This window comes from Gemella haemolysans ATCC 10379 (assembly GCF_000173915.1).
GTDB lineage: Bacteria > Bacillota > Bacilli > Staphylococcales > Gemellaceae > Gemella > Gemella haemolysans.
In genome coordinates this window covers 229,537-287,207 of record NZ_ACDZ02000008.1, presented here as the reverse complement: position 1 = coordinate 287,207, position 57,671 = coordinate 229,537, and the positions used below count along the sequence as shown (strand labels likewise).

49 protein-coding genes, 3 tRNA genes, 2 rRNA genes and 1 other annotated feature (2 of these 55 only partly in view) are annotated in these 57,671 nt (G+C 31.8%); of the genes, 30 read left to right on the top strand and 24 right to left on the bottom strand.

Annotation, left to right across the window (positions count from 1 at the left end):
* The 10 genes from GEMHA0001_RS03740 to dnaA form a co-directional block, all read right to left on the bottom strand.
* Positions 1-416, bottom strand: a 23S ribosomal RNA gene (locus GEMHA0001_RS03740); it reaches 2,465 nt to the left of the window's first position.
* Between the two features lie 158 nt (positions 417-574).
* Positions 575-650 (bottom strand) — tRNA-Ala (locus GEMHA0001_RS03735).
* 29 nt (positions 651-679) lie between these two features.
* Positions 680-756 (bottom strand) — tRNA-Ile (locus GEMHA0001_RS03730).
* A gap of 77 nt (positions 757-833) precedes the next feature.
* Positions 834-2,390, bottom strand: a 16S ribosomal RNA gene (locus GEMHA0001_RS03725).
* Together the 16S and 23S rRNA genes with 3 tRNA genes alongside form the textbook arrangement of a ribosomal RNA operon.
* 110 nt (positions 2,391-2,500) lie before the next feature.
* Positions 2,501-2,574 (bottom strand) — tRNA-Gly (locus GEMHA0001_RS03720).
* Positions 2,575-2,929: 355 nt separating this feature from the next.
* Positions 2,930-3,970, bottom strand: coding sequence for a LacI family DNA-binding transcriptional regulator (locus GEMHA0001_RS03715; RefSeq protein WP_003144126.1), 1,041 nt, complete (start codon positions 3,968-3,970; stop codon positions 2,930-2,932).
* Positions 3,971-4,232: 262 nt separating this feature from the next.
* The gene (locus tag GEMHA0001_RS03710) at positions 4,233-5,186 is read right to left on the bottom strand and encodes an L-lactate dehydrogenase (protein WP_003144253.1); all 954 of its coding nucleotides are present in this window, start codon (positions 5,184-5,186) and stop codon (positions 4,233-4,235) included.
* Between the two features lie 556 nt (positions 5,187-5,742).
* Positions 5,743-6,933: an MFS transporter gene (locus tag GEMHA0001_RS03705; RefSeq protein WP_003144393.1), complete on the bottom strand. Its 1,191-nt coding sequence runs from the start codon at positions 6,931-6,933 to the stop codon at positions 5,743-5,745.
* A 207-nt stretch (positions 6,934-7,140) separates the two neighbouring features.
* Positions 7,141-8,280 carry a DNA polymerase III subunit beta gene (dnaN, locus tag GEMHA0001_RS03700; protein WP_003144177.1) on the bottom strand — a complete coding sequence of 380 codons (1,140 nt, stop codon included), beginning with the start codon at positions 8,278-8,280 and terminating at the stop codon, positions 7,141-7,143.
* 157 nt (positions 8,281-8,437) lie between these two features.
* The gene (gene dnaA / locus GEMHA0001_RS03695; RefSeq protein WP_003144416.1) at positions 8,438-9,922 is read right to left on the bottom strand and encodes a chromosomal replication initiator protein DnaA; all 1,485 of its coding nucleotides are present in this window, start codon (positions 9,920-9,922) and stop codon (positions 8,438-8,440) included.
* Between the two features lie 679 nt (positions 9,923-10,601).
* On the opposite strand from dnaA, the gene rpmH reads away from it, so the two are divergent.
* The 9 genes from rpmH (at position 10,602) to GEMHA0001_RS03650 (ending at position 17,463) form a co-directional block, all read left to right on the top strand.
* Positions 10,602-10,736, top strand: coding sequence for a 50S ribosomal protein L34 (gene rpmH, locus GEMHA0001_RS03690; protein ID WP_003144116.1), 135 nt, complete (start codon positions 10,602-10,604; stop codon positions 10,734-10,736).
* Positions 10,737-10,862: 126 nt separating this feature from the next.
* Positions 10,863-11,207, top strand: coding sequence for a ribonuclease P protein component (gene rnpA, locus GEMHA0001_RS03685; protein ID WP_003144300.1), 345 nt, complete (start codon positions 10,863-10,865; stop codon positions 11,205-11,207).
* A gap of 2 nt (positions 11,208-11,209) precedes the next feature.
* Positions 11,210-12,088, top strand: a complete 879-nt coding sequence (gene jag / locus GEMHA0001_RS03680) for an RNA-binding cell elongation regulator Jag/EloR (protein WP_003144263.1) — start codon at positions 11,210-11,212, stop codon at positions 12,086-12,088.
* Positions 12,089-12,096: 8 nt separating this feature from the next.
* Positions 12,097-12,462, top strand: a complete 366-nt coding sequence (locus GEMHA0001_RS03675) for a response regulator (protein WP_003144242.1) — start codon at positions 12,097-12,099, stop codon at positions 12,460-12,462.
* Between the two features lie 374 nt (positions 12,463-12,836).
* Positions 12,837-14,219 carry a tRNA uridine-5-carboxymethylaminomethyl(34) synthesis GTPase MnmE gene (mnmE, locus tag GEMHA0001_RS03670; RefSeq protein ID WP_003144330.1) on the top strand — a complete coding sequence of 461 codons (1,383 nt, stop codon included), beginning with the start codon at positions 12,837-12,839 and terminating at the stop codon, positions 14,217-14,219.
* 146 nt (positions 14,220-14,365) lie between these two features.
* Complete coding sequence (locus GEMHA0001_RS03665; RefSeq protein ID WP_003144155.1) at positions 14,366-15,130, top strand: exodeoxyribonuclease III; 765 nt, start codon at positions 14,366-14,368, stop codon at positions 15,128-15,130.
* Between the two features lie 208 nt (positions 15,131-15,338).
* Positions 15,339-15,830, top strand: a complete 492-nt coding sequence (locus GEMHA0001_RS03660; protein WP_003144206.1) for a hypothetical protein — start codon at positions 15,339-15,341, stop codon at positions 15,828-15,830.
* Between the two features lie 548 nt (positions 15,831-16,378).
* Complete coding sequence (locus GEMHA0001_RS03655; RefSeq protein ID WP_003144311.1) at positions 16,379-16,831, top strand: DUF3290 family protein; 453 nt, start codon at positions 16,379-16,381, stop codon at positions 16,829-16,831.
* On the top strand, positions 16,831-17,463 hold the full coding sequence (locus GEMHA0001_RS03650) for a DUF421 domain-containing protein (protein ID WP_003144086.1): 633 nt from the start codon (positions 16,831-16,833) through the stop codon (positions 17,461-17,463). Before GEMHA0001_RS03655 ends, GEMHA0001_RS03650 begins: the two co-directional genes overlap by 1 nt.
* A gap of 140 nt (positions 17,464-17,603) precedes the next feature.
* Here GEMHA0001_RS03650 and GEMHA0001_RS03645 read toward each other — a convergent pair whose 3' ends face one another.
* A complete protein-coding gene (locus GEMHA0001_RS03645; protein WP_003144302.1) occupies positions 17,604-17,885 on the bottom strand; it encodes a GNAT family N-acetyltransferase in 282 nt (93 codons plus the stop codon).
* A 659-nt stretch (positions 17,886-18,544) separates the two neighbouring features.
* Positions 18,545-18,782: a binding site (T-box leader), on the top strand.
* A 79-nt stretch (positions 18,783-18,861) separates the two neighbouring features.
* Between GEMHA0001_RS03645 and GEMHA0001_RS03640 the strand changes: the two genes are divergently transcribed.
* From GEMHA0001_RS03640 to GEMHA0001_RS03605, 8 genes are all read left to right on the top strand, one after another.
* Positions 18,862-20,139: an O-acetylhomoserine aminocarboxypropyltransferase/cysteine synthase family protein gene (locus tag GEMHA0001_RS03640; protein ID WP_003144273.1), complete on the top strand. Its 1,278-nt coding sequence runs from the start codon at positions 18,862-18,864 to the stop codon at positions 20,137-20,139.
* Between the two features lie 345 nt (positions 20,140-20,484).
* Positions 20,485-21,153, top strand: a complete 669-nt coding sequence (locus GEMHA0001_RS03635) for a response regulator transcription factor (RefSeq protein WP_003144297.1) — start codon at positions 20,485-20,487, stop codon at positions 21,151-21,153.
* An 80-nt stretch (positions 21,154-21,233) separates the two neighbouring features.
* Entirely contained in the window at positions 21,234-22,139 is a 906-nt protein-coding gene (locus GEMHA0001_RS03630; RefSeq protein WP_233445909.1) for a sensor histidine kinase, read from the top strand.
* A 364-nt stretch (positions 22,140-22,503) separates the two neighbouring features.
* A complete protein-coding gene (locus GEMHA0001_RS03625) occupies positions 22,504-24,111 on the top strand; it encodes an ATP-binding cassette domain-containing protein (protein WP_003144315.1) in 1,608 nt (535 codons plus the stop codon).
* A gap of 215 nt (positions 24,112-24,326) precedes the next feature.
* Positions 24,327-25,079, top strand: a complete 753-nt coding sequence (locus GEMHA0001_RS03620) for an ABC transporter ATP-binding protein (RefSeq protein ID WP_003144131.1) — start codon at positions 24,327-24,329, stop codon at positions 25,077-25,079.
* Position 25,080: 1 nt separating this feature from the next.
* Positions 25,081-27,093: an ABC transporter permease gene (locus GEMHA0001_RS03615; protein ID WP_003144325.1), complete on the top strand. Its 2,013-nt coding sequence runs from the start codon at positions 25,081-25,083 to the stop codon at positions 27,091-27,093.
* A 481-nt stretch (positions 27,094-27,574) separates the two neighbouring features.
* On the top strand, positions 27,575-29,296 hold the full coding sequence (locus GEMHA0001_RS03610; protein ID WP_003144070.1) for an ABC transporter ATP-binding protein/permease: 1,722 nt from the start codon (positions 27,575-27,577) through the stop codon (positions 29,294-29,296).
* Entirely contained in the window at positions 29,296-30,906 is a 1,611-nt protein-coding gene (locus tag GEMHA0001_RS03605) for an ABC transporter ATP-binding protein (protein WP_003144347.1), read from the top strand. The genes GEMHA0001_RS03610 and GEMHA0001_RS03605 overlap by 1 nt, the downstream gene beginning before the upstream one ends.
* Before the next feature lie 42 nt (positions 30,907-30,948).
* Here GEMHA0001_RS03605 and GEMHA0001_RS03600 read toward each other — a convergent pair whose 3' ends face one another.
* Genes GEMHA0001_RS03600 through GEMHA0001_RS03590 form a run of 3 tightly spaced genes read right to left on the bottom strand, consistent with a single transcriptional unit; the run spans position 30,949 to position 33,408 of the window.
* Positions 30,949-31,587, bottom strand: coding sequence for a TetR/AcrR family transcriptional regulator (locus GEMHA0001_RS03600; protein ID WP_003144153.1), 639 nt, complete (start codon positions 31,585-31,587; stop codon positions 30,949-30,951).
* Positions 31,588-31,607: 20 nt separating this feature from the next.
* Complete coding sequence (locus GEMHA0001_RS03595) at positions 31,608-32,690, bottom strand: ABC transporter permease (RefSeq protein ID WP_003144313.1); 1,083 nt, start codon at positions 32,688-32,690, stop codon at positions 31,608-31,610.
* Position 32,691: 1 nt separating this feature from the next.
* A complete protein-coding gene (locus GEMHA0001_RS03590) occupies positions 32,692-33,408 on the bottom strand; it encodes an ABC transporter ATP-binding protein (protein ID WP_003144165.1) in 717 nt (238 codons plus the stop codon).
* A gap of 533 nt (positions 33,409-33,941) precedes the next feature.
* Between GEMHA0001_RS03590 and GEMHA0001_RS09175 the strand changes: the two genes are divergently transcribed.
* From GEMHA0001_RS09175 to GEMHA0001_RS03580, 3 genes are all read left to right on the top strand, one after another.
* On the top strand, positions 33,942-34,133 hold the full coding sequence (locus tag GEMHA0001_RS09175) for a MepB family protein (protein ID WP_003144380.1): 192 nt from the start codon (positions 33,942-33,944) through the stop codon (positions 34,131-34,133).
* Positions 34,054-34,377 carry a MepB family protein gene (locus tag GEMHA0001_RS03585; RefSeq protein WP_224207493.1) on the top strand — a complete coding sequence of 108 codons (324 nt, stop codon included), beginning with the start codon at positions 34,054-34,056 and terminating at the stop codon, positions 34,375-34,377. The genes GEMHA0001_RS09175 and GEMHA0001_RS03585 overlap by 80 nt, the downstream gene beginning before the upstream one ends.
* A 149-nt stretch (positions 34,378-34,526) precedes the next feature.
* Positions 34,527-34,817 (top strand): PspC domain-containing protein, encoded by a 291-nt coding sequence (locus GEMHA0001_RS03580; RefSeq protein WP_003144270.1) that lies wholly within the window; start codon positions 34,527-34,529, stop codon positions 34,815-34,817.
* 45 nt (positions 34,818-34,862) lie between these two features.
* Here the strand turns inward: GEMHA0001_RS03580 and GEMHA0001_RS03575 are convergent, their stop codons facing one another.
* From GEMHA0001_RS03575 to GEMHA0001_RS03565, 3 genes are all read right to left on the bottom strand, one after another.
* On the bottom strand, positions 34,863-35,561 hold the full coding sequence (locus tag GEMHA0001_RS03575; protein ID WP_003144293.1) for an N-acetylmannosamine-6-phosphate 2-epimerase: 699 nt from the start codon (positions 35,559-35,561) through the stop codon (positions 34,863-34,865).
* A 20-nt stretch (positions 35,562-35,581) separates the two neighbouring features.
* Entirely contained in the window at positions 35,582-36,286 is a 705-nt protein-coding gene (locus tag GEMHA0001_RS03570; protein ID WP_003144229.1) for a GntR family transcriptional regulator, read from the bottom strand.
* A gap of 343 nt (positions 36,287-36,629) precedes the next feature.
* A complete protein-coding gene (locus GEMHA0001_RS03565) occupies positions 36,630-37,493 on the bottom strand; it encodes an ROK family protein (protein WP_003144282.1) in 864 nt (287 codons plus the stop codon).
* Between the two features lie 197 nt (positions 37,494-37,690).
* Between GEMHA0001_RS03565 and manA the strand changes: the two genes are divergently transcribed.
* The 4 genes from manA to GEMHA0001_RS03545 all read left to right on the top strand — a co-directional run bounded on the left by manA (position 37,691) and on the right by GEMHA0001_RS03545 (position 42,764).
* Positions 37,691-38,638 carry a mannose-6-phosphate isomerase, class I gene (gene manA, locus GEMHA0001_RS03560; protein ID WP_003144188.1) on the top strand — a complete coding sequence of 316 codons (948 nt, stop codon included), beginning with the start codon at positions 37,691-37,693 and terminating at the stop codon, positions 38,636-38,638.
* Between the two features lie 458 nt (positions 38,639-39,096).
* Positions 39,097-39,975: an N-acetylneuraminate lyase gene (locus GEMHA0001_RS03555; protein WP_003144398.1), complete on the top strand. Its 879-nt coding sequence runs from the start codon at positions 39,097-39,099 to the stop codon at positions 39,973-39,975.
* 104 nt (positions 39,976-40,079) lie between these two features.
* Positions 40,080-41,633 carry a sodium:solute symporter family protein gene (locus tag GEMHA0001_RS03550; RefSeq protein ID WP_003144196.1) on the top strand — a complete coding sequence of 518 codons (1,554 nt, stop codon included), beginning with the start codon at positions 40,080-40,082 and terminating at the stop codon, positions 41,631-41,633.
* Between the two features lie 297 nt (positions 41,634-41,930).
* Complete coding sequence (locus GEMHA0001_RS03545; RefSeq protein WP_003144396.1) at positions 41,931-42,764, top strand: acetylxylan esterase; 834 nt, start codon at positions 41,931-41,933, stop codon at positions 42,762-42,764.
* Positions 42,765-42,872: 108 nt separating this feature from the next.
* Here the strand turns inward: GEMHA0001_RS03545 and GEMHA0001_RS03540 are convergent, their stop codons facing one another.
* The gene (locus GEMHA0001_RS03540; protein ID WP_003144331.1) at positions 42,873-43,451 is read right to left on the bottom strand and encodes a TlpA family protein disulfide reductase; all 579 of its coding nucleotides are present in this window, start codon (positions 43,449-43,451) and stop codon (positions 42,873-42,875) included.
* A gap of 29 nt (positions 43,452-43,480) precedes the next feature.
* On the bottom strand, positions 43,481-44,209 hold the full coding sequence (locus tag GEMHA0001_RS03535) for a cytochrome c biogenesis CcdA family protein (RefSeq protein WP_003144090.1): 729 nt from the start codon (positions 44,207-44,209) through the stop codon (positions 43,481-43,483).
* A 92-nt stretch (positions 44,210-44,301) separates the two neighbouring features.
* Here GEMHA0001_RS03535 and GEMHA0001_RS08950 point away from each other — a divergent pair, with 92 nt between their 5' ends.
* Positions 44,302-44,463 carry a hypothetical protein gene (locus GEMHA0001_RS08950; protein ID WP_155800209.1) on the top strand — a complete coding sequence of 54 codons (162 nt, stop codon included), beginning with the start codon at positions 44,302-44,304 and terminating at the stop codon, positions 44,461-44,463.
* A 125-nt stretch (positions 44,464-44,588) separates the two neighbouring features.
* Positions 44,589-45,701 carry a LysM peptidoglycan-binding domain-containing protein gene (locus GEMHA0001_RS03530; RefSeq protein ID WP_003144299.1) on the top strand — a complete coding sequence of 371 codons (1,113 nt, stop codon included), beginning with the start codon at positions 44,589-44,591 and terminating at the stop codon, positions 45,699-45,701.
* Positions 45,702-45,808: 107 nt separating this feature from the next.
* Here the strand turns inward: GEMHA0001_RS03530 and GEMHA0001_RS03525 are convergent, their stop codons facing one another.
* The 4 genes from GEMHA0001_RS03525 to GEMHA0001_RS03515 are packed head-to-tail and all read right to left on the bottom strand — an operon-like array spanning position 45,809 to position 47,136.
* On the bottom strand, positions 45,809-46,486 hold the full coding sequence (locus tag GEMHA0001_RS03525) for a CHAP domain-containing protein (protein WP_003144106.1): 678 nt from the start codon (positions 46,484-46,486) through the stop codon (positions 45,809-45,811).
* Between the two features lie 23 nt (positions 46,487-46,509).
* Entirely contained in the window at positions 46,510-46,668 is a 159-nt protein-coding gene (locus GEMHA0001_RS08785; protein ID WP_081450713.1) for a YvrJ family protein, read from the bottom strand.
* A 40-nt stretch (positions 46,669-46,708) separates the two neighbouring features.
* On the bottom strand, positions 46,709-46,921 hold the full coding sequence (locus GEMHA0001_RS03520; protein ID WP_003144268.1) for a DUF2922 domain-containing protein: 213 nt from the start codon (positions 46,919-46,921) through the stop codon (positions 46,709-46,711).
* Between the two features lie 20 nt (positions 46,922-46,941).
* Positions 46,942-47,136 (bottom strand): DUF1659 domain-containing protein, encoded by a 195-nt coding sequence (locus tag GEMHA0001_RS03515; protein ID WP_003144427.1) that lies wholly within the window; start codon positions 47,134-47,136, stop codon positions 46,942-46,944.
* A 214-nt stretch (positions 47,137-47,350) separates the two neighbouring features.
* Between GEMHA0001_RS03515 and GEMHA0001_RS03510 the strand changes: the two genes are divergently transcribed.
* The 4 genes from GEMHA0001_RS03510 to GEMHA0001_RS03495 all read left to right on the top strand — a co-directional run bounded on the left by GEMHA0001_RS03510 (position 47,351) and on the right by GEMHA0001_RS03495 (position 56,993).
* Positions 47,351-47,956, top strand: a complete 606-nt coding sequence (locus GEMHA0001_RS03510) for a hypothetical protein (RefSeq protein ID WP_003144259.1) — start codon at positions 47,351-47,353, stop codon at positions 47,954-47,956.
* Between the two features lie 164 nt (positions 47,957-48,120).
* A complete protein-coding gene (locus GEMHA0001_RS03505) occupies positions 48,121-48,729 on the top strand; it encodes a hypothetical protein (RefSeq protein WP_003144281.1) in 609 nt (202 codons plus the stop codon).
* Positions 48,730-48,830: 101 nt separating this feature from the next.
* Positions 48,831-49,961, top strand: coding sequence for a tRNA(Met) cytidine acetate ligase (locus GEMHA0001_RS03500; protein ID WP_003144357.1), 1,131 nt, complete (start codon positions 48,831-48,833; stop codon positions 49,959-49,961).
* Positions 49,962-50,600: 639 nt separating this feature from the next.
* The gene (locus GEMHA0001_RS03495; RefSeq protein WP_003144328.1) at positions 50,601-56,993 is read left to right on the top strand and encodes an SIALI-17 repeat-containing surface protein; all 6,393 of its coding nucleotides are present in this window, start codon (positions 50,601-50,603) and stop codon (positions 56,991-56,993) included.
* A gap of 118 nt (positions 56,994-57,111) precedes the next feature.
* On the opposite strand, the gene GEMHA0001_RS03490 is transcribed toward GEMHA0001_RS03495, so the two are convergent.
* On the bottom strand, positions 57,112-57,671 hold the 3' end of the coding sequence (locus tag GEMHA0001_RS03490; RefSeq protein ID WP_003144264.1) for a YhgE/Pip domain-containing protein. The gene runs 3,739 nt beyond the window's last position; 560 of the gene's 4,299 nt are visible here — the last part of the coding sequence; the start codon falls outside the window, past its right edge; the stop codon is at positions 57,112-57,114.

Here is a 57,671-nt window from a genome sequence, read left to right as displayed (position 1 = left end):
TTCCTCGTGTTCCGCCGTACTCAGGTGCTCTCTCGCGCCAACTTAGCATTTCGTATACAGGACTTTTTACCTTCTACGGTCTAACTTTCCAGCTAGTTCTACTATACTTTGTCATACACTTTGTTGAGAGTCCTACAACCCCAATATGCAAGCACATTGGTTTGGGCTCTTTCCTTTTCGCTCGCCGCTACTCAGGAAATCGATTTTTCTTTCTCTTCCTACAGGTACTTAGATGTTTCAGTTCCCTGCGTTACCTCGCTTTCGCGTACCGCCCTTTTAAAAGCGGTGGGTTCCCCCATTCGGATATCTACGGCTCTTTGCTTACTTACAGCTCCCCGTAGCATTTCGTCGTTTGTCACGTCCTTCATCGGCTCCTAGTGCCAAGGCATCCTCCGTGCGCCCTTTACTACTTAATCGTGTGTAGCTTTTACGCTTCGTTCTTTTCCTTGAACTCTTTGTGAATAAGTTTTTACAACTTACTTACTTTTTTCTCGGTTTTGTAAATCTGTTTCTTTTACTTTATAGAAAATTATTTTTGATCTAATATATATATTCAGTTTTCATTGTTCAAAAATGGTGGAGCCTAGCGGGATCGAACCGCTGACCTCCTGCGTGCAAAGCAGGCGCTCTCCCAGCTGAGCTAAGGCCCCATATGAAATTGTATTTAATTAAGAATAAATGGTGGGCCTAAATGGACTTGAACCATCGACCTCACGCTTATCAGGCGTGCGCTCTAACCAGCTGAGCTATAGGCCCCTATTAAATTTTATTCTTATTTGAATGTTTTGAACACTCAAAACTAAACGAATTATCAACGTATTCCTTATCCTTAGAAAGGAGGTGATCCAGCCGCACCTTCCGATACGGCTACCTTGTTACGACTTCACCCCAATCATCTGTCCCACCGTGACCGGCTCCCTCCTAAAAGGTTAGGCCACCGTCTTCGGGTGTTACAAACTCTCGTGGTGTGACGGGCGGTGTGTACAAGACCCGGGAACGTATTCACCGCGACATTCTGATTCGCGATTACTAGCGATTCCAGCTTCATGTAGTCGAGTTGCAGACTACAATCCGAACTGAGAATAGTTTTGTGAGGTTTGCTTACTCTCGCGAGCTCGCTTCTCTTTGTTCCTATCCATTGTAGCACGTGTGTAGCCCAAGTCATAAGGGGCATGATGATTTGACGTCATCCCCACCTTCCTCCAGTTTATCACTGGCAGTCTATCTAGAGTCCCCATCTTACTGCTGGCAACTAGATATAAGGGTTGCGCTCGTTGCGGGACTTAACCCAACATCTCACGACACGAGCTGACGACAACCATGCACCACCTGTATCTGTGTCTAACCAAAGGTCAGAACAACACAATCTCTTGTGTCCTCACAGTATGTCAAGACTTGGTAAGGTTCTTCGCGTTGCTTCGAATTAAACCACATGCTCCACCGCTTGTGCGGGTCCCCGTCAATTCCTTTGAGTTTCAACCTTGCGGTCGTACTCCCCAGGCGGAGTGCTTAATGCGTTAGCTGCAGCACTGATCTCTTATGAGACCAACACTTAGCACTCATCGTTTACGGCGTGGACTACCAGGGTATCTAATCCTGTTTGCTCCCCACGCTTTCGCGCCTCAGTGTCAGTTACAGGCCAAAAAGCCGCCTTCGCCACTGGTGTTCCTCCTAATCTCTACGCATTTCACCGCTACACTAGGAATTCCACTTTTCTCTCCTGCACTCAAGTTTAACAGTTTCCAATGACCCTCCACGGTTGAGCCGTGGGCTTTCACATCAGACTTATTAAACCACCTGCGCGCGCTTTACGCCCAATAATTCCGGACAACGCTTGCCACCTACGTATTACCGCGGCTGCTGGCACGTAGTTAGCCGTGGCTTTCTGGTTAGGTACCGTCTCTACTGTGTATAGTTACTACACAATCATTCTTCCCTAACAACAGAGCTTTACGAACCGAAATCCTTCTTCACTCACGCGGCGTTGCTCCGTCAGGCTTTCGCCCATTGCGGAAGATTCCCTACTGCTGCCTCCCGTAGGAGTCTGGGCCGTGTCTCAGTCCCAGTGTGGCCGATCACCCTCTCAGGTCGGCTATGCATCGTCGCCTTGGTAGGCCTTTACCCCACCAACTAGCTAATGCACCGCAAAGCCATCTCATAGTGTTAGCAAAACCAACTTTTAAACATCAACCATGCAGTTAATGCTGTTATCCGGTATTAGCTATCGTTTCCAATAGTTGTCCCAGTCTATGAGGCAGGTTCTTTACGTGTTACTCACCCGTTCGCCGCTAAGTTTTTCCGGTGCAAGCACCAGAAAAACTTCGCTCGACTTGCATGTATTAGGCACGCCGCCAGCGTTCGTCCTGAGCCAGGATCAAACTCTCCAAATAAATTTGTTAGCTTGATTAGCTCATTAAAAGTTTTATAGTTTCTTTTTAAAACTGTCCTTTTTTGGAATTAACGTCGACTTAATTCGTTTAGTTTTCAATGTTCAAAATAATGGAGCGGGTGATGAGAATCGAACTCACAACATCAGTTTGGAAGACTGAGGTTTTACCACTAAACTACACCCGCATTATTAAATTTTTAATCTTTCGTGTTTCTTCAACACTTAAATTATTTTATCATTTTTTTAAATCTTTGTCAATAACTTTTTTTTATTTTTTTAAAAAGTTATTTCGAAGTTTCACTTCGTCTTTAAGACTTTATTATTTTAACATTATCAATTTCTTTTGTCAAGAGTTTTTTCAAAAAAACTTAACATTAGTTTTTGATTAATATTTAATTGTTCGTCTTCTCTATCAGAAGACTTTTATTATTCTATCATCACTTATACTTTATGTCAATAAGAAAATGAAAAAAAAGTTTAGAAAATTTCATTTTTTCTATTTCTAAACTTTTTCTTCTATAAAATATAGTTTTTTTATTTTTATTTTGTCGTTTGTCTGTGAACTATTCTATAAGGTAAATTCATCTCTTTTTCTTGAGCTTTCAGTTCTGCTAACTCTTCTTCATCAATTTCTTCACCTTTACGTTTTGCTTTTTCTATATCGATAATCTTAGTTAAGACACGCATAGAAACTGCACCTATATCAAAAATTGGTTGGAATATAGATGAAATTTTTGGTCTTGTCATATTTATTAGTTTTGTATTTTCTAATGAAAGGATTTGTAAATCTCCTGGGATACTCATTCCAAGATCTAGTGCTTGTTGCATAGTTGCTAACGCTACTTCATCAAACATTGTAATTACAACTTCTGCTTCAATATTACTTACAGCTTTGTATAGTTTATTACTTTCTTTATATGTTCTGTATCCATCAATTATATTTTGAGGTTTAAATTCAACTTTTTCTGATGCTAAGGCATCTTTGTATCCTTTGATTAATCTTTGAGTCTTTTGACTTTCATATTTATCTATTACTAATGAAATATTTTTAGTACCTTTTGATAAAAATTCTTTAGTAACATCATATGCTGCTTTTTCATAATCAATGTTTACTGAATAAAACTCAGAATCTGTTCCTAAATTCCCAGCTAATACTACTGGTATTTGAATATCTTGTAAATAATTTTTTGAACTATCTGATAATGAATGCCCTAGATAGATGATTCCGTCCACTTGTTTACTTACGAATGAAGCAAAAATATTTTTTTCGATTTCTTGATCGTCACATGAATTTGCTAAAATGATATTGTATTTGTACATATTAGCTACTGATTCAATACCACTTACTATTTCTGCAGAAGATAAGTCTGCTATATCTGGTAATACTATACCGATTGTTGTTGTTTTCTTACTAGCAAGTCCTCTGGCAACAGCGTTAGGTGTATATCTTAATTTCTTAATAACCTCTTGGACACGTAGTCTTGTATCTTCTTTTACATTAGGATTATTATTAACAACCCTAGATACTGTTGCCATCGATACTTTTGCTTCTTTTGCTACGTCATATATCGTTATTGTCATAGTCTATCTCCTCTACTTTTTTATTGCTTTTTTTGCTTTGATAACTTTTAAAACCTTTTCATCCTTTTATATTGTAACAAATTTTTTAATATAAGTCTAGTACTTGAAAACAAAATTATTCATATTTTTTTATTTTCAAAAAACGTTTACTTATCTATAAATATCGTATTCCCTTTACTTAAGTTCTACAAAAAAAAGAAGAATTAAATTCTTCTTTAAATTAAAGATTTGAATCTAATTCTTCTATAATTTTTTAATTGAATTAAGCTTCTAAAGCTGCGTATGCATTGTCTAAAGTTTCTTTTAATACTTTAGCAGAGTGTAACATTTTAGCTTTTTCTTCTTCGTTTAATTCTAATTCAACAACTTCACGAACACCTTCGCGTCCAACGATAGCTGGAGTTCCGATATATAATCCGTCGATTCCGTAGTGTCCATCACAGTATCCACTTACTGCAAGCTCAACGTTTTCGTCACGTAAGATAGCTTTAACAATTGTGAATAAAGCAAGACCGATTGCGTAGTAAGTAGCGCGTTTACGGTTAATTACTTCGTAAGCAGCACGCATAACTTTTTCTTCTACATCAGCGAAGTCTTCTTTAGTGAATTTAGAAGTTTCTAAGAATCTGTCGAATTGTTTTCCGTAAACATTTACGTTACTCCATGCAGCAAGTTGAGTGTCTCCATGTTCCCCAATGATATATCCACGAACACTGCTTGGTGCTAGGTTTAATCTTTCTCCTAAGATGTAACGGAATCTTGAAGAGTCAAGAGTAGTTCCTGATCCAACGATTTTGTTTCTTGGGAATCCAGTGAATTTTTGTAAAGCGTTAGTTAATACGTCTACTGGGTTAGATGCGATAACGATAACTCCATCGAATCCTGAAGCTACGATTTGCTCAGACATATCTTTAACAACTTTCATGTTTTTGTCAACTAGGTCAAGACGAGTTTCACCTGGTTTTTGTGGAAGACCTCCAGCGATTACGATTACGTCTGCATCAGCACATTGTTCGTATCCACCTGAAGTTACTTTAATAGGTGGTACTAAAGCTCCACCGTGGTTAAGGTCCATTGCTTCACCTTCAGCTTTTTCAGCGAAGAAGTCGATTAATCCTAGTTCTTCACAAAGTCCGCTTGAATATAATTGATAAGCAAAGCTCATCCCTACCATTCCTGCTCCTATTAAAACAACTTTTCTATTTTTCGCTTTCATAAGAAAACCTCCATATATTATATATAATTTTAGATATTTTAAAGTAATTATTTTTACTATTTTATATTTATGAGACAAAATACTATAATATTTAAATTAAAGTATAAATATCTCATTTCATCTAGAATTATATCACATTATTGTAAAAAAAGAAAGTGTTTTTATCCCTTTTAATTATACTATCTTGTTAGTAATCTAAACAAATTTTCATATATTTTTTACAATTTATTATGTATTATTTCAATATTAGTTAAAACGTTTTCTTTCTTTATTCTTAATTTTTGCTTATACTTATATTATAAGATAATATTTCAATTTTATTCAAAATACCTTAATTTTTTATTAAAATTCTTATTCTTGTACTATTATTTTTCTAGAAACTGTATTTACAATAGATTAATATATTATATAGTCTCTCAATTACTTCTTTTTACTGTATTATTCATATACTTATTTTTGTTTCTATAAACTTTTTTACGAAAACTTTATACTATAAAAAAGGAGTAACTAACCTTTACTATTTTCACAGAAATAGATAGTTAGTTACTCTTATTTATTATTTTTCTATTATATTTCCTTTAGAACTACAGTGAATTAGTGTCACCAGTAATACTACTGATGTCGCTATTAATACATATAGTGCTTTATTCCAATCAGAGATATCTCTGATATATCCTAATAATGGTGGGAATATTGCCGCTAATAAGTATCCCCCTGATTGTGCTAAACCTGAGATATCAGCCGCTTCACTTTCATTTCTTGATTTAGCTGAGAATAAATACATAACATATGAAAATGATCCTCCCCCAGCTAACGCAAAGATAATTATAAATGTTAGCATTAATACGAAGTTCCCACTTGTCGAAAGCATTCCAACAAGTGACACGATATATCCAATAGTAATTACTGTAGGAATAATTAATTTATTATGTAATTTATCAGCTAAAATCGGTACTATAAAAGTAGATGGAAATTGAGCGAATTGACTAATTGATAATAATAGTCCTGCTGTTTCAGGTGAGAAATCTTTACTAATCATAATTTCAGCAAACCATGAAACACTACAATAGAATAATGCAGATTGTAATCCCATACTTAACATAATCGTCCACATTTTAGAATGTTTAAAGTATCCATGAACTTTTTCATGAGTATCTTTAACATCACTTACTACATTATTTTTCGACATAGCTGCGTAGATAAATATATTGATAATTGCAATAATAATCCAAATATTAACCGCAAGTCCTGTTGAGAATTTCTCTCCACCTATATTGGTATTTAACAATGGATAACTAATCCCCGCAGCAACCGCAGCCCCTACATTCATAACAACTGCATAGAAACCAGTCATAACCCCTAGTTTTTCTGGGTAATATTTCTTAACTAATCCTGGTAATAATACATTACCTACTGTTATTCCTACTCCTATGATAAATGTCGTAAGGAAGAATACATAAGTATTAATATAGAATCTAAGCCCTAAACCTACAGAAATAATTACCGCAGCTAATAATATAGTTTTTTCTAAACCTACTTTATTTGATAATTTTGCTACCATCGGACTGAATATCGCAAATGCAATTAATGGTATTGTTGTGATAAATCCAGCAACTGTATTGTTGATATCTAGTATAGATTTTAATGGTCCTACGATTGCACCTACTGCTGTAATAGGTGTTCTAAGAATAAGTCCTAAAAAGACAACACCTAATAAAATTAATATGCTAGTTTTTTTCTTTGTCATTGTTCCTCCTAATTTAACCTTGAAAAGGGAGTAACTTAAAAATACTGATTTTATATAAATCATATTTACAAAGTCACCCCCGTATAGTTAATAGATATTCTAAATAATATTACTATTTTATATAGTATATCTATAAACCATTACGTTTTTTAATTAAATAATTGATTTACGGATCTTTTTATTTCAATCCGCTTCCCCTATTTATTATTAGTAAGTTCTAACTGGTAAAATTAATTCAATAATTTCTCTGTGATAATCACTTGGTTGAATAATAAACGCTGTTAGCTCACCTGAGAACTTAACGATAATTTCTTCCGCAGCAACCGCAGCAACCGCGTCTTTTAGATATTTCCCAGATACAGAAATTTCGAATTTTTCATCTTCTAATGTAGAAGAAACTTTTAATTCCTCTACTGCACTACCTAACTCTTTAGATTGAGAAGAAACTTCTAATAGATTATCAGTTACTACTAATTTAATAATATCGTCTTTATCTTCTCTACTCATTAATGCAACCCTATCAACTGCACTAAAGAATTCTCTACTGTTCGCTACGAATGTACATTCAAAAACAGTAGGAATAAGTTTATTAGTATTTGGATAGTTTCCGCTAATTAATAATACTGTATAAACTACATTTTGGTAGTAAAGAACTATTCTATTGTTTTCATAGAAGATTTCTACTTGATCTTTTCCATTTTCTATCATTCTTTGGAAATAAGTTAGAGCTTTTCTAGGAATAATTAAGTTAAACTCTTTGTTGCTATCTTCATCATTTAGTGTAACTTGTCTTCTACTTAGACGATATGAGTCAGTTGCTGTCGCTGTTAAGATTTTGTTACTTAATGAGAAGTTAACTCCCTCAAGAATAGGTCTTTGATCATTTGGTGCAGTACAAAATACTGTTTCTTTAATAATATCATTAAAAACATTAGCTTCTAATTTAAGACTGTTTTCTTTAGAGATAACTGGGAATTCTGGATAATCATTTGCATCATATCCTTTTACGTTAAATTCACTTTTACCTGATTTAACTAAAATATTGTTACCAACTGTTTCAATCTCTATTAAATCTGTTGGGGCTTTTCTAATTATTTCTATAAAATTTCGAGAAGGTAATACTACTTGTCCTTCTTCTTCTATAGTAATAACTTCTTTATCATCTTCGAAACTATCTACAGAATATTCTACAGATACTAAAGAATCACTTGCTTTTAATATAAGTTTATCTTTTTCTAATTCTATTTTAATTCCTTTTAGAATTTCAAAAAGAGAATTAGGTGCAATTACTCTTGATACGTGATTTAAACCATCAAGAAAATTTGATTTAGTTATAGTAAATTTCATGTTTTCTCCTTATATATAATATATATTTAATAAAATAATAATAATAAGGCCTGTAAATACTGTGGAAAACTAAAGAATACGCAAAAATAATGAATTTTTCCTTGTTAATAACTTGTGAAAAAACATATTAATATCTTTAGTAGATTTTAACAGCCTCTTATATTTTTCCTAAACGTTCTTTTATTACTTCTATATCTTCAAAAATCTCAGGATTTTCATCTTTGCTTAGTTTTGCTATTTTATTGAATGAATAAAGAATAGAAGTATGATCTTTATTAAAACAATCACCTATAGAAGGGAATGATAATGTAGTAAGTTCCCTACATAAGTAGATAGCTATATTTCTAACCTGTACGACTTCTTTTTTACGAGAAGATGAAAGAATATCATCAACCTTGATTTTATAGAAGTCTGCACAAACATTAATAATGTTGTCAGGTGAGATATTTTTTCTAGGTGAAGTTTTCGCGCTTTTTAGTATTTCCTCGGCAATACTAAGTGAAGGTTGTTCATGTTTAGAAGTTGCTGTGAACTTAATACGTTTAAGAACACCTTCAAGCTCTCTTATATTAGATGATACATTACTAGAAATATAAGTAAGTGTCTCTTCATCTAGTTTAATATCGAACTGTTCACATTTGAATTTAATAATTGCCATACGTGTTTCGAAGTCAGGTGGTGTAATGTCCGCAGTAATCCCCTGACTGAATCTAGTAACTAATCTATCTTCCAAATCATTAAGTTGAGATGGAGAGCGATCACTTATAAGAACGATTTGTTTCTGATTCATTTGTAGCTCGTTAAATGTATGGAAGAATGCATTTTGTGTTTCAGTTTTACCTGATAAGAATTGAATATCATCGATTAAAAGAGCATCAACGTCGCGGTATTTTCTTCTAAAGTCTTCATCCGCATTAGTATAGTTGTTTTTATCTTTCATCGGTTTAATAGAAGCAAGAAATTCATTTAAAAACTTCTCAGATGAAATACATTCAATTTTAAAATCAGGAAAATTAGCTTCCATTTCATTACCAATAGCATGAAGTAAGTGCGTTTTTCCTAGTCCAACACCTCCGTAGATAAATAGAGGATTATAGATACCACCAGGAGAAACTGCAACGTTCCATGCTATATTATGTGTAAAAGCATTACCTTCTCCTACTACGAAATTTTCAAAAGTGTAGTTTTTATTAAGCGTAGGATTCTTTTTACTCGCTGTAATATTTTTATTAGGGACAGGATGTTTATAATCTTCTAGAGGAAAAGTTTGTTTTTGATAAAAATGTTGAGCTCCAGAAGGTTTATCACCTTGAAGAAAGTTCTGTCTAATTAGATTTTCAGCTGCTGGCTTTTCATCAAACACCTGAGGTGTAATTAGAGGAATATCAGTATCAAGGGAAGTATAGTCTATATTAAAATCAAATCCAGTATTTTTCTTTAGTATTTCTTTTAATTTTTGATCATAAGCACCTTGAATAAATTGAGAAATAAGAGCTTCTTTACTAGTAATAACTATTGATTTTTTCATAAAATCGACGTTATCTATAGAAGCACCAGAAAACCAAGTATCAAATACATGAGGATCAACGGTACTTTTTAGTTCACGAAGAATAATTTCCCATAAGAAATTAGAATTACTCAATGAAATACCTCCTTAAAAAAATATATAATTAATTATAGCATAGATTGTTAATAAAATAAAACATTAGTTATCCACAAGTTGTTAACAGAAGTTATTAACTATGTTAAAAAAAGATTAAGAAAAAGTTGTGAATATGTTAAAAAGAAAAGAAATAAAATAAATAATAAAGATGATTCAAAAGGTTATTAACAACCTTTAAGACTGATATAAACATACTTAAAGAGTTTTTCACACACAATTAACACCTGTGAATAACTTTTAAATGTGAAATTGTGAATAACTTTATAAATCTGTTAAAAACTTAAGAAAAAAGAAAATGTTTTCTAGATGTTAATAAAGTTATTAACAAAGATATGTGGATAACTTATAATAAACTGTGGAAAAGTCTTTTAAAGAGATACTTAAATATTTTCTTATACTGAAAAACAAAAATTAACAGATTATTAACAATATTATCTATTAGTACATGGACTATTATTTTTATATATTAATGAAAGAAATAAGAATTTTAATCATAATTAGTGATAATATTTAGTTATATTTTGTAGTATATTTTCACCTGCCTAGATTTTTTTTAGAAAAAATTAGGTTTTTACTTGATAAATTATTTTAGATATGTTAAACTAATTCAGTTATTACATCTATCTAAGTAAAGAAAAGAAAACTCGAGGAGGACAAAATGAAACGTACGTATCAACCAAATAAAAGAAAACATTCAAAAGTACACGGATTTAGAGCTAGAATGAGCACTAAAAACGGAAGAAATGTATTAGCAAGACGTAGAGCTAAAGGAAGAAAAGTTCTTTCAGCTTAATGTTTGCACAGAGGGTATCACGAAAGTGGTACTCTTTTTTTATTAACTGGTCCTAAAAAATAAGAAAGATAGTTGTAAAAAGTTAAATAAACTGTTAAAATTATTAGTGTTAAGAAAGGTTTTAAAATGAAAAAAGAATATAGAGTAAAAAGAAGTCAAGATTTTGATAATATTATTAGAAAAAAACAATCTTTTGCGAATAGACAGTTTGTTATTTATTATCAAAAAAATAATTTAGACCATATGCGTTTAGGTATTTCTGTTAGTAAAAAATTAGGAAAAGCCTTTGAACGTAATAAAATAAAAAGATACATACGAGAAACTTTTAAAACAAGAAAAGAACTTGTTAAAAACTATGATATTATAGTGATAGCAAGACCTGGTGCTAAAGATATGCCATTCTTAGAGTTCGGTAGCAGCATCGATCATGTTTTAAAAAGATCAAAACTTATGAAAGCGAAGAGGAGTTAAGAATGGAAAAAGAATATTATTATGTTGGAGTTACTGTAGATGAGGCTATAAAAAAAGGATTAAAAGACCTAGCTTTAACAGAAGATGCAGTAAAAATTGAAGTAATCGAAGGTGGGAGCGCAGGTATTTTCGGTTTATTTAAAAAAGAAGCAAAAGTGAAATTAGTTCCATTAGATGAAGATTATAATAAAGAAGATGCTGTTGAATTAGCTAAAGCAACTGAAGAAGTGGTTGAAGTTGAGAAAGTAGCAGAAAAAGAGCAAGAAGTTGAAGTTAAAACAACAGAACAAGAAGAAGTTGTTGTAGAAAAAGTGGTTGAACAAGATGTTCATAATGAAGAAACAAAATCAGAAGAAGAAGAACCTGTTGTAGAAGCTGAACAAAATGAAGAACAGGTTAAAAAAGCTAAAAGAGAAGATTACATCGTAAAAAATCAAGAGCGTATTGTAAATTATCTACAAAATATTGTTGTTGCGATGGGATATCCTGATGTGACTGTAGATTTTAGAGAAGATGGTAATCGTCACTTTACTTTAAATATTAAAACAGAAGAAAATACTAGTTTAATAATTGGTAAACGCGGAATCACTTTAAACAGTTTACAATTTTTAGTTAATAACTATGCTAAAAAATTCAGCTCACACTACTTCAGAATAGAAGTTGATTGTGATGATTATAGAGAAAATCGTAAGAAAACATTAGAAGAATTAGCGTTAAACTTAGCTAAAAAATCTAAAAAAATTGGAAAACCTGTAGAATTAGAACCAATGACAAGCATTGAAAGAAAAATTATTCACAATGCCTTAACAGGAATTAAAAATGTTGAAACAGAATCACGTGGTGAAGAGCCACACAGATATTTAGTTATTACAGCTAAATAGGAGGTCTAATGAAGTCAGTATTAATAGTTGATGATAGTTCATATTACAGAAGTCGCGGAGCAGAAATTGCTAGTCGTGCAGGATATAAGTGTCATTTTGCAGAAAATGGCGAACAAGCTGTGAGAATGTATAGAAGGTTAAAACCAGATTTCGTAACGATGGATATTTGTATGCCGATAATGGATGGTTTAGAGGCGACGAAGGAAATTTGTACGAAGTTTCCTGATGCAAAAGTGCTTATCTGCAGTAGCGTTGGAGAAGTACCAGTATATAAAAGACAGGCATTTGCTAATGGCGCTTGTGGTGTACTGCCAAAAGAGTATGATTTAGATGATTTAGAATTTGCGATTTCAGAAATAGAACTTATGAAATAGAAGGAGTGACTCAAAAATCGTGATTTCGGAGAAATCGATTTTGTCGAGTCCCCCTTGCACAGTTTATTAGATATCTAAAAAGCTTTTAAAAAGCGAATTTAGATATCAATAAACCACTGCGTCTATGAGTTCTCATATACACTTTGTTAAAATTTAGGTCTTTTGGGGGCAGTCCCCTTTTTAATAAAATAACAAAAAATAAGTAGTTCGGAGCTTAATCCAGCTACTTATTTTTTTTTGATCTACCCTAGCCTATTATAAAAAAGTATACAAAATGTAGCTTGGTCGTATATAGAGAAAAATTTAAAAGAATAGTGTATAATAAATAAGATATGAATTTTTAATTAATATAAAGATTAGAAGGAGTTTGAATAATGAGTGAAACAATTTGCGCTATATCGACTGCTCTTGGAGAAGGAGCTATAGGTATTGTTAGACTTAGTGGTGACGAAGCATTTAGTATTGCTGAAAAAATAGTAAGACTACCAAAAGGTAAAACAGTAGAGAGTCTAGCTAGTCACACTATAAATTATGGAAATGTAGTTGATCCAGCTACAAATGAAAAGATCGAAGAAATTATGCTTGTAAAAATGGTAGGTCCACGTACTTATACTACTGAAGATGTTATAGAAATTAACTGTCATGGTGGTATTATAACGATTCAAAAAGTACTTGCACTTTGTCTAGAACATGGAGCAAGAATGGCTGAACCGGGAGAATTTACGAAACGTGCCTTTTTAAATGGACGTATAGATTTAACACAAGCAGAGGCTGTAATCGACTTTATTAAGAGTAAAACAGATGAAGCTAGTCAAATAGCCAACAACCAAATGCAAGGACGCTTATCGACGCTTATTAAACGTCTACGTGCTGAAATTTTAGATATCTTAACAGTTGTTGAGGTAAATATCGATTATCCTGAATATGATGACCTAGAAATAGAAACGACAAAAACTATTCTTGAAAAATCAACAAGTATCAGAAATAGTTTAGAGAGTTTACTAGAAACATCAAAACAAGGGAAAATTATTAAAGAAGGTATAAATACAGCTATTATCGGAAGACCTAACGTTGGTAAAAGCTCACTGTTAAATAATCTACTACAAGAAAATAAAGCTATTGTAACTGATATTGCAGGAACAACTCGTGACGTTCTAGAAGAGTATGTGAACATTAAAGGAGTACCGATTAAATTAATAGATACGGCTGGTATTCGTGAAACAGATGATATCGTGGAACAAATCGGTGTTAAACGTAGTAAAGAAGCTTTAGAAAAAGCCGATTTAGTATTGTTCTTATTAAACAGTAGTGAAGAATTAACTGAAGACGATAAAGAATTATTAAAGCTAACCGAAGGAAAAACAACGATAGTAATATTAAATAAACTAGATTTAGAGACGAAAATTGATATTGCTGAAGTTGAAAAATTAGCGTACAACCACCCTATTATAAAAACATCTATGACAACATATAAAGGGATAGATGAATTAGAGAAAAACATCAGAGACTTATTCTTTGGTGGAGCTGCTCGTCCAAAAGATGCGACGTACTTATCAAACACACGTCAAATTAATCTTATTCAACGTGCTTTAACAAGCTTAAATGATGCTATCGGAGCAGCAGAGATGGGTCTTGAAGTGGATATGGTACTTATAGACTATACGAATACATTCAATCTATTAGGAGAAGTTATCGGAGAAAACTCTGGTGATGAACTGATAAATGAATTATTCAGTAGATTCTGTCTAGGAAAATAAGTAGTATTATATAAAATACAAAAGAAAAAGATGAATGAACATGTTTTGTGTGAGATATAAAAGTAAAGCTGAAAGAAACTGTTTCACACGAAACAAGAGCTACAAGATAATAAAGATGTTTCACATGAAACAAAAAGGAGAACGAAATGAAATGTATAAGTTTTAATGTCAATGGTCTAAGAGCAATAGTTGGTAAAAATTTTGAAGAAGATTTTAAACAACTAGATGCTGATTTCTTCTGTTTACAAGAGACAAAAATGCAAGCAGGACAATTAGATTTACAATTCGATGGGTATTATAGCTATTTTAACTATGCTGAGCGTAAGGGATACTCAGGAACAGCCATATATACTAAACATGAGCCGTTAAATGTAACGTATGGAATAGGAATTGAAGAACATGATACTGAGGGGCGTGTAATTACACTAGAATATGATAAATTCTTCTTTATTACAGTGTATACACCAAATTCAGGAAGTGAGCTTAAGAGATTAGAGTATCGTATGAGTTGGGAAGAAGATTTTAAAAACTATTTGTTAGCATTAAATAAAACAAAAGGTGTCGTTGTTTGTGGAGATTTAAATGTTGCACACACAGAAATAGATTTGAAAAATCCGAAATCAAATATGAAAAATGCAGGATTCACACCAGAAGAAAGAGAAAAATTCACGAAGTTATTAGATGCTGGATTTATAGATACGTTTAGATATTATAATCCAGACTTAACAGGTGCCTACTCTTGGTGGAGTTATCGTTTTAACGCACGTAAAAATAATGCAGGATGGAGAATTGATTACTTCTTAGTAAGTCGTGATTTAGAAGAGTACTTAGAAAGTGCTGCTATTCACAATGAAATATTTGGTAGTGATCATTGTCCTGTAGAGCTTGTATTAAAAGACAATTTGTTGTAAAATATAATATGCGTTGTGGATAAACCATGACGTATATTTTTATCTTTAGCATGACTGACAAAAGTAATATCTTATTTAAAATCATGCATAATGATTAAAAATACTTATTAAAAAATAAAATTAGCGGGGGTGACTTAATAAAAATAAATTTCTATGAGATTATGGGTTTAAGTTATTCCTGTATTAATTTTAAGAAAAGAGGTAATTTATGGGACCAAAATTTTATATAGAAGATGTAAATGAATGGGACACAAAATATTCTATCGATTACATTAAATTCGATGAGTTTGGAGTGATTGATGTTGTAAGAGTAACAGAAGAGAAAGATTATCTAGTTCACGGGAATATTAAGTTACCAATCTTTGATTCGGAAAATGAGTATATAGATTACTTGGAAAAAGAAGATATAATAGATCCATACTTGGCAGGTATTCTTCGCAAATTAATAGGATACAAGCCTGAAAGAATGATAATAGACGAAGTTTCACTAAATAATGTACTATTTATAGGTGATCCTAGGGGTGCAGAAAGAGCAACAGGTTTTAAAGATGCATTTGAACTTATGATGGAAGCTACGATGAGATGGGAATTCTCAGCTTTAGAGGCACTTAGAAGAACGATGCAGGTTATAAGAATATTAATGCGGGACAAAGAGCATAAATTAAGTGATGGGCCTATTAGAATAAAAAAGGCGAGCTAATGCTAAGAAAAACAAAATTAGAAAAATAATAGCAAGTAATGAAGAGAATAGCAGAGGGTCGTGTTTTTTAAAGAATAAGCTATAAAAATGAGTGGGAACATGGAAAAACTAGTAAAGTGACGACTAGTAATGATATAAATGAAGGTATTTCTTATGTCTTAGAAAAACTGGGAGAAACAGTAGAGACAATGACACTCACTACTTTTTATGAAGATTATGAGAAATACCCTACTTTTTTGCTGAAAATATCAATTATTTAGTTATTCATCATTTAGCTATGATAAAATATCTTCGAAATCAGTGGATTGTACATGAAATTTTACAATCTATTTAGCTCTTTGCTAAAATTAAAAACATAGAATTTTCATAAATGAATACTCATTTAAACAACAATACGATAAGAAAATATTTAAGTGACTTTAAAATTGTATGAAAATAAAAAACAAAATTATCTATAAAAAATATTTTAGATGATAAAGATAGAATAGCGTAGGAGTTAAAAATAGAATAATATAAATGTTTCACGTAAAACAAAAGGAGTGATAGGTTTGAAATTTTATTCTTATGAATATTTATTAAATAAAATAGATCAGAGTAATACTATAACATATGTAGTAGGAGGATGCTTACTATTAATAATAATAGTATCACTAATTAAGTATTATAAAAATAGACAAGATAGCAAGTATAGAGAATTAGCTATCATAATGATATTAGGTATCTTTTTATTAATCGGGATACAAGTAAGTGATTATCAAAGTAATAGTATATCAGCTAATCAGTATAAAAGCTCTATTGAATTTATTGAGGGAGTTTCAGAAAAATTAAATATTGACAAAACACATATCTATATAAATAGTGAAGCCTCTATAGAAAATTCATTTTTAAAAATAGATGATAACTACTATAGAGTAATAAGTAACGGAAAAAAAGGTGATTATTTACTAGAGAAAATAGAATTGGTAGAACCAATTGTTGAAAAAGTGGAGGTGAAAAGATAATGCAACTTTCATATATAGATATAGCAATAAAACTAGCTTTAGGTTTATTATCGCTTGTAATAGTAATTAATATATCAGGAAAAGGAAATTTAGCACCAACTTCAGCGAGTGATCAAGTTCAAAACTATGTACTCGGGGGAATATTAGGAGGGGTAATATATAGTCCATCAATTTCTATTTTACAATACTTCAATATATTATTAATATGGATAATTTTGGTATTAGGTCTGAAGTGGTTAAAAACAAATAACTCATACTTAAAAAAAATGATAGACGGAGAACCTACAACAATAATAAAAAAAGGAAAAATAGATGTAGAAGCAACAAGAAAAGCTGGTTTAACAGCACAAGACATAGCTTTTAAATTAAGAACACAAGGTGTTTATAGTATTCAAAAAGTAAAAAGAGCGGTTTTAGAACAAAATGGACAACTAATTATAATACAACAAGGTGAGGAAAATCCTAAATATCCGGTAATTACTGATGGAACTATCCAACATAGTACATTAGAAACGATGGATAAAACAGAAGAATGGTTAAAAGAAACTTTATTAGAATTAGGATATGAAGACACATCTAAAATATTCTTAGCAGAGTATGACAAAGGACAATTACATATAATTGAATACTAATATAATTTATTTTTTAAATAAAATTAAAAATTTTAACAAGACAATAACAAATTAATTAAATAAGAAAATAATAATATAGATTAATATAACAAAAAGTAAAAGCAGGAAATTGAAAAATCAATTTTCTGCTTTTTTAAATGTTATTTATCGGCGTTAATAAAATCGTAAGAAGAATCTTCTTGGAATTTTTTAACGACATAAGAGCAAGCTGGTTTAATTTTTTTATTTTGCTCAGTCATATCTTTAACAAGAGCATCTAATAACTTTCCTGCTACACCTTGCCCTCGAAGTGAAGGATCAACAAAAGTATGATCAGCGACAACTACGTTAGGATTATTAGTAGTAGCATAGGTAATTTCAGCTATAACTCTACCATTTTCATCATATTTTACGAATCCATCATTTGTTTTAGTAAATTCCATATAAACCTCCTGGGATACTCATATAGTGTTATTAGTGCTATTATACCATAAATAAAGGGAAAGAGTATCCTACATATCATTCTTTAAAAGCACTACAATTATTAAAGGAAAAGTAATGTTTGATAAAAGTATTGCTTTAGATTTGAAAGCAATAGAGGTATCTGATATAGAGGAAAGTGTTTAAAAAGAAAAATTAAAGGAAATAATAGATAAATATAAGTCCCTATTTGATATAGTTTAATATTTATCTAAATATTAACTATGTGAAAAAAACAAAAATAGAAGTTTACTATATGATTTCATCGCTTTATAGGTGAATTTTATACTGAATTTTTATTTTTTACTTAATTTTACTTATCCCTTTTTTTCTCGTTATTTTATTGTTCTTCTCTCTATCTTTTTGTTTCTTTTCTATCTTTCTTCTTTTCTTTCTATTTTATTTTATAATTTCAATTTTGATAAAATATAAAAATTAATATTCCTTAAATTAAAATAAATAATTCTACTAAATTTTTATTTATAAAATAATAAATAAATTAAAATATTTTCATAGTATTTTTTATTTAACATCTTATAGAAGAAAAATAAAACGTTTTAATTTTTTTTAAAAAAGTTATTGACAAATATGAAAAACGGGTGTACAATTAGTTTAATTTAATACACAAACGTTGAAAAGATAAGTAAATTAATACGTAGCTACAACAGAGAGTTATTGGTTGGTGCGAAGTAACATGGTGAAGATTAGTTGAAAATGGTCTTAGAGTTTTGTTTATCTAATAGGTAAACACGTAGGTTGCACGATATAGCACACAGTATAAACATGTACTGAATAAGGTACTAATCGCAAGATTAGTATAAATTAGAGTGGTAACGCGAATTAAGATAATCGCCTCTATTACATATGTAAATATGTAGTAGAGGTGTTTTTTTTATAAAAAATAACTTATCGAGACGTAGAAAAGAGGAAAAAAATATTATGACAAGAAAATTTAGTTTTGAAACATTACAATTACACGCAGGACAAACAGTTGGAGATACAAAAGCAAGAGCTGTCCCTATTTATCAAACAACATCATTCGTTTTTGATGATACTCAAGATGCAGCTGATTCATTTGCATTAAGAAAAGCTGGGAATATTTATACACGTATTACTAACCCTACTACTGCAGTCTTCGAAGAAAGAATTAATGCATTAGAAGGTGGAGTTGGTGCATTAGCTGTAGCTTCAGGAATGGCTGCAATTACATATGTATTCTTAACATTAGCACATGCGGGAGATCACATCGTATCTTCTAAAAATGTATATGGAGGAACATATAACCTATTAAAACTTACCCTACCACGTTATGGTGTAGAGTCAACTTTTGTTGATCCAGATAACTTTGAAGAAATTGAACAAGCAATTACTGATAAAACTAAAGCTCTATTTGTAGAAACATTAGGAAATCCATTAGCAAATGTCGCTGATTTAGAAAAATGGGCTGAGATTGCTCATAAACATAAAATTCCACTAGTAGTAGATAATACATTTGCTAGTCCATACTTAATCAATGCATTTAGCCATGGTGTAGATATTATTATTCACTCTGCGACTAAATTCATTGGAGGCCATGGTACATCAATTGGTGGTGTTATCGTAGACAGTGGTAAATTTGACTGGGAAGGTAGTGGAAAATTCCCACAATTAGTTGATGAAGACCCAAGTTACCACAACTTAAGTTATACAAGAGATGTAGGACCTGCTGCGTTCATTACAAATGTAAGAACACAGTTATTACGTGATACAGGAGCAGCATTATCACCATTTAACGCATTCTTATTATTACAAGGTTTAGAAACATTATCTTTACGAGTTGAGCGTCATGTAGAAAATACTCAAAAAGTAATAGACTTCTTAGTAAAACATCCTAAAGTAGCATCAATCAACTACCCAGGATTAGAAGGAAACAAATATTATGAATTAGCTAAAAAATACCTACCTAAAGGTAGTGGATCAATCTTCTCATTTGATGTAGTTGGAGGGGAAGAAGCAGCTCGTAAAGTAATTGATAGTTTAGAAATTTTCTCAAACTTAGCGAATGTAGCTGATGCGAAGAGTTTAGCTATCCACCCAGCATCAACAACACATGGACAATTAAGTCCGGAGGAATTACAATATACAGGAATTACTCCACAGCAAGTTAGACTATCAATTGGATTAGAAAATGCGGATGATCTAATTGAAGATTTACGTTTAGCATTAGAAAATATCTAAGAGAAAAGTTTCACAAGAAACATTTGATTAAAATAATTAATATTTTATTAAAATGTGTGGATTAAGACAGATTATTAAAAAACCTTGACAGCCATTTATTTTAATACTAATAATATACAAAAAATATCTTAATCCACAATTTTCTCTTTTTGAGTAGAGGTTGTTTAGGAGCATGAAATAGAAGCAAGGCAGCGTGGAAATTTCATATAAACTCATTCCTAGGCAATCTCTGCTTTTTGTTTTAGAGAAATAAAAGGCAGCAGAGATATATTTTTTGTAGAATATATCATAAGAAGTGTGTTTGTGATATAATTTTAGTAATAATAGTAACTAAGGGGTGAAAGTATGTATAAAGTAATGATAGTAGAAGATGATGAGATAATTTCAAATTCAATAGCTGGATATCTACAAAAATGGCAGTATGCTACACATGAGGTTGTGGATTTTCAAAATGTAGTCAAGGAATTTGTGGAACAATCACCGGATCTAGTATTAATGGATATTAATCTTCCCTACTTTGATGGTTATTATTTCTGTGAGGAGATTAGGAAATTGTCGAAAGTGCCTATAATTTTTATTTCATCTGCGAATGATGATATGAATATTGTTATGGCTATGAATATCGGTGCTGATGATTTTATAGAAAAACCATTTAAGTTAGTTGTCCTAAAAGCAAAAATCGAAGCCCTACTCCGCCGTGTTTATAATTTTAGCGGATCTTCAAATCTTGTAGTGTATAAAGATGTAATTTTTGATATGAGCCGTGATGAGGTGAAATATCAAGATAACCTAGTTGAACTTACTAAAAATGAAGGTAAAATTTTTACAGTATTATTAGAAAATAGAGAAAAAATAGTAACGAGAGAAGAAATAATTACTGCATTGTGGCAAAGTGATAACTTTATAGATGAAAATACTTTGTCGGTTAATATAAACAGACTTCGTTCTAAGTTGAAAAGTATAGGAATAGATGAATTTATTACTACTAAAAAAGGTAAAGGATATATCGTCTAATGGAAATATTAAAAAGTTATTTAAAGAAAAACATAAAAGTTTATATTTTATTTGTAGTTTTTATTGCCATATTTTTCATTATGTTTTATTTGTATAATTTGCCACTAGAAGCTCTAATATATACAGGAAGTTTCTGTTTTTTAGCGTCACTTATAGCTAGCTTTTTAGATTTTGTTAATTATAAAGAAAGTTATAAAAAATTAAAATTTCTAGAGAAAAATATTCTAAATGATCTTGAAGATTTACCGAAAAGCTTGGATATTAGGATTGATTATTATCATAAAATCATAGAGAAATTATATGAAGAGTTAGAGAAATTAACTCAGGAAAATCGACAAAAAAATATCGACATGGTAGATTACTACAGTATGTGGGTTCATCAGATAAAAACTCCGATTGCAGCGATGAATTTTCTATTAGACAATGAAGAAGTAGATCAAAAAGTCTTACAGCAAGAATTGTTCAAAATAGAACGCTATGTTGAGATGGTTCTGACGTATATAAGATTAGATAGCATATCATCAGATTATGTTATTACAAAGATTAATCTTGATGAAGTGGTGAAAGATAGTGTAAAAAAATATGCGACTATCTTCATTAACAAAAAAATAAAATTAAACTATGTTTCACATGAAACAATGGTAATTAGTGATAAAAAATGGTTGAGTTTCGCTTTTGAACAAATACTAGGTAATAGTGTGAAATATACTAGCACCAGTGGAGAAATTAAAATAGAAACTTGTGAAAATAAACTGGTTATAGAAGATAACGGTATGGGTATTAAAGAAGAAGATCTACCTCGAATTTTTGAAAAAGGTTTTACAGGTTTTAATGGAAGATACGAAAAAAAATCGAGTGGTCTAGGTTTGTATTTATGTAAAAAAACTCTAGATAAACTAGGTCATCATATTGAAATTTCTTCAAAAGTAGGAGAAGGAACTAGGATAGAAATCACATTCCCGAAAGAAGATACTTTAAGGGATTAGATAACAATATATCAATAAGGAATTCTCTTGAGAGTTAGATTGTAGATTTAACTTTTGAGGGGATTTTTTAATTTCACAAATGAGACTAGATATAAATCTATAAACTCTTAAAATAGGTTAGCTATAAACCCAACAAAATCTACTTGATATATGTGAGTGACTCAAAAATCATGAGTTAGAAGAAACACGATTTTGTCGAGTCGCTTTCTGCAGTGGTTTATTAGATATCTAAAAAGCCACTTGATATATATATTATAATGTAAATAAAATTATTTTCTAACTAATAGAATAAATTATCTGAAAACTATCTTGTTTAAGTTTATTTTATTTGATAGAATAGTAGTAAGGTATAAGGAGGGAAAAGATGAAGCAGTATTTAAAGAAAAGATATTTAGAAAATAGTTTGTTACTTTTACTAATTATTTTTGGAGGAGCATGTAAGGTTGTCGCTGCATATTTCATAGGGGATGGATTTAACGAATTAATTAAATCGAATACCGATGGCTTTTTCTATAATATAGCCTATGCAGGTATCGTGTTTTTATTATATTTAGTTTCTATTTATATAAAAATTCCGTATGAAAACTATGTAGTGCAAAAAATGATAACTGATATTCGATGCGATGTCGTGGATGCAATTTCTAAAAACAATTATGCTAACTTCAATAAGAAAAATAGCGGTGATTATATATCGTGGCTTAGTAATGATTTGATGATTGTTGAGGAAAAAGGATTTGGTAATTTTTATCAAAGTATTACAGCAATTATAGAGACGCTTTTAGCTATAGTCGGACTATTTGCATTCCACTGGTCGATTATCGTCTTTTCTATAGTAATGAGTGTTCTTACATTAGTATTACCAGCTCTTGCGCAAAAATCTATTCAGAATAAAGCTCAGAGCTACTCAGGCTCATTAGAAAAATTAATAAGTAAAAATACGAATTACTTACAAGGATTCGATAGTTTACTATCTTTCAATAAATTAGGAATTTTGAAAAAAATTGTAGCAACTTCTTCTAATGAAGTATTAAAAGAATCTGTGTCTCTAAGAAAAAGTGTCGGATTAGCCGGAGTCCTAGGAGGCTTAGGAAATTTAGTAGGGCAAGTTGGTGTAGTATTACTAACGGGAATACTCGCTCTAAAAAATATTGTAGGCTTTGGGTCTATTTTAACGGTAGAGTCACTAACATCTACGATTTTTAATTCAGTAGGAAATATTATGAATATTACTGTAGAGTTAAATATCGTAGTACCAATCTTTGAGAAATTCGAGAAATTTAAAGAAGAGGCTAAGGCAATTAATGACCAAGATACTAGCAAAAAATTATTAAATGAAGAAATTGAAACTATAGAATTAGAAGATGTTTCTTATAAATATGAAGAGAAAAGTGTATTAAAAAATATTTCGTATGCATTTAATAAATATGGTAAATACGCTATTGTCGGTGAAAGTGGTAGTGGAAAATCTACATTGTTAAAATTATTGACTGGAAGAATAGAAAATTATGAAGGTGCAATTAAATTTAATGGAGAAGAACTAGGAAGTTTTAATAAGTATAGCCTGTATGATAAGATGTTATATATCCCACAAGAGCCGTATATTTTCACAGAAAGTCTAAGATTTAATATAACGCTAGGTGATGATTATGCTGATGAAAAAGTTAAAGATGTGTTGGAAAGTGTAGGATTAGGTGAGTTTCTGACAAGTCTTGAGGATGGCTTAGATACTGAACTTGTAGAAGGTGGTAAGAATTTATCAGGTGGTCAAAAACAAAGAATAGCCCTGGCTCGTGGAATAGTTAGAGAGAAAAAAGTAGTGCTGTTAGATGAGATAACTTCTAATTTAGATAAGGATAATGCAGAGAAAATAGAAGAACTTCTATTAACTAATCCAGAATTAACGGTAATTCTAATCACACACAGACTAGATAGCAACTCTGAACAAAGATTTACAGATATATTGAGATTATAATTTCCCAGGAAATAAAGTTGATAAAGTATTTGAAATCAAATAAAAAGTAATAAATATCCCAATCTTACAAAAGTGTAAGGTTGGGAGCTTTTTTGTAAGGAAAATCGATAGAATCTGTAAGAAAAGTAAGGTAGAATATAAATATAAACAACAAGGAAGTTGTAGAAAAGTTCGAACTAGGAAGATAAGATAAAAAGAATTTAGGAGTGATAAAAATGTTATTAGAAGTCAACAATGTAAGAAAAGTTTATACAACAAGATTAAGCACACAAAGTACAGAAGCGTTAAAAAATGTAAATTTCGCAGTGGATAATGGTGAATATGTAGCGATTATGGGTGAGAGCGGAAGCGGTAAAACTACTTTATTAAATATTATCGCAACATTCGATAAAGCAACATCAGGAAATGTGAATTTAAACAATTTAGATTTAAGCAAATTGAAAGATAAAGATTTAGCGAATTTCCGTCGTGACAATCTAGGATTTGTCTTCCAAGATTTCAATCTACTTGATAATTTTTCTATAAAAGATAATATTTTATTACCGTTAGTGTTAGCTAATAAAAAATATAAAGATATGGAACAAAGATTAGAGAAAGTAACTAAACCTTTAGGAATTGATAAGTTAGTCAACAAGTTCCCATATGAAGTATCTGGTGGTCAACGTCAAAGGGTAGCCGTAGCGCGTGCGATTATTACGAACCCAGCTCTAATCTTAGCAGACGAACCGACAGGAGCACTAGATTCAAAATCAACAGATCAACTGTTAGAAGTTTTTGAAAAACTTAATAACGCAGGACAAACAATAATTATGGTTACGCACTCTGTGAAAACAGCAGCTCGTGCTAAACGTGTATTATTTATTAAAGATGGGGTAGTTTTCCATGAACTTAGAAAAGGAAATGCGACTACGAGTGAGATGTTCCAAAAAATTAATGACACGTTAACTTTAATGCAGGCAGGTGAGTAAGATGAGCTTCTTTTATAGCAAATTTGCTTTAAACAACCTTGTAAAAAATAAAAAATTTATAATACCTTATGTGTTATCAGCAATTTTTACAATAATGTCATTTTACATACTGTCATCTCTAGCTTTTGGAGATAATTTAGACAAACTTCCAAACGGTATTGAGGCGACAAAACAGGTATTAAGTTTCGGTATTATTGTAATTGCACTGTTCTCTGTAATTTTCCTATTTTATACTTATAGTTTTCTAGTAAAACGTAGGGTAAAAGAATTTGGATTGTATTCTGTTTTAGGTATGACGAAAAAACAAATAGCTAAAATCTTAGTGTTAGAAACAATTTTTATCGCTGTAACTACAATAGTGTTAGGAATTGGATTAGGAATAATTTTTGATAAACTTATGTTGTTAGTATTATTAAAATTATTCTCAGCGGGAGTTAGCTTTGGGTTCAGCATAACACCGATAGCTATAGTATTCTCAGTATTATTATTCGGAGGAATATACTTCTTATTATTACTTTATACTGTTATAAAAATAGCTAGACTTAGAATTGTAGCCTTATTAAAAGATGAAAACAAAGGTGAAAAAGAACCGAAATCTAGATGGATTCTAGCGATAATCGGTTTAGCATTAATCGGTTATGGTTATTACACAGCACAAACGGTACAAAATCCTGTAAAAGCATTATTAGTATTCTTTTATGCTGTAGTTGCGGTAATTATAGGTACATATCTAGTGTTCATGGCAGTTAGTATCACAGTACTAAAAATCATGAAAAATAATAAAAACTTCTACTATAAACCTAAAAACTTCATCAGCGTTTCTGGGTTATTATACAGAATGAAGAGAAATGCAGTAGGATTAGCGAATATCTGTATATTATCTACTATGGTCCTTGTAACTATGGGATCAACATCAGCATTATATGCAGGTATGGAAAAATCTTACAACGAAAGATTCCCAAGACAATTAATGATTGCAGGTTATCATTCTACTAGTGATAAACTAAAAGAAATTGAAAATAATGCAAAATTGTCAGCTAAAGAAGCGGGAACTGAAGTGGAAGATATGGTCTCATATAATTCATTACCTATGGTAGGAAGATTAGTTGAAGATAAGTTCAATTTTGAATCAAATGTAGGTGTAGATTTAAGTAATGTTAAAATGATAGTTGTTTTACAATTAAAAGATTATAATAAATTCGCTAATAAAAATAAAACATTAGAAAGTAATGAGATTTTATTACATATCGATAAAAAAGGAGATTACAATCATAATAGTATTTCTCTAAATGGTAGTGACTATAAAATTAAAGAAAAATTATCAGAATTTCCAGGAACAATAGGCTCTGCAACAGCGAATATTATGGATACATATTATGCTATTGTTAAAGATGAGAAAGAAGCAACTAAATTAGCTACAAAACTAACAGAGTTAAGTAGTAAAGAGTTAGAAAAAAGAGGGATTAGTATACAAACAGGTACTCCTACACTTCAAAACTACGTTGCCTTCAATATCAAAGATACAACTAAAGAAGCTAAGGTAATCGAAAGTTTTAAAAAATTAGAAAAACAAAGTGGTATAGAAATAGAAGGTAAAGAAGAAAATAAACTTACATTCAGAGGAGTGTTCGCATCATTCCTATTCATTGGGGTGTTCATAAGCTTTATCTTCGTAATAAGCCAAGTGGTAATCATGTACTACAAACAAATCTCAGAAGGATATGAAGATAAAGGAAACTTTGAAATCATGAGAAAAGTAGGTATTACAGATAAACAGATTAAACAATCAATAAGATCACAAGTATTGTTAATCTTCTTCTCACCGCTAATTATAGCGACATTACACACTATAGTAGCATATCCATTTATCGAAAAAATCTTAAGATTATTCTTAATAACAGATAATAGTATATTCTTACAGGCACTTGCTGTGACAATCGTAGTCTTCGCAATCTTCTATCTAATAGTTTATGCAATAACATCAAAAATTTACTATAGAATTATAAAAGAATAGACGAAAAAAACTCCAGAGGAAAAATCTGGAGTTTTTTTCGTTTTATTTGCATTTGGACTTTTGTTCTTACAAAATAGGAAATGTAAGAACAAAAGTGAGATTAGGAGTAAAAAGAAAAGCTACTCGTTGTCTTTCCAAGAAATACATACACAGTAATAAGCAAAGGCGAACTGTGCGCCCCATACAAACAAAACCGTGAAATACAAAGAGTTAGAGCAAATTAGATAAAACCTCGTTTCCCGAACATTCTTTGTAATTTTGAACATTTTCGTAACAATAAACTTTAAAGCTATCTTTTAATTTATCTATATAGTATAATAAAAAAAGTATAATTGATAATTAATATCAATTCAGGTAACTAGAACCTTTTTCATAAAAAGAGTGAATGTTGGGTTTCTATAAAAACAACAAAAATCCTTCGTTACTATTTTACTCTTTTTGTGCAAATAAATCTAAATTTGAAATTAAATAAGGAGATATTATGAAGATAGATGGTAGAGCGATGGCTCTCTTCAATATCAAAAAAGAAGTATATCTCGTAGCGATTCTTAAACTTGTTGCCTTTTGGTGCTCGCTATTTTTCATCTACAATTTCGTAGATTTTCTATTTTATTCACTAGGTGAAGAGAGTAGAAGCGGTGCTATGTTAGGATTTATCTTAAAGACGGTGATAGGTTTAGTAGTGTATTACGGAGCTACAACAGGGGATAATTACTTCAGTCACAAAATTTCTAAACAGGTTAGAAATATATTAAGGAAAGAGATTTACAACAAAGTAGAAAAACTATCACTAAATTATACAGAAGCAGTAAATACTGGTAGTCTTCTTGTGATGAATTCTTCATCGATTGTGAACATCGAGTTTTATTTCAATAAGTTTGTACCGCAGATGTTTGCGACGTTATTTATAGTACTTAGCTCGTTTGTGATTTATGGGAAGATTCATATCTTGCTATTTATAGCGATGTTATTACTATATCCGCTTATTCCTGTGTCTATTATGATAATTATTAAGAAGTCGAAAAAGGCTAATAAAAAGAACTTCAGTGATTTCTTAAGTTTATCTGAAGTATTCTACGATAGATTATCAGGTTTCACAACGGCGAAAATTTATGGTAAAGAAGATAATGTAGCGGGTGATGTTGATACTCGTAGTGCGAAATATAGAAAATCGACGATGGCGTTACTTCGTCACCAACTTAATTCTATTAATGTGATGGACGCTATTACTTATATTTCTATATTTGTTTTATCGATTATTGCTATTTTTGCGGTAAAAGATCAGAAATTTATTGTTTTCGTAATCGTAGCTTCTCTAGAATGTTTTAAACCGTTGCGTGCTTTAGGTGGCTTGTTCCATATTTCGATGAAAGGGAATGTTGAGTTAGATAATATCTATAAACTTCTTGATTATCCGGAACAAGAAAAAGATGAGACTATCGAGGTAGAGGCTGGAAAGAATATTGTTCTAAATAATGTAAGCTTTTCTTATGGTGAGGAGACGACTTTAGAAAATATTAATATGATATTTAAACCTGGTACGAAAACAGCATTAGTAGGAGAAAGTGGAAGTGGTAAGTCTACTATTATCAAATTAATCTTAGGTTTAAATTCTAACTATAGCGGAAGTATAAAATACGACAACTTCAATATTGATAGTATTCCTACTAGAGAGATGGCTAAGATAACAACACTTATTACTAATGATAGCTACTTAGTTAAAGGTACTGTAAGAGAACATTTAAGTGTTCGTAAAAATATAACTGAAGAAGAAATGTACAATGCATTAGAAAAAGTTAATCTTAAAGATTTCGTAGAAGAACACGGCGGTCTAGATTATGAGCTTGCGATAGGAGCTGCGAATCTTTCTGGAGGTCAAAAACAAAGACTACTTGCAGCAAAAGCAATTTTGAAAGATTCTTACTTATATATACTTGATGAAGCTGTATCGAATATTGATGATTACAGTAAGGAAATTGTACTTAACGCCTTCGATTCAATTAAAGAAGGAAAAATTATCATCGTTATTTCTCACGATTTAGAGACTGTGACAAATGCAGATAATATCTATGTTCTAAAAGATAAGAAGATTATTGAAGAAGGAACACATGATGAACTGATTGAAGAAAATTCATTATATAGAAGATTGTTCACAGACCAACAACAACTGAAATCAAAATTTTTAGCTAAGGAGGTAGAGTAATGACATCATTAAGAGAATTAAAACAACTGTTAGCTATTGCTCAGGATTTTAAACGTCCATTGCTTAGAGCAACTTTATTCGGAAGCTTAGGACACTTGACACTTGTTGTATTTACCTACTTCATCTCGTTATTCTTTTTAACAAAAATAACGACAATAGCTGTAATTTTATTCGTAGTAATCTTTGCTTTAGCCGTGTTAAAAGGGTTATTCAGCTATACTGAGCAACTTTTAAATCACTACGTAGCTTTCAAAGTATTACATGCCTTACGTGTTAAAGTTTTAGAAAAATTTAAACGCATTTCTGTCGATAATTTTACGAAAAATACTTCAGGTGATTACATGACGATGATTACGACTGATATTGAATTATTAGAAGTTTTCTACGCGCATACGATAACACCGTTTATGATTTATATCGTGCAAAGCTTAGTAGTTAGTTTCTTCTTACTATTCTTTAGTGTGAAATTAGCATTAGTAGCATTAATAATTTATATTGTAATTGGACTTGTGTATCCGTTAAGTTTTAGAAATGTTGGGCAAGATGTTGGTGAAAATTATCGTCGTAAATTGACTCAAGTAAACAACAATTCATCAGAAGAAGCTTACGGAATTTTTGAAACATTACAATATGGAAAAATCGATGAAGCAAAATGTAACATTGATATGGAAACTGAAGAACTGACAAGAAGTTCATATCTAAAAAATAAATTTTTAGTAGATCTGAATGTTCTAAATGTTGTAACTTATAATATTGGGGTGTTGGCATTTATCTATGTGGCATCTTCGCTTGATAGTCAGTTTGTGACTGTTTCGTTAGTTGCGATGTTTATCGTATCGTTTATTCCTATTTTATACATGGGGAACCTTGCTTCAACATTAAGTCAGACGATGGCTAGTGGAAAGAGATTTTTAGAGCTTATGAATACGCCGGAAGAAGCGGAAAATAGCGGAGTAGTTGTTGATTTTAACGAACTTAAAGTTGATAACTTAACATATCGATACGCTGATAATACTGTAGTGGATAATCTAAGTTTTGATGTGAAAAAAGGTGAGATTATTGGACTAAGTGGACCTAGTGGATGTGGTAAATCTACAATAGCGAAACTTATTATGAAATTCATCTCAGATGAAAACATGGAAGGTAATATCACTATCGATGGTATTGATCTAAGAGACATAGATAACCGTTACTTTAGAGAAAATAGCTCGATAATTCTGCAAGATAGTTACTTATTCAATGCAAAAATTAAAGATAATATCACATTCTTCGAGAAAGATTTAGACAAAGAAGAGTTAGATGCATCATTAAGAAAAACTAATTTAAGAACTTTTGTAGATAACTTAAAACGTCGCGAAAATGAGATTGTTGGTGAGAGAAGTTCGAACATAAGTTCAGGACAAAAACAACGTTTATCAGTAGCGCGTTCATTCTACAATGATAGTAAACTTCTGATTCTTGATGAAGCGACAGCGAATATCGATATTTTCAGTGAAATCGAAGTTCTAAAAGCTTTAGAAGAAAGTAAAAAAGATAAGATAACAATAATAATTTCACACAATAAATCAACATTATCAATATGTGATAAGGTAATTAGATTAGGTGAATAGAAAGAAAGAGGAACTTGGAAAATGCCAAGCTCCTCTTTTTTTCTACTTTGTTAAATTTTTATAGATTTGTTGTTTAATAAATTGTAGATCATGCTCCTCAGTAGGGCATGGAATATTCTCAAAAAGAATAAATCTTTGGACTGAGTACGTAGTGATAGGTCCTGAGAATGAACGAATTATCTCGGCTGTCGATAAGTTTTCGTTAACTTCAGGATTATTTTCTTTATATGTTTGTAATATAGCTTTGAAATCTATTTTTTCAAATGTTATTTTTAAAGAGTCAATAAGTTGTGATTTAAAATTTTCATTTGTTAATATTTCTGAGTAGATTATTTTTACAATATCCTTATTTTCTTTTAGGAAAACCATGCGATCTTCCACAACATAACTGATTAATTCTTCAAGGGAGTTAGTATTTTGAGTTCTTTTTAGAAAATTTAAAAATAATTTAGGAATAACAGGGACTATTATTGAATGTAATAAATCTTCTTTAGTTTTAAAGTATTTGAATACTGTTGCTTGACTAACACCTGCTTCTTTAGCGATTTGAAGCGTAGATGTCCCGTGGTATCCTTGTTTTGCGAATAGTTTAATCGCAGCTTCTATTGTTTTTTTCTTACCAGGCGGGAAGGTTTCGTCATGAGATATGCTAAAGTAAGATTTTAAGATGTTTTCAGTCATAAGAGTCTCCTATTGTTTTTTTAAACTTTTCTATATCGTTTTAAGCCCAGAATATTAAGGATTATTAGAAGGATGCAAAGTGCAAGCAGAATTATTATATCATTTGTAATCGCAAGAAGATTTTTACCTTCTAAAATTATTTTGCTTAAACCGTCACTAGCGTAGGTAACAGGTAAGATTTTACTAATATAGACAGCTATTTTTCCCATACTTTCAACAGATACAATTCCTGAAAAGAACATTTGTGGAATAACTATTACCGGAATGAACTGCATCATTTGAAATTCTGATTTTGCAACTGTTGAGATTAGTAAACCTAATGTTAAGGCAACCATTGCTAGTAATACATTAACTATTATAACATAAAATGGATTTCCAGCAACTTCAATATTTAGTAAATATACAGATGATAAAGTGACGATAATAGTTTGAATTATGGCTAATGAGCTATAAGATAATACATAACCTAAGACAATTTCACTTCTTTTCACTGGAGTTGCTAAAAGTCTATCTAAAGTTCCGCTATTACGTTCTTTTAATAGTGCCATACCAGAGATTAGAAATACGTAGAAGAATATGATATAAGCAATTAAAGTAGGTGCAACTTTATTGAAAAATGTCGAATCTGCGTTACTATAGTTATAATATTCCTTAATTTCAGGTTCTTGTTTATTTTCACCTAATTTAGGATTTACTTTTTTTACAACGTCCATTAAATTTTTTACTTCTGATACTTTTATAGAACTTTTTAAAACTTGTTGAGCTTGTGCAGTTTTTGTAGAGTCTATGTTAGCGTGAGTCACCGTGTAGGTATTGTTATCGTAAGAAATTATAGTGTCAATCTCATTATTTTTTAGTTTCTCCTCGGCGGTTTCTTTTGATTGATATTCCTCTATATGAACATTGTCGATATCTTTCATTATGGAAACGACGCTTTGAGGAGTGTTCATAGAAGCAACAGTAATTTCAGAATTTGTGTTAGCTGAAAAGACTATGCTAATTAACCACATTATAAAAATCGGTGCAACAAACATCATTGCTAAAGTTCTTTTATCTCTAAAAAATTCCGTAAATACTCTTTTTGAAATAGTTAAAATTCTCATGTTATTTTTCCTCCACTTTTAAGAATATTTCTTCGATAGTAGTAACATTATTTTTTTCTTTTAGTTTTTTTGGTGTATCAAAGTCTATAATATTTCCCTGAAGGAGCAGCCCAAGTTTGTCGGTAAGTTCTGCTTCATCCATTACGTGAGTCGTTAGTAGAATACCAACACCGTTATCCCTTTGCTTGAACAATTCTTTCCAAATGTTACGACGAAGGCTGGGATCTATACCGACTGTAGGTTCATCGAGTATAAGTAACTCAGGGCGACCGATTAATGCAATGGCGAGAGAAAGTCTTCGTTTCATCCCACCAGAATAGTCCGACACTGATTTTTTTAAGTGGTCGGTAAGATCAACTATTTTTGCTACATAAGCTATTTCCTCTTTTAGTTGTTTTGAAGGAATACCTTTCATTTTTCCAAAAAATTCTAAATTTTCGTAACCAGTAAGTATTTCATAAAGAGCATCACTTTGAGCCATATATCCAATATTAGAAAGAATTTCTCTTTTTGGCATTTTGTTATCTAGAACAAGGGCTTCACCTTTATCCGCTTTTTCCATACCGAGCATTGTTTTTATTAATGTTGATTTTCCCGATCCTGATGGACCGATAAGACCGACAATTTCACCTTTTTCTATGTTGAAATCAATGTTATCAAGGACTGTTTGGTCGCCGAAGCTTTTTGATAATGAAGTAATTTGTATTAATGTTTTCATAAGAATCACCTTTCTTTTTAAAGTGAGTATACACTCACTTTAAGATTAAAAAAATATATAGCTAAGATTATTTGAAAGATATTAGTTAACCTAATGCTTTTGGAACTATGATTATTAAAGAACAGTTTTATGATAGCTGCTAAGAAATATCCCATTAGAAATAAGATTTTAAATCTTCGGTAAGTAAACACTCACCTTACAATCAATATTATAGTGAGTAAGCGCTCACTTGTCAAGAAGAAAACTTGAAAAATTTTAAAAAGGGGAATGAAAACAATTAGATAAATATTTTGTTGTTAATGTGACTTTTGAAATATTTTCTTAGTAATATAAACTTAGTTTAAAGTCACCTGAGTACACCAAGTAATATATAGTATACAAATATGATATAATATTTATAAAATAAGAATAATAAAATATGAATCAAGTTTTTAGAAGATAAAAAGATTATAAATCATACGAGGGGGTTATAATACCTCGGGTATGTGGTAATTCAAGTGAAAAAAATTTTGTTAAGGGGGACATACGTCATAATGAAAATACTTGAGGTTCTAAATGAGTTTTATGGTGATTTTGAATTCATTAAAGAAAAGTGGAATGAAAAATATGAAGGTATCCTTATCAAAATAAAGGAAGAGCAAGGTTATAAAAGATGTCGTTTGGCAAAAAAAAACACCAAAAAAAGAGGGGTATTTTACAGCTTTTTGGAAAAAAGACCAAAATAACAAGAACATTCCATATACTAATGAAGATCTAGGGAATGAACTCGTTATTGTTGTTAGTGACAATGATAAGAGAGGACTTTTTATTATTCCAAATGATGAGGCTATCCACAAAAAAATTCTCTCGACAAAAGACAGTAAAGGAAAAATGGCTATGAGATTTTATCCACCTTGGTGTACGGATTTAAATAAAACAGCTCTAGAAGCACAAAAATGGCAATTGAAATTTTTTAGAAAAATTGAATAACAAGAATGATTTCTTTCTTAATTTTAATAATATAAACTTAGTTTAAAGTGACCTGAGTACAATAGTTAATATATATCATAGAAATGTGATATAATATTTATAAAGTCAGAATAATAAAATATCAACAATAAAGTCAGGAGGAATTTATTATGATAGATGGATTAAATAAAATTTGGAATAAATTTCTTAATTTTTTAGAAGATAAAGAGATGTATAAATCATACGAAGGAGCTTTAATCTCTGGGGTATGCAGTGGTTTAAGTAAAAGATTTGGAATAAGTGCTAGTTTCTTACGAGTACTATTCTTATTAGCGAGTATTTTCTCATTCGGTAGCCCAATATTGATATATATATTGTTATCGATAATAATGCCGGTAAAACCGACGAAAGAAAACTACAGAAATTCAAGCTACATCGACGGACGTGCTTGGGAAAAATAATATAAAAAAGTTCTAATTGATCAAGTGTCAATTAGAACTTTTTGTTTATTTCACTGCATTAATAAATCTAGCTGCAATTTCTTTTGGACGAGTGATAGCTCCGCCAACTACTACGCTGAATGCCCCTGCGTCATAAGCTGCTTTTGCTTGATCAGGGTAGTGGATACGACCTTCTGCGATGATAGGTACAGAAATAGTTTCAGATAGCTTTTTGATAAGACCTAAATCTACTTCGTTCGGTCTATCTTTTGTATTTTCTGTATAACCACTTAATGTAGTTCCGACAAAATCAAGACCGATGTTAGCAGCATTTACACCTTCTTCGAATGTAGCAATATCTGCCATTAAAAGAATGTCAGGATACTTAGCTTTGATTTCTGCTATAAAGTCATTGATTGTTGTACCATCAAAACGAGGGCGTAAAGTACAGTCTAAGGCGATTATTTCACAACCTGTTTCTACAAGAGCATCTACTTCTTTCATAGTTGCTGTGATAAATTGTGACATACCTTCATAACTTTGTTTGATAATTCCGATAACAGGTAGGTCAACTGTTTCTTTGATTTGAACTATATCAGTAACTCCTTGTGCACGAATACCAACAGCTCCAGCTTCTTTAGCAGCTAGCGCCATAAGTTTCATGACTCCACCTTCTTCAACGTAAAGTGGTTCTCCAGGTAATGCTTGGCAAGAAACGATAATTCCGCCTTTAATTTGGTTTAAGATTTCTTCTTTTTTGTTCATAGTTAGCTCCAATCCAACGCTTAATCTTTAATTGTTAAGCTGTAGTATTTGTAATTTATAAAGATTTTTACATATTCGAAAATTTTTCCATCAGCAAAGTAAGTGTACCTATCAAATTCAAAACAAGGATCACCGTCTTTTGCGATAAAGTTGGCAATTTCTTCAGGAGTATCAACTATAACTTTCATATTTTTTTTAGATTTTTCTTGGTGAATATCTATACGATATTTTTTTCTAATCATAGTAGCAAGTTCTTTGAAACTGTCCATATCATCGATATTAACATCAGGTAAATATTTAATCGGAATATAGTTAGTTTGGTGAGCCCAAGCAACATTACCGATATATTTTATACGAGCTACTTTTAGAAGTTTTTGATTTTTTAGTTTTAATTTTGAGCAAAGCTCTTTATCTTGAATAATTTCAGCTTCCACAACTTCAGAGTGTTCAGATACTGATTCTTTGAAGTGTTTATGGAAGTTGTTATTTTCTGTAACAAAAACTTTTTTATTAACTAAAGTTTTATTAACGAAACTTCCTTTACCTTGAATTCTAAAAATGTACCCTGCTGATTCTAGTTCGTTTAGTACGCGAACAGCAGTAGTACTACTAACATTATATATTTCTTTTATCTCTTTTTCTGTATAGAGTTGTTCACCTTCTTTAAAAATACCAGTTTGTATTTTTAAGATGATATCATTTATAATCTTTTCGTACTTTTTCAAGTTGATCCCTCCTTGACTTAATTATTATTTGTTTATCAAAATTTAATGTGTTAATTTAAATTTATATTATCACTTATGCAGGACTTTGTAAAGAAAAAACTTTAAAATATTAGAAAAAAATTTAAACGGTTGCAAAAATAGTGAATTGACACTGAGAAAAGCTTTGAAGTTCTGTTAAAAAATAAAAGAGAGTGACTCAAAAATCATGATTTCGAAGAAATCGATTTGTCGAGTCACTCTCGAAAAAGTTTATTAGATATCAATAAACCACTGTGGTTATATGTTCTTATATAAACCTTTTTAATTTAGGACTTTTGAATAAGATTCACAAGTTATTAATATCTTATTTTTCTACAAATGGGCTAATAGCTCCGTATAGAGCTGCATCATTTCCTAACTCAGCTGCTAAGAATTTAGTTTGGTTATTTTCGATTGGGTGAAGTTTACGTACTTTTGCTTCTAGTTTTTTTAATAAATAATCTCCTTGAGCAGAAACAGCCCCACCGATTATGATGTACTTAGGATCTAGGATGCATAGTAAGTTAACAATACCACGAGCAAGTTCGAATAACCATTCGTTTAGTACTTTTAGAGCACTTGTATCTTCACGTTTACAAAGATCGAAGAATTCGATAACACTAAGTCCTTCATACATTTCAGCTTTGATTTTTCTATCTAAAGCGATAGTAGAAGCACGTTGTTCGTACGTAGTTTTAGTGTCGAAGTCATAAACAGATTGTCCTATTTCACCCACACCGAAGTTAGATCCGAAAGGTAGGCTGTTTAGATAGTAAGCTCCACCGATTCCAGTTCCTAATGCCATACAGAATACTTCATCTAAGCCTTTAGCTCCACCAAGCCATTGTTCTCCAAGTAAAGCGCAGTTAACGTCATTATCAACGTAAACTGGGATACCTAATCGGTCACCGAAATCACGTTTGAAATTAGTTCCAACGTAGTTCTTAATAGTTGGTGCTGCACGGATTACTTCCATGTGAACATTATCAATAACACCAGCTGCAGAAATACCAGCAGCGCTAAAGTTGTAAGTTTCATGGATTTTACTTGCGATTCTATACATTTCATCAGTAATTTTTACAGTTACATTGTCAGGTGTTTTACAAGTTTCGTAATGTACGATTTTGTGATTTTCATCAAACACAGCAAATTTTATACTTGTTCCACCAATATCAATACCTAATAACATAATATACCTACTTTCTTAATAAAGACATGATTATCTTTAATGTTAATGATTTTTTTAATTTCTATACAACGATATATTACCATAAAATTAAATTTTTGAAAACTGTTTCTTGAAAAAAATTAAAAGGTATGTGCTGTATAAAAAATAGTAACTGGTGTATAATAAACTAGAAGTTAGAATTGTTTAAGGAGAATAAAATGGATAAAATAGTATTTTTAGAGCCTGTATTTTGTGAAAGAATCTGGGGTGGACGTAATTTAGAGAAGTTTGATTTTTCTATTCCACAAGGAAATATTGGAGAAGCGTGGGTTATTGCCGCTCATGATAACGGTAGTTCAAAAATAACAAACGGTGAGTTAGCAGGTTTAACATTAAAAGAAGCTTATGAGAAACAGCCTACTTTATTTACTGAGAAAGTGTATGATAAGTTTCCATTATTAATTAAAATTTTAGATGCCAGTGATAATCTATCGGTTCAAGTACATCCTGAAGATGATTATGCACGTGAAAATGAGAATGGTGAACTTGGTAAAACTGAATGTTGGTATGTACTGGATGCTAAAGAAGGTGCTAAGTTAGTATATGGACATACTGCTAAAACAAAAGAGGAGTTCAATGATAAAATTAATCGTGAACAATGGCAAGAATTATTCATAGAAGAAGAAGTAAAAGCGGGAGATTTCTTTTATATTCCAGCGGGAACTCTTCATGCGATTGGAGAGGGGATATTAATATATGAAGTGCAACAAAATTCTGATACGACATATCGAGTATATGATTATGATCGTGTCGACAAAGATGGTAATAAACGTGAACTTCATATAGAGAAAACAAAAGATGTGACAAAAGTTCCATTTGAAAAAGTTACTACAAGCCCTAAAGAGGAAAAATTAGAAGGTGCTACAGTAACATACTTAGCAGATGAAAAGTACTTCTCTGTGTTTAAAGTCGAAGTGGAGGGGCAAGTTTCTCTAGAAAAAACTCGAACAGGAAATCTATTTACGGTCCTTAATGGTAGTGGAAGTGTAGAAATAGATGGCAACAGTTATAATGTAAAAAAAGGAGATAGCTTTATCTTGACAACAGATTGTAGTAAGTACATATTAAAAGGAGATATGTTCTTAATAGGAAGCTACGATAGATAAAATAGCGACTGAGTAGTATATCTAAAAGTTAAATTATCTTGAAATTCGAATATAATATTAAAACTTATTAATTAATTGATATTTAATTAGAGTACGTAGTGTTTTTTAATTATTTGATGCGTTGAATAAAGGCGACTTTATAAGCATAGTTTCTATGAAATTATGTTGAATGAGTCGCTTTTTATTTTTTAATAAATGACAAGTTTAATGTATTAAATAGAGATAAGAAGACTAGACAATAGATTTACATATACTATATAAACGTAAATTAGATTAAGTATTATTATATAGTGTAAACATGATAACAGTAGCAAAGGTTGAAAGGTTTTCAAAAAAATAAATTTTTTAAAAAATTTCTATTGACAAACAAAAGAAAACGTTTTAAAATATAAGTGTATTAAAATTTAATGTGTTAAATAAATGCACAAAATAAAAAACAAATAACGGAGGTTATTACAATGAAAGATTTAAAAGGATTATATTCGGCTTTACTTATTCCATTTGATGAAAATGGTGAGGTTAAGGAAGAGGGGCTAAGACAGGTTATTGAACATAACATCAATGTAAGTAAAATTGATGGTTTATATGTTAACGGAAGTAGTGGGGAGAACTTCTTATTAAACACTGCTCAAAAGAAACAGATTTTTAAATTTGTAAAAGAAGTAGTTGGGGATAGAGTTAAACTTATCGCTCAAATTGGATCTTTAGATTTAAATGAAGCTGTAGAATTAGCTAAATATGCTACAGAATTAGGATATGACTCATTATCAGCAGTTACTCCATTCTACTACCCATTATCATTTAATGAAATCAAACACTACTACAAAACAATCATCGATGCTACAGATAACAGCATGATTCTTTACTACATTCCATTCTTAACAGGAGTTAAAATTAGTTTAGATCAATTCGCTGAATTACTAGAAGATGAAAAAGTTATCGGTGTTAAATACACTGCAGCAGACTTCTATCAATTAGAAAGATTCAGAAAACGATTCCCTAACAAACTAATTTGGTCTGGATTTGATGAAATGTTAGTTCAAGCGGCTATTACAGGAGTAGATGGGGCTATCGGATCTACATACAATGTTAACGGACAAAGAAGCCAAGAAATCTTCAGACTTGCTAAAGAAGGTAAAGTTGCTGAAGCTTATGAACTTCAACATGAAGCGAATGATGTAATTGAAAAAGTATTAGAATTAGGATTATATCAAACTCTTAAAGAAATCTTAAAAGTTAAAGGTATTGACGCAGGAACTTGTAAAAAACCTATGAAATCATTTGATCCAGCTAAATTAGCTGAAGTAGAAAAATTAGTTAAAGATTATAACCTATAATTTTTAAAATAAGGAGTAAAAAATTAGGGGTGGGAAGAGGAGTGTTTCTCCTTCTTCCCAATATCAGAAAAAATATTATTAAGAAAAAATAGGAGGGGAGTACCATGGACAAAATAGGATTTGGTACACTTAACAGTATAGTATTAGGAGTTTACTTAATAGCTATGCTAGCAATAGGTGTGTATTTCACTAAAAAAGCAGGTGAAAGCACGGACGAATTCTTCAAAGCCGGAGGGAACATTCCATCTTGGGCAGTAGGATTCTCGATTTATGCAACAACATTATCAGCCATTACATTTATGGCTACACCGGAAAAAGCATTTAACGGAGACTGGACATATGCAGCTGGGAACTTTTCAATTATCGCAATTATTCCTATCTTAATCCACTACTATGTTCCATTCTTTAGAAAACTAAATGTAACTACAGCGTATGAATATTTAGAAGAACGTTTCAATCCTAGTGTTCGTGTAGTAGGAAGTGTGTTATTCTCACTATTCCACATCGGACGTGTAGCTATCGTTATTTATTTACCAACAGTTGCCATTACATCAGTATCAACACTTAACCCATTCTTAGTATGTGCGGTAATCGGATTACTTTGCGTAGTTTACTCATTCTTAGGAGGGGTTGAAGGGGTTATCTGGACAGACGTTATCCAAGGTATCATTTTACTTGGAGGAGCTGTTTTAGTAATTATCTTAGGAGCATACCACGTAGGTGGATTCGGACAAATTACTCAAGATGCTTTAGCTAACGGTAAAATTATAACTGCTGAGAAATTTAACTGGTCATTAACTGCATCTACTATTCCAATTATCTTCATTGGATCATTATTTAACAGTTTACAACAATACACAGCTTCTCAAGACGTAGTTCAACGTTATAGTACTACTGAATCTGAAGAAGAAACTAATAAATCACTTTGGACAAATGGATTATTAGCATTCATCTCTATTCCAATCTTCTACGGAATGGGAACAGTTTTATACAGTTTCTATAAAGGTGGCCATGCTGTAACAAAATTACCAGACTTCATGAACGCTGAAGTAGTGGGTAAAGCAGCTAATACAACAGCTTTAGTACCTTACTTCATCTTAACAGCGTTACCTGCAGGGGTTGCAGGATTGGTTATCGCAGCCATCTTAGCGGCGGCTCAATCAACAATTGCATCAAGCTTAAACTCAATTTCTGCTTGTATCACGGTTGATATTAAACAACGTTTCTTCGGATTAAGTAAAGATGCTAAACAAGACGTTTTATTAGCGCGTATTATTATCATCTTAGCTGGTGTATTAGGAACAATCGCAGCATTATACTTCGTAAACTCTAACCAAAAAGAAACTTGGGATTTATTCCTTAAATATATCGGACTTCTAGGGGTGCCTTTAGCTGGTACATTCGCACTTGGTATCTTCACTAAACGTGCAAACGGAGCTGGAGCATTATTAGGATTATTAGTTGCAGGGCTTGTATGTTGGTACATCCAAGACTTCACAACTTATGCTAAACAAAGTCCATTTATCTTCTCAGGATTCTCATTCTTAAGTGCATTAGTATTCGGTTATATCTGTAGTTTCTTCTTCAAATCTACTAAAAATATCACTGGACTTACTATTCACACTAAAGATCAAGAATACGTAAAAGAAGCAAAATAATAAAGTAAGATTTCAAAAAATATAACGAACTTATAAAAGCAGTCCTCGACCTAGTGTTGAGGATTGTTTTTTGTCATGAAGTTAATAAATTATAAGTGTAGTGGAGTAGTTTATTTAAGAGCTTAGAGTTTGATATTTTTTCTAAAGATAATGTAAAATAGTGGTGGAATTGATAAAAAAGTCCTAAAATCTAAGAAAGTGACTCGGTAAAAATGATTTCTCCGAAATTGCGATTTTGAGTCATTCTCATAATAAGATATAATTAAAGTGAAATATGAATTCTGAGGTGTTGGAGATATGGATTTAGAAAAAGAAAGAGAACTTAATTATAAGATTAATATTGTTAGAGATGAGCAGGAATTTCAGTTATTAATAGTTGAATTTGAAGCTGTGGATTATTCAAAAATTCATGCGGAGATTGTCGTTAAAAAAGTTAATAATAAAGGATTCATATTAGAATTTCCGGATTATGAAGAAGTACCTAGGGGCTTTTTAGGACTCATGAATTATTATGCCTTAGGATATAGTGGAGCAACACTTCATGTTAGAGGAGATAGGGGGAGAAGTGAAAATAATCAACCTGCCTCAATTTATTTTCCTTTTCTAAACAATAATAGCGATGAAGAGTTATATTATAATTATGCCTATCAAGATGGAATAGATCTTGTGAATATTTTAAAAAGAGAATTTCCGAATTTAGAGGTGAACGTTGTTGCTAAAGGTCAAGGAGCTGCAATAGGAATTGTGGTTTCAGCTGTAGGTAAGTTGGTGGATAGGTTGTTTATTTCGAATGTGCAGAACTTCGATTTTAAATATATTTTTGATAATAATCTTGATGTTGGTGTATATGATGGAATAAGAGAATATGCACGGAATTATCCTGAAAGAGAAGACTATTTATTGATGAGATTAAGAGAAATAGATGTCTTAAAATATGGAGAGAGAGTTGATGCGAAAGTGTATTTTGGCTATTCAAATCTAGATGAAAATAATATTATTCTTAATAAAAAGTTAGAAAGTGTGTTTAAACGAAAAGAAGTTACGGTCTTCGAATGTGAAGAAGAGAATCTGCATGTGAAGTTGCTGGAAAAGTGGTTAAAAAACAGCATGGAGCTTAATGTTGATAAATAATATTAGAAATTAGAAAAAGATCCGAATCTAGATGGTTACTGTATATCTGTAAAGATAACCATAAGGTTAGTTATAGATATTGCATAACTATTAGATTCGGATTATTTATTATTTAAGTTTTTCTATTTCTTTAGTTAGTGACTCTTCAGTAACTGCACCGGCGATTCTATTTCCGATTGTACCATCGCTGTTGATGAAAATATGTGTCGGGAATGAACGAATTGCGTAGTTTATGATGAAGCGGTCATTAACATCGAAAAGAACGGGATAAGTCACGCCAAGTTCTTTTGCTTTATTAAGGATTACATCTTTACCTTTGTCTTGAGGACTTTGGTTTTTAAACTCTGCATCATTAGGAGAAGTCATTGATAGAAAGACGATATCTTTATTATCTTTTAATTTTTGATATGTTTTTTCTAATTCAGGAATTTCTCTCATACATGGACCACACCAGCTAGCCCACATATTGATGTAAACTTTTTTACCTTTAAAGTCGCTTAGTTTTACTGTTTTTCCATCTTTATCCATAGCTGTAAAGTCAAAAGCTTGGATAGCTTTGTTCTCGCTAGTTGAAGATGTTGTAGTTTGTTTGTTAGTTTCTTCTTTTTTTTCAGAGGTGCTAGAACATGCACTCAAAATTAGAGTACTACTAAGAAGTGTTGCGCTAAGTATTGTTAGTTTTTTCATATTATTTTCCTCCAATTCACATCACAAGTTTAAGAAAAATATCTAGTTAGAGAGATAAATGATCCACTCAGAATTAATATACCGATTAAGATAAGGATAATACCTGAGATAACTTGTGTGTATTTTAGTATATTTGTATGTTTTTTGAATAGTTCTAATAATTTTGAAGCGAAGAATGCAACAAGGATAAACGGTAAGATAAATCCTAAGCAGTATGCAAGAATTAAAAGAACGCTCATTATTCCAGTATGACTAGATGCATACAGGAAAACACTAGCTAAGATTGGTCCGATACATGGTGTCCAAGAAAAGCTAAAAGTGAATCCCATTAAAAAAGCAAGAATCGGAGTAGTTTTATTTCCTTTTCTCTTAACTTTGTTTTTTATTGAAAATTCTTGTTTTAAAAATCCTATCTTAAATACGCCTAGTTGTAGTAATCCCATAAAGATGATTAAAATACCACTGATGGTTTGTAATGTTTTAATGTTTTCATTTAAGAAAATACTGATGAAACTTGTTGCAAAAGCTAGGATGAAAAATGTTGAACAAATACCTAACACGAATGATAGTGTATTTGTAACAGTGTTACGTTTATTGAAGACTAGTTCTCCACGTTCGTTCATTTCTTTTTTTCCTGCAAGAATACCGATATAGATAGGTAATATAGGTATTACGCAAGGAGAAAGGAATGATAGAAGACCTTCTAAGAAGACAAGAATCATCTTTAAGGCAGAGCTAGCTGTATTAAAATCTGTCATAAAACCCCCATGAAAATAAAATTAAAAATTACAGGTTTACTATATAACAAAAACGCTTAAAATGCAATTGAACTGCTTATAGAGTGTGGTTAATGTTACGAATTCCGCATAATGTAACAGAGAGTTATCGTTATTATTACAAAACTGTTACAAACCTTGAAAAAGGCTTCATGAGAACATATAATGTTAGTATGTCAAGATTATATAACGAAGTTCAACAGAGGTTGAATGAGGTTATGACATTTATAGTTTAGAAAAAATAGTTTATAGAAATTAAAGATATAGAAATTAAAATAGTATTTATTATAGATTAAAATAGTATTTATTATAGATAAATGAGTCGCTTGACTCAAACCTAATTTTAAGGAGATTGAAATAGATGACTAAATTACAAAAATTAGTAGCCGCTACGGCAATCGTATCAACAGTAGGAGTAGGATTAGCGCAAATCGCAGACGCTGATACATATACAGTAAAGAAAGGTGATACTCTTTGGGATATCGCAATCAACAATGGAACAACTGTTGATCAACTTATGCAAGATAACAACTTAACAAGTTCATTAATCTTCCCTGGAGATAAATTAACTTATAATACAACAGTAGCTCAAGTAGCTCAAGCTAAAGAACAAGGATACTACACAGTAGTATTAGGAGATACTTTAGGTAAAGTTGCTAACAGATTCGGTGTTACAGTAGACGAACTTGTTAAATTAAATAACCTTTCAGATCCTAACTTAATCTACGTTGGGACAGTATTAAAAGTTGATGGAAATGCAGCGAAAACTGCTGAAGTAACAGTTCCAAAAGCAACTGTAGTGGAAAACACTCCAGAAAAAACTGTAGTTAAAGTTGACCCTGTTCAAACAGTTGCACCAAAAACAGCTGCAACAGTAGCTCCAGCAGCAGCACCAACAGCTCCTGCGGCAGCGCCAAAAGCAGCAGCAACTCCAGCTCCAGCAAAAGCTGAAACAAAAGCTGTAGAAACTAAAAAAGAAGAGGCTCCAAAAGCTGAAGTTAAGAAAGAAGCTCCAGTAGCTAAACCAGCTGTAGCTAAAGCGGCAGAAAAACCAGCAGCAACGCCAGCAGTTGCAACAGCAGCGCCAACAGTAACAGCTAAAACTCAAGCTCCAGCAGCTGCAGCAACAACTCAAGTAGCATCTTCAAACAAAGGAGCTGCAATCTACCAAGCTGCATTAGCTCAATTAGGAACTTTCCAAGATTGTACATTGTTAGTAACAAATGCTCTTAAAGCAGTTGGAATCAACTTCCACGACTGGCCAGCAGGATACATGAGCTTAGGAACAGTAGTTCCAGCATCTCAAGCTCAACCTGGAGACTTAGTTTACTATGCAAACGGTGGAATGGGAGCAGCTCACATCGGAGTTTACGCAGGTAATGGACAAGCTATCCACGGTGGATGGAATGGAAACCAAACTGTACTTAACACTGCAAACTTAGGTAGTGGACCAGTTTACATCCGCGTTAAATAATTAAAGAATAAATAAGAGCAAGAAGCGATTGGAATATCCAGTCGCTTCTTTTTTTAGTTGTTTATTAACTTCGATGTTGGAAGATATCTATACTACGATATTAATACTTATTCCCTAAAAGCTCCCCATGTACTTGTTCTCTCACTTCCGTTATGTGTTCCAGTAGCGACGTAGTGGCGCTCACCAGAGTATGAGATATAGCTAATCCAGACGAAACCTTCTTTAACTACATAGCTATCATAGTAGATGCGCTCTCCTTTGTAGTAAGTGTTGGTAACTTTTCCGAGTTTGCTAGGTTTATTCCTAACATTTATAGACGGAACCTCTACGGTGAAATGGCCAGTTTCAGGAATCCTAGTCCATTCTTCAGTTGAATCGTAGCTAGGTCTGATAAAGCCTGCGAGATAAGTATCGTCCCGACTCATAATACGAGCGATACCACCACGTTCAGGTGTGCCATCAACATTTTGTTCTACAGAGGTGATAGTTCCTTTATTTACCTCAATCACTATACCTACATGACCGAATTTGTCCCAATCGCCCCAATGCCAAATTGCTATGTCTCCTGGAGCTATTTCAGTATCTCCTTTGAAATAACGTCTCCAACCTGGAGGAATTGGGTTAGTTAGGTAATCGATGGCATTACCATAAATTTGGAAGTTGGCGAAATTTTTCACATAAGCCATAGTTAGATCCACACATTGTGCTCCATACATTCCATCCATATCAATCCATTTATAAACATTATCCTTTGCCCAGTTAACCATTGTTTGTTGACTTGTCATAATATTTACTCCCTTATATTAAACTATTCTTTGATATTAATATTTAACTTTGTTTCTATAATACGTGTAAGTTCGTTTAAACTTTTACCTATATTTTGTAGGGTATTGTCTAGTTTAAGAAGAAAAAAAACCGCTACAAAAATAGGGAAACCTACAGTATTGATAAAATTTAGTATGTCCATAAAAAAAGGTGCGGTTCGAACCGCACCTCCCTCCCTTCTATTATTGAAGTTCGCTTACTTCACGAGTAGTGTAAGTAGCTTTTTTGAATCCTGTAAGAGTGTGTTTGTCGTTGTTAAGTACTTTAGTATCAACAATTTTTTTCGCAACAGCTTCTACAGTAGACTTACTTAAATCATCTTTTGGAAATGATAAAGTGATGTGATAAGTTTTTTTATTATCAGTTGTAAAGTAAATATTTAATTTTTTTTCCATAATTATATTCCCTCCTAAAATTATAGTGATTCTTTTGTGCTTGTGACAATATCTTCAATGTTTTTAGAGATTAGTTTTTTTAACTCTTCGCCAACTTCTTTTAAAGCAGTGTCTTCAGCAGTAGGGGCAACTTCGAAGTTATAACTTTTAACTACTCGTTTTTCTCCCTTAGGTTCGTTATAGTTTAGATGCAAAACTTTTTTTAAAATCTTCATAATAAAAATCTCCCTTGTGTTATATTTATATTTTGTCTTAGGCCTCTGACACTAAACATATCGAAGTGTGTAGGAGATATTTCTCATAAAAAAATAGATTGTGGTGGATTCATTTAAGTTAAATTTTATTTTTATAAATTATAATTAAAATAAAGTAGTGGAAATATGCAAGAAATAGTATTATAATATATTAGAAACAAAGGAGGGGAATACAATGAAAGATAATAGATTATTGAAAGTATTATGGGGAATTGTATTAGCTATTTTCTTATGTAGTGCTCTATTTATAGGTATAAGTTATTTTACAGGTGGAGATAATTCTACTAAGAAAAAAGATAACGAAACTACTTCGTCATCATCAAGTGATAAAGATAAGAGCAAGGAAAAAGAAAAAGAAAAAGACAGCTCTAAGTCTAAATCAAAAGAGAAAAGCGATGAGGAAAAATATAGAGAGAATAACGATTCTAATAGTAAAGATAATTCATCTTCTTCAAACTCATCTAATAAATCAGAAAGTAATAAATCAAGTAATATTAACAAACCTGTAAGTAATACCCAAAACAATGCTAATAACAATAACAGTAATAGCAATAACATTAGTAATAATGCAGCAAATAACTCTAATAAAGAAGAGAAAAAAGAAATAACAGAAGCGAATGGTGGAGCAGTAGCCCCAGGAACATTCAACAACTCAGAAGCTGCGCATAACTATGCTAATGAAGAAATCAATAGATTAGCAAAAGAGAATAAGAAAAACTATAGCTATACATTAGGTAGAAATGATAAAGGTGAAGTTGTTGTAAAAATTACAGAAGGATAATAAGTGAACTCATAGAACTCTAAAAGGAGGACTATGAGTTTTTCTTTATAGTGTAGTATAGGAAATGTGGAAAATTAAAAGTGAGATGAAATATCTGTAAATCTTAGCAAAATATTATAAGAAGTGGTATAATAAATAGTAAGTATGAAAAAGGATATGAAACTATGAGAAACAACAAGTTCATTAAAATTTTAATATATAGTGTTTGTTCACTTGTTTTAGCGGGGATTATTTTTTTAGCAATAAGTTATTTTGGTAAAGAAGAACCCGTACAGAAGAATGATGCTTCGCAAAATTCTAAAAAACAAGAACAGGTAGATAAACCAAAAGATAAAGAAGATGCTAAAGAAAATAAGGTTGAAAAGAGTAATGATCAAACTGTAAAACAGCAAGAGGGGCAAAAAACAGAGAATAAAAATACAGCTTCAGTAGAGGATAGAGTTATACAAAATAAAAACAAAAATACAAGTACGGCAAATAGTGGAGAAGTCTCAAAAGCGCCGAGACAACAGGATTATAATGGAAAAAAACTATCTAGCTCAGAAGGAGTTGGAACTACCGGAAAAGTATTTGAATCACAAAAAGAAGCTTTGGACTTCGGGAAAAAAGAAGTGAAGAGATTGACTGATGAGGACAAGAAATCAAGACAATTTTCTATTAGTAAAGTCACTGCAGAAGACGGAAGTTTAGTAGGTTGGACAGTAGATATTTTCGAGGATAATAATGAAGAAAAAATAGTATCCGATCCGAAAACGAAAGAAGATAAAGAATAGTAAAGTAAAAGGCGAGTGGATTACTTAGTATGTTAGAGTATTAAGTAAAAATCTCGCTACTTTTATATTTACACAAAAACAGTAAAAAGAGAGGCGGAAAAATGAGAATAGGAATAGTTGCTGAATTTAATCCGCTACATAGCGGACATAGATATTTAATAGAATGTGCAAGAAAATTGGCTGATGAAAATCATGGTGAGGTTATTTGTGTGATGAGTGAATTTTTCACACAAAGAGGAGAAGTAGCAATAGTAGATGGTTATATACGTGCTAAAGAGGCGGTGAGAAGCGGTTGTGATATGGTTATTGCGCTACCTTATCTTGGTAGTGTTGCATATGGTGATGATTTTGCTAGAAAAAGTATTGAAATATTAGCTGGGACTGGAATAACGCATTTAATCTTTGGAACTGAAAAAGATGATGTCAGCGTCTTTGAAGAAATTTACACAAAACAACAAAAAATAAATGAAGAAGAATATAAGAAATTATTAAAAACAGGTCTTAATCACGCTAAGATCAACAGTGTGTTATATGGTTTGGAAAGTAACAATCCAAATTTCAGTTTGGCATATAGTTACTATAAAGCTATTAGAGAAACAGGCTTAGATATTAAAATGGTTCCTGTAAAAAGAGAAGGTCAAGGTTTGAATAGTTCAAATATTTCAGGAGAGGTTCATTTAAGCGCAACTACTATAAGGAATAATATAAATGATGAGAAGATAGAAAAATACCTTTCGAAAGAAATGGTTGCTGATCTGAGAAAAGAGACTATAGCATCTGAGGTCGCGTTGTTCCCATATTTAAAATATAAAATTTTATCTTTAGGTAAAGAGGGAATAGAACAGATTTACGATGTTAATGAAGGATTAGAAAATAGAATTTATGAAGCAACGCTTGTAGCGAAAAGTTACAGTAATTTAGTCGAACTAATAGCGACTAAAAGGTACAGTAATAAGAAAATTCAGAGAGTGCTACTTCATATTTTAACAAATACTACTAAAGAAGATTACAAGGAAAAATTTTCTACTAATAATTTTAGGGTGCTAGCTGTGAAAAAGAACAAATCAGCTATTATAAGAGAGATTAATAGAGGGGGTGAAATAAGTCTCCATCCCCTGCTGAATAGCAAAAATAGTATGAAGTTTAAACAAGATATTAAAGTAGCGAGAATATATGGATTGCTATTTAATGACAAAGATATTTTTAGAGAAAATATACAAATAATAGATTAATTATCTAACAGAGAATTAGTAAATATAATTCTCTGTTTTTATTTTTTATATAAAAGGATAGAAGGGCTTGCTAATCTATAAATAATAAGCACCAGGTATCATCGTTGAGGGTAAAGCAGGAAATTACACTAAAGAGGATAAGGAACTTGCGATAAATTATTTGAATGACAACACACATAAGTTCAATGCCTAACGATTACAGGAATGATAGAAAGTAATGCTGAACTAGTGGAATTTGGATTAACGGTTCTTGGATTAGTTGCGGCTACAAGAAGACGTAAAGAAAAATAATAGGTTGAAAACTTAATATTTAAAAATATATAAAAAGAAATACCTTAAAGTTAGACTAACTAGCCTAGTTTTAGGGTGTGTTTTATGCTCTAAAGTCGTTTTTGCTAGATAAAATATGAGGGAGAGGTGTTAGAGAAATTTAAAGGTTATTTATTAATACGGGATTGTATAATATCTTAAATTTATATATATTTTATCTAATGTACTAATTGATTAAATAATATTTTTCTGTTATAAAAAAGAGGGTGTTATTTATATATATCAGATGTCTTGAATATAATAATTTATTTTGGTACAATAGTAAGTGTATGTAAAGTATACAACCAAAAAGTTTTGTTTAAAAAGTAAATGGGGATGATTTTATTGAGGAAAAATATTAATATAAATAATAAAATACTAAAATATTCTATTAGAAAATTATCATTCGGTGTAGCACCTATAATTGTAGGGATGTTAATGTTCGGAAGCTATGCGCCTATGCAAGAAGTACTTGCTACTGATGTTAATTTTAAATATGTAGAAAAAAATGAATTAAATGAAAATGAGAAAAAATTAATAAAAGAAAGTATTCCTAAAGAATACAAAAATGAAGATACTTATTATCTAGTGTATGAAAAAATAGTTAAGGATACAGCTAAAGCCGAAGTCCTTCCTAATACGGGTAATGGTAACCTTCCGATTGCGGGACTGGGAATAGGTACAGCAGTCCTTGCAGTATTATTAATTAGTAAAAAATATAGAAATAAAGTCTTAAGTGTAGTTTTAATAGGTGCGATGGGGCAAAGCGTTGTGATGCCTTATGAAACATTTGCCCTAGAAAGTAAAGCGCTAATACAATTCAATAAACAAGCAGATGTAGTTAGTAATATAGATTTAGAAAGACAAGTTATTGATATTCCAGGTTATAAATACATGGGATATTTCACAAGTGAAGATCTAAAACTAGAAGTTTCCGAGAAAAAAGAAATAGAAAATAAGGTTCAAGAAAAGAATATTGTTGAGAATAATCAAAATCAAGCACTGGGTGCAAAACAACAAACACAACAACAAAAACCTGTGCGAGAGAATGGAAAAGCTCAATCAACACAACCAGTACAGCCAGAAGTTAAACCAGAGCCAGTGAAACCAGCACAACCAGTACAACCGGAAGTTAAACCAGAGCCAGTGAAACCAACACAACCAGTACAACCGGAAGTTAAACCAGAGCCGGTGAAACCAACACAACCAGTACAACCGGAAGTCAAACCAGAGCCGGTGAAACCAACACAACCAGTACAACCGGAAGTCAAACCAGAGCCGGTGAAACCAACACAACCAGTACAACCGAAAATTAAACCAGAGCCGGTGAAACCAGCACAACTGAAGGTTAAGCCAGAGCCGGCACAATCAACTCAAGAGACGAAACCAGTTGTTTCAACAGGAGGAGAAGAGGTAAAAGCGTTGGTGAATGAAGTGCCAGAGTACACTCTTTCGTTAGAGACGAAAGGAACACAGGAAGAAGGAAATGAAGGAGAGGCATTAGTACAACCAGCTCTTCCAGAATATAGAGGACCAGTAGCGTCTTCAGGAGGAGAAGAGGTAAAAGATTTAGTACATGAAGTACCAGAATACACTCTTCCATTAGAAGCGAAAGGAACGCAGATTGAAGGAAATGAAGGAGAGGCATTAGTGCAACCTGAACTTCCAGAATATAGGGGACCAGTAGCGTCTTCAGGAGGAGAAGAAGTAAAAGATTTAGTACATGAAGTGCCAGAGTACACTCTTCCGATAGAGACGAAAGGAACACAAGAGGTAAGTCACGAAGGAGAAGCGTTAGTACAACCAGCTCTTTCGGAATATAGTGATCCAGTAGCAACAAAAGGAACGCAGATTGAAGGAAATGAAGGAGAGGCATTAGTACAACCAGCTCTTCCAGAATATACAGGTCCGGCAGCGACAACAGGAGGAGAAGAAGTAAAAGAATTAGTACATGAAGTACCAGAATATACTCTTCCATTAGAAGCGAAAGGAACACAAGAGGAAGGCCACGAAGGAGAAGCATTGGTACAACCAGCTCTTCCAGAATATACAGGTCCGGTTGCGACAACAGGAGGAGAAGAGGTGAAAAACTTGGTACATGAAGTACCAGAATACACTCTTCCGTTAGAAACAAAAGGAACACAAGAAGAAGGCCATGAAAGAGAAGCATTGGTACAACCGGCTCTTCCAGAGTACACGGAACCAATAGCGACAAAAGGAACGCAAGAAGCTGGACGAGAAGGGGAAACATTAGTACAGCCAACTCTTCCAGAATATACAGAGGCGTTAACAACAAAAGGAACACAAGAGGTAGGACATGAAGGAGAAGCGTTAGTACAATCAGATCTTCCAGAGTTTATAGGTAGTGCAAAACTAGAACCAACTTTTGAGGAGCGACCAGCCTTAGATGTTGTAACTAAGCATCGTACAGCAAAAGAAACTCTACCATACGAAGTAGAGGAAATCTTAGATCCTATGTTGCTGAAAAATCGTCGTAGAATCGAACAACAAGGTCGTGATGGACTTCGTACAATTGAGTATGACGACTACCTAGTAAATGGAAAAGTTGAGGCGACTAAAGAGTTATCGCGTACGCAGATAGATCCTGTAAAACAAATTGTTAAATTGGGAACACTTGTTAAGAGGAAACCTACAGTAGAAATTGCTAACTTAATAAAAGATGAAAGTAAGAAGTCAATAACTGTAAGTTATAACTTAACAGATCCTACTTGGGCTTATGTTTCAGCGAAAGCTCAAATTTTTGATGGTGATAAGCTTGTAAAAGAAGTTGATATCGAAAATACTAACAAAGAACAAGTGATTAAAGGATTAGATTACTATACTCCGTATACATTAAAAACTAAGTTAACTTATAACTTAGGAGATTTTGATGAATACAGTACAGAAACTTCAACTAAGAACTTTAATTTAGATTATAAGAAGTTAGAAATCAAAGATATCGATTCTGTAGAATTATATGGTAAAGAAAATGGTCGTTACCGTAGATATCTAAGTTTAAGTGAAGTGCCAAGGGATACAACGAATTATTTTGCAAAAGTTAAATCTGATAGATTTAAAGAAATGTACCTACCTGTGCAATCTATTACAGAAAGTGCAGATGGAAACTATAAGGTTACTGCTGCGACAAATCAACTTGTTGAAGAAGGGTTAGAAGGATATAAAGATCATTATTCATTCAATGTAGCTAAAACGAAAGCTGAGCAAAACGGGGTTTATACATCGTTTAAGAATCTTGTAGCTGCAATGCAAGGGAATATGTCTGGTGTCTTTAAACTTGGCTCTGATATGACAGCTGACGAAGTTGGGCTTCTGAATAATGGAACAAGTTATTTAACAGGAACATTCACAGGGAAATTAATTGGTTCTGATGGAACAAAATCTTATGCGATTTATGACCTTAAGAAGCCGTTATTTGAAACATTAAGAGGCGCAACGATTAAGGACTTAGATCTTAAAAATGTTGATGTAGATAGTAGAGAAAATGCTGCAGCTTTAGCGAAAACGGCGAATAAAGCTACTATTAGTAATGTTTCAGTTGAAGGGAAGGTTGCTGGTAGAAAATCTGTGGCAGGATTAGTGGTAAGTGCTGCTAATACAGTGATAGAAAACAGTTCGTTCACAGGGACTATTGTAGCCAATCATGCTAATACTACAGCAAGTTATGCAGGTGGAATCGTAGGTAACTTATCAGGTTCTGAATCTGTAATTGATAGAGCGAAAGTGGACGCTCAGATTTCTACTGCAGCACGTAATACTAGTCAAAACACAGGTGGTATTGCAGGTAAAGTAGATGGCGGAGCTTTAATAAATAATTCTGTTACATCTGGTAAAATAATAAATGGTCACAACTATTCAAGAATCGGAGGAATCGTAGGTTCTACTTGGAAAGATGGACGTATTAACAATGTAGTTAGTAACATGAATGTCGGTTATGGTTATGCTATTACTGGAGATCAATATGATGGTGCTGATATAGTAAATGCTATGACAGCTGTTAATAATAAAAAAGATGATAAGTATGCAACTAAATTAACTAAAGAGCAAGCTGATAAGAGAATTGCTACTTACGGAATAACTACAACTCTTGAAGACACAGGAGAATTCTTAAAAAATAATATTCGAACTGTGGATTATACGAAGTTAAGTAAAGCTCAAGCAGATAGGAAAGTAGCTTATAACAATATTGAAAAATTAATGCCGTTCTATAATAAGGAATTAGTTGTTAACTATGGTAATAAGGTTGATAAGACAGATAAGTTATATACTACCGAATTACTTGATGTTGTACCTATGAATGGCGATAATATTGTAACAGATATTTATAATAATAAAAATACTATTAATAGATTGATGCTTCACTATAAAGATCATACTATATCGTATTTAGATGTTACTTTCAAAGGAACTTTTGAAAATAACCAAGTGTTAGAATATAATGTTACAGGAAAAGAATATATCTTCACTCCGGAAACATTTGTTTCGGATTACACTAAGATAGCCAATAAGGTGTTAGGGGATTTACGTGGTGTAGTTTATAATTCAGAATCTATGAAAAAAGTTCTAGGCGTTACAGATAATACAGCTATAGATAATCTATACCTAGATAGAGAGTTCGAAAAAGTTAAGGACAATATTGGAGAACACTTAAGAAAAGTTCTTGTGATGGATAAATCTATTAATACTGTAGGTGAAGGTGTAGTTGAGTATATTAGTGAAAAAATCAGAAAAAATAAAGAGGCATTCTTATTAGGTCTTACTTATATGAGTCGTTGGTATAATATTAATTATGATAATATGAATACAAAAGACTTAACTATGTATAAATTTGATTTTAATGGAAATAATGAAGCTTCAACTTTAGATGCTATTATTGCAATCGGAAATAGTGAGATAGAAAACTTACGCGGAGGTAACAGCATAGGATTATACGGTAGTTTACTTGCTCCATTAAAAGGAGAAGATACAGTATTTGATTTTGTAGAAGCGTATCGCAAGCTATTCTTACCGAATAAAACAAATAATCAGTGGTTTAAAGATAATACTAAAGCTTATATAGTAGAGACTAAATCAGATATTCCAGAAGTTCGTAAAAAACAAGAAGAAGCGGCAGCGGACAGTAAATATTCATTAGGTGTGTATGATAGAATATCATCACCTACATGGAAGTATCGAGGAATGTTATTACCACTATTAACACTATCAGAAGAAAGTGTGTATGCTATTTCGAATATGTCTACATTATCATTTGGTGGTTATGAACGTTATCGTGATACTGTTGATGGAGTTGTTCTTTCTGGATATGCATTACGTAAGTATGTGCATTCGAAAATTGATCAAGCTTCTAAATGGGAAAGAGATCATTATGATATCTGGTATAACTTGTTATCTTCTGAATATAAAGAAAAATTATTCCGTTCAGTTCCAATTGTTGATGGATTTGCGATGAAAGATACGCAAGGGAGAAGTTATTGGGCGACAGCTACAGATAAGAATATAGATTCTATTTATAATTTCTTTGGACCAACAGGGAAATGGTATGAAAATAGTCCTGCAGCAGGAGCTTATGCTACAGGTTATGAAGTGCATTATGTAAGTGATAGATTATTAGATGCATATGGAACGTCAGTTTACACTCATGAGATGACTCATAACTCTGATGGTCATATTTACTTTGAAGGAAATGGACGTAGAGAAGGATTAGGAGCTGAATTATACGCGCTAGGATTGTTACAATCTGCAGACAGCTTAGAAAAAGATGCTATAGTGTTAAATACGGTATACAAAGGAGTTAAAGATTCTCTTACAAGGTTACATACGTATAATCCGACTGAGCGATATAAGTCTGCAGCAGATCTTCAACAATATGTTCATGGAATGTATGATGTTCTGTACACATTAGATGCGATGGAAGCTAAAGCTGTAGTATCTAAATCGAATGATGTTAAGAAAAAATGGTATAGAAAAATAGAAAACTTCTATGTAAAAGATAGTAAGTATAAGAAGGATACTCACGCAGGAAACTCTGTTCGTCCGTTGACGAATGAGGAAGTAGCAAAATTAACTTCTTTAGAATCATTAATAGATAACGATATTATTAATCGTCGTGCTTATAGAGATAATAGTCAATACGCACGAAATGGATATCATGTGATAAGTATGTTTTCTCCTATTTATGCAGCGCTAAGTAATTCAAAAGGTGCACCTGGGGATATTATGTTCAGAAAAACTGCTTACGAGCTTCTAGCTGAAAAAGGATATCAAAATGGATTTATTCCATATGTATCGAATAAATATGAAGAAGAGGCTAAACAAAAAGGTAGTGTAGCGTACTCAGATTGGCATAGAAAAGATGTCGGCTTAGTAACTGATGATTTAGTATTAAGCAAGGTATTTAACAACCAATATAAATCATGGGCTGATTTCAAAAAGGCGATGTTTAATGAGCGTATTGCTAAATTAAATAGATTAAAACCGATAACAATTCAATATGAATTAGGTGATGTTAAGAGCACAAAAGAGGTAACTATAACGAGTGCTGCACAGATGCAACAGCTGATTGATGAAGCGATAGCGAAAGATATTGCTAACATTGATCGAGCAACAAGTTATGTATCAACGAGTTGGGTACACTTATTAAAACAAAAAATCTATAATGCGTACTTACGCTCTACAGATGATTTCAGACAATCAATTTATAAATAATAGAATTAAGTTCAGATAGGTGATTGCACGGGATCTGCTTATCCGATAAAGAGATTCTATAAATAAAAAATTCTAAGTAACAAATATTGATGTTACTTAGAATTTTTTTTGTTGTGTATTATTTTGCTAAATTCACAGCTGCTTTATTATTCTTGTTGTAAGAGATGTAAGTAAGAGTTAAGAATATTATTCCTAAAACAACTAAGATTAATATTGCACGGTTGTAAATTCCATTTGTAAGTCCACCTAGAACTGCTTGTCTAACAGCGGTATCACCGTAGAATACAGGTGTGAAAGGAATTAAACCACTGTATATAGAAGGTAACATTTCTTTAGGGAATAGTGGTGTAGTTAGAACGAATTGTAAAGCTACAAATCCGATGCTAATTGCGTTACCAACTTTTCCAAATGTGTATGATAAGAAGTGTGTTATTAGCATAAACACGATACCTGAAAGTATTAATCCAAAGAAGTACATTCCGAAGTTTTGAACTTTAAAGTTGAAGAATAAACTCATTGCTACTACTTCTATGATTGTTGCTAAGATAGCGAATGTTGTCATTGATACTAGTCTTGTACCGAATAAGCTGTTTGTTGATTCTCCGTATTCTGCTTTACGAGCTGGGAATAGAATGTTAAATGCCGCAGCAGCGATAAGTAGTCCGAATACTAAGAAGA

Excerpts from the sequence above, each read along its gene's own strand:
- GEMHA0001_RS03715 (WP_003144126.1), bottom strand. The coding sequence starts at position 3,970 with ATGACAATAACGATATATGACGTAGCAAAAGAAGCAAAAGTATCGATG.
- GEMHA0001_RS03710 (WP_003144253.1), bottom strand. The coding sequence starts at position 5,186 with ATGAAAGCGAAAAATAGAAAAGTTGTTTTAATAGGAGCAGGAATGGTA.
- GEMHA0001_RS03705 (WP_003144393.1), bottom strand. The coding sequence starts at position 6,933 with ATGACAAAGAAAAAAACTAGCATATTAATTTTATTAGGTGTTGTCTTT.
- dnaN (WP_003144177.1), bottom strand. The coding sequence starts at position 8,280 with ATGAAATTTACTATAACTAAATCAAATTTTCTTGATGGTTTAAATCAC.
- rpmH (WP_003144116.1), top strand. The coding sequence starts at position 10,602 with ATGAAACGTACGTATCAACCAAATAAAAGAAAACATTCAAAAGTACAC.
- rnpA (WP_003144300.1), top strand. The coding sequence starts at position 10,863 with ATGAAAAAAGAATATAGAGTAAAAAGAAGTCAAGATTTTGATAATATT.
- jag (WP_003144263.1), top strand. The coding sequence starts at position 11,210 with ATGGAAAAAGAATATTATTATGTTGGAGTTACTGTAGATGAGGCTATA.
- GEMHA0001_RS03675 (WP_003144242.1), top strand. The coding sequence starts at position 12,097 with ATGAAGTCAGTATTAATAGTTGATGATAGTTCATATTACAGAAGTCGC.
- mnmE (WP_003144330.1), top strand. The coding sequence starts at position 12,837 with ATGAGTGAAACAATTTGCGCTATATCGACTGCTCTTGGAGAAGGAGCT.
- GEMHA0001_RS03665 (WP_003144155.1), top strand. The coding sequence starts at position 14,366 with ATGAAATGTATAAGTTTTAATGTCAATGGTCTAAGAGCAATAGTTGGT.
- GEMHA0001_RS03660 (WP_003144206.1), top strand. The coding sequence starts at position 15,339 with ATGGGACCAAAATTTTATATAGAAGATGTAAATGAATGGGACACAAAA.
- GEMHA0001_RS03650 (WP_003144086.1), top strand. The coding sequence starts at position 16,831 with ATGCAACTTTCATATATAGATATAGCAATAAAACTAGCTTTAGGTTTA.
- GEMHA0001_RS03645 (WP_003144302.1), bottom strand. The coding sequence starts at position 17,885 with ATGGAATTTACTAAAACAAATGATGGATTCGTAAAATATGATGAAAAT.
- GEMHA0001_RS03640 (WP_003144273.1), top strand. The coding sequence starts at position 18,862 with ATGACAAGAAAATTTAGTTTTGAAACATTACAATTACACGCAGGACAA.
- GEMHA0001_RS03635 (WP_003144297.1), top strand. The coding sequence starts at position 20,485 with ATGTATAAAGTAATGATAGTAGAAGATGATGAGATAATTTCAAATTCA.
- GEMHA0001_RS03630 (WP_233445909.1), top strand. The coding sequence starts at position 21,234 with ATGTTTTATTTGTATAATTTGCCACTAGAAGCTCTAATATATACAGGA.
- GEMHA0001_RS03625 (WP_003144315.1), top strand. The coding sequence starts at position 22,504 with ATGAAGCAGTATTTAAAGAAAAGATATTTAGAAAATAGTTTGTTACTT.
- GEMHA0001_RS03620 (WP_003144131.1), top strand. The coding sequence starts at position 24,327 with ATGTTATTAGAAGTCAACAATGTAAGAAAAGTTTATACAACAAGATTA.
- GEMHA0001_RS03615 (WP_003144325.1), top strand. The coding sequence starts at position 25,081 with ATGAGCTTCTTTTATAGCAAATTTGCTTTAAACAACCTTGTAAAAAAT.
- GEMHA0001_RS03610 (WP_003144070.1), top strand. The coding sequence starts at position 27,575 with ATGAAGATAGATGGTAGAGCGATGGCTCTCTTCAATATCAAAAAAGAA.
- GEMHA0001_RS03605 (WP_003144347.1), top strand. The coding sequence starts at position 29,296 with ATGACATCATTAAGAGAATTAAAACAACTGTTAGCTATTGCTCAGGAT.
- GEMHA0001_RS03600 (WP_003144153.1), bottom strand. The coding sequence starts at position 31,587 with ATGACTGAAAACATCTTAAAATCTTACTTTAGCATATCTCATGACGAA.
- GEMHA0001_RS03595 (WP_003144313.1), bottom strand. The coding sequence starts at position 32,690 with ATGAGAATTTTAACTATTTCAAAAAGAGTATTTACGGAATTTTTTAGA.
- GEMHA0001_RS03590 (WP_003144165.1), bottom strand. The coding sequence starts at position 33,408 with ATGAAAACATTAATACAAATTACTTCATTATCAAAAAGCTTCGGCGAC.
- GEMHA0001_RS09175 (WP_003144380.1), top strand. The coding sequence starts at position 33,942 with ATGAAAATACTTGAGGTTCTAAATGAGTTTTATGGTGATTTTGAATTC.
- GEMHA0001_RS03580 (WP_003144270.1), top strand. The coding sequence starts at position 34,527 with ATGATAGATGGATTAAATAAAATTTGGAATAAATTTCTTAATTTTTTA.
- GEMHA0001_RS03575 (WP_003144293.1), bottom strand. The coding sequence starts at position 35,561 with ATGAACAAAAAAGAAGAAATCTTAAACCAAATTAAAGGCGGAATTATC.
- GEMHA0001_RS03565 (WP_003144282.1), bottom strand. The coding sequence starts at position 37,493 with ATGTTATTAGGTATTGATATTGGTGGAACAAGTATAAAATTTGCTGTG.
- manA (WP_003144188.1), top strand. The coding sequence starts at position 37,691 with ATGGATAAAATAGTATTTTTAGAGCCTGTATTTTGTGAAAGAATCTGG.
- GEMHA0001_RS03555 (WP_003144398.1), top strand. The coding sequence starts at position 39,097 with ATGAAAGATTTAAAAGGATTATATTCGGCTTTACTTATTCCATTTGAT.
- GEMHA0001_RS03550 (WP_003144196.1), top strand. The coding sequence starts at position 40,080 with ATGGACAAAATAGGATTTGGTACACTTAACAGTATAGTATTAGGAGTT.
- GEMHA0001_RS03545 (WP_003144396.1), top strand. The coding sequence starts at position 41,931 with ATGGATTTAGAAAAAGAAAGAGAACTTAATTATAAGATTAATATTGTT.
- GEMHA0001_RS03540 (WP_003144331.1), bottom strand. The coding sequence starts at position 43,451 with ATGAAAAAACTAACAATACTTAGCGCAACACTTCTTAGTAGTACTCTA.
- GEMHA0001_RS03535 (WP_003144090.1), bottom strand. The coding sequence starts at position 44,209 with ATGACAGATTTTAATACAGCTAGCTCTGCCTTAAAGATGATTCTTGTC.
- GEMHA0001_RS08950 (WP_155800209.1), top strand. The coding sequence starts at position 44,302 with ATGTTACGAATTCCGCATAATGTAACAGAGAGTTATCGTTATTATTAC.
- GEMHA0001_RS03530 (WP_003144299.1), top strand. The coding sequence starts at position 44,589 with ATGACTAAATTACAAAAATTAGTAGCCGCTACGGCAATCGTATCAACA.
- GEMHA0001_RS03525 (WP_003144106.1), bottom strand. The coding sequence starts at position 46,486 with ATGACAAGTCAACAAACAATGGTTAACTGGGCAAAGGATAATGTTTAT.
- GEMHA0001_RS08785 (WP_081450713.1), bottom strand. The coding sequence starts at position 46,668 with ATGGACATACTAAATTTTATCAATACTGTAGGTTTCCCTATTTTTGTA.
- GEMHA0001_RS03520 (WP_003144268.1), bottom strand. The coding sequence starts at position 46,921 with ATGGAAAAAAAATTAAATATTTACTTTACAACTGATAATAAAAAAACT.
- GEMHA0001_RS03515 (WP_003144427.1), bottom strand. The coding sequence starts at position 47,136 with ATGAAGATTTTAAAAAAAGTTTTGCATCTAAACTATAACGAACCTAAG.
- GEMHA0001_RS03510 (WP_003144259.1), top strand. The coding sequence starts at position 47,351 with ATGAAAGATAATAGATTATTGAAAGTATTATGGGGAATTGTATTAGCT.
- GEMHA0001_RS03505 (WP_003144281.1), top strand. The coding sequence starts at position 48,121 with ATGAGAAACAACAAGTTCATTAAAATTTTAATATATAGTGTTTGTTCA.
- GEMHA0001_RS03500 (WP_003144357.1), top strand. The coding sequence starts at position 48,831 with ATGAGAATAGGAATAGTTGCTGAATTTAATCCGCTACATAGCGGACAT.
- GEMHA0001_RS03495 (WP_003144328.1), top strand. The coding sequence starts at position 50,601 with ATGGGGATGATTTTATTGAGGAAAAATATTAATATAAATAATAAAATA.